55 protein-coding genes, 2 tRNA genes and 1 other RNA gene (1 of these 58 running past the window's edge) are annotated in these 57,671 nt (G+C 38.8%); 18 read left to right on the forward strand and 40 right to left on the reverse strand.

Going from position 1 to position 57,671, the window contains the following annotated elements:
- The 5 genes from GBI66_RS14005 to GBI66_RS14025 all read right to left on the reverse strand — a co-directional run.
- A partial coding sequence (locus GBI66_RS14005; RefSeq protein ID WP_227545342.1) for a GTP-binding protein occupies positions 1-139 on the reverse strand: 139 nt, incomplete at its 3' end.
- A 92-nt stretch (positions 140-231) separates the two neighbouring features.
- Positions 232-2,370 carry an elongation factor G gene (gene fusA / locus GBI66_RS14010; RefSeq protein WP_004805140.1) on the reverse strand — a complete coding sequence of 713 codons (2,139 nt, stop codon included), beginning with the start codon at positions 2,368-2,370 and terminating at the stop codon, positions 232-234.
- A 177-nt stretch (positions 2,371-2,547) separates the two neighbouring features.
- Complete coding sequence (gene rpsG, locus GBI66_RS14015; protein ID WP_005190966.1) at positions 2,548-3,018, reverse strand: 30S ribosomal protein S7; 471 nt, start codon at positions 3,016-3,018, stop codon at positions 2,548-2,550.
- 159 nt (positions 3,019-3,177) lie between these two features.
- The gene (gene rpsL / locus GBI66_RS14020; protein ID WP_004648013.1) at positions 3,178-3,552 is read right to left on the reverse strand and encodes a 30S ribosomal protein S12; all 375 of its coding nucleotides are present in this window, start codon (positions 3,550-3,552) and stop codon (positions 3,178-3,180) included.
- 160 nt (positions 3,553-3,712) lie between these two features.
- Positions 3,713-5,056: an EcsC family protein gene (locus GBI66_RS14025; protein WP_151716541.1), complete on the reverse strand. Its 1,344-nt coding sequence runs from the start codon at positions 5,054-5,056 to the stop codon at positions 3,713-3,715.
- Positions 5,057-5,347: 291 nt separating this feature from the next.
- On the opposite strand from GBI66_RS14025, the gene GBI66_RS14030 reads away from it, so the two are divergent.
- The 3 genes from GBI66_RS14030 to GBI66_RS14040 all read left to right on the forward strand — a co-directional run bounded on the left by GBI66_RS14030 (position 5,348) and on the right by GBI66_RS14040 (position 7,637).
- Complete coding sequence (locus GBI66_RS14030; RefSeq protein ID WP_004805136.1) at positions 5,348-6,577, forward strand: beta-ketoacyl-ACP synthase II; 1,230 nt, start codon at positions 5,348-5,350, stop codon at positions 6,575-6,577.
- 21 nt (positions 6,578-6,598) lie between these two features.
- Positions 6,599-7,051, forward strand: a complete 453-nt coding sequence (gene hemJ / locus GBI66_RS14035; RefSeq protein WP_004805133.1) for a protoporphyrinogen oxidase HemJ — start codon at positions 6,599-6,601, stop codon at positions 7,049-7,051.
- A gap of 61 nt (positions 7,052-7,112) precedes the next feature.
- Positions 7,113-7,637, forward strand: a complete 525-nt coding sequence (locus GBI66_RS14040; protein WP_151716542.1) for a hypothetical protein — start codon at positions 7,113-7,115, stop codon at positions 7,635-7,637.
- A 56-nt stretch (positions 7,638-7,693) separates the two neighbouring features.
- On the opposite strand, the gene GBI66_RS19495 is transcribed toward GBI66_RS14040, so the two are convergent.
- Complete coding sequence (locus GBI66_RS19495) at positions 7,694-7,855, reverse strand: hypothetical protein (protein WP_005210934.1); 162 nt, start codon at positions 7,853-7,855, stop codon at positions 7,694-7,696.
- 864 nt (positions 7,856-8,719) lie between these two features.
- On the opposite strand from GBI66_RS19495, the gene GBI66_RS14045 reads away from it, so the two are divergent.
- Complete coding sequence (locus tag GBI66_RS14045; RefSeq protein ID WP_151716543.1) at positions 8,720-10,345, forward strand: NAD+ synthase; 1,626 nt, start codon at positions 8,720-8,722, stop codon at positions 10,343-10,345.
- Entirely contained in the window at positions 10,338-11,369 is a 1,032-nt protein-coding gene (locus GBI66_RS14050) for a hypothetical protein (RefSeq protein ID WP_151716544.1), read from the forward strand. The genes GBI66_RS14045 and GBI66_RS14050 overlap by 8 nt, the downstream gene beginning before the upstream one ends.
- A gap of 112 nt (positions 11,370-11,481) precedes the next feature.
- On the opposite strand, the gene GBI66_RS14055 is transcribed toward GBI66_RS14050, so the two are convergent.
- The 5 genes from GBI66_RS14055 to coaD form a co-directional block, all read right to left on the reverse strand.
- Positions 11,482-11,558: transfer RNA gene (locus GBI66_RS14055), tRNA-Met, on the reverse strand.
- 264 nt (positions 11,559-11,822) lie between these two features.
- Positions 11,823-11,899: transfer RNA gene (locus GBI66_RS14060), tRNA-Met, on the reverse strand.
- Between the two features lie 61 nt (positions 11,900-11,960).
- Positions 11,961-12,316: RNase P RNA component class A (gene rnpB / locus GBI66_RS14065), an RNA gene on the reverse strand.
- Positions 12,317-12,342: 26 nt separating this feature from the next.
- Positions 12,343-12,606 carry a YfhL family 4Fe-4S dicluster ferredoxin gene (locus GBI66_RS14070; protein ID WP_004805118.1) on the reverse strand — a complete coding sequence of 88 codons (264 nt, stop codon included), beginning with the start codon at positions 12,604-12,606 and terminating at the stop codon, positions 12,343-12,345.
- 1 nt (position 12,607) lies between these two features.
- The gene (gene coaD / locus GBI66_RS14075) at positions 12,608-13,099 is read right to left on the reverse strand and encodes a pantetheine-phosphate adenylyltransferase (RefSeq protein WP_004805114.1); all 492 of its coding nucleotides are present in this window, start codon (positions 13,097-13,099) and stop codon (positions 12,608-12,610) included.
- A gap of 316 nt (positions 13,100-13,415) precedes the next feature.
- Between coaD and GBI66_RS14080 the strand changes: the two genes are divergently transcribed.
- Positions 13,416-14,639 (forward strand): integrase arm-type DNA-binding domain-containing protein, encoded by a 1,224-nt coding sequence (locus tag GBI66_RS14080; protein ID WP_151716545.1) that lies wholly within the window; start codon positions 13,416-13,418, stop codon positions 14,637-14,639.
- 246 nt (positions 14,640-14,885) lie between these two features.
- Here GBI66_RS14080 and GBI66_RS14085 read toward each other — a convergent pair whose 3' ends face one another.
- The 18 genes from GBI66_RS14085 to GBI66_RS14170 form a co-directional block, all read right to left on the reverse strand.
- Positions 14,886-16,619 carry a UvrD-helicase domain-containing protein gene (locus tag GBI66_RS14085; protein WP_151716546.1) on the reverse strand — a complete coding sequence of 578 codons (1,734 nt, stop codon included), beginning with the start codon at positions 16,617-16,619 and terminating at the stop codon, positions 14,886-14,888.
- Positions 16,616-18,724, reverse strand: a complete 2,109-nt coding sequence (locus GBI66_RS14090) for an ATP-dependent endonuclease (protein WP_127472503.1) — start codon at positions 18,722-18,724, stop codon at positions 16,616-16,618. The genes GBI66_RS14085 and GBI66_RS14090 overlap by 4 nt, the downstream gene beginning before the upstream one ends.
- 158 nt (positions 18,725-18,882) lie before the next feature.
- Positions 18,883-20,058, reverse strand: coding sequence for an MFS transporter (locus GBI66_RS14095; RefSeq protein ID WP_119055238.1), 1,176 nt, complete (start codon positions 20,056-20,058; stop codon positions 18,883-18,885).
- A 76-nt stretch (positions 20,059-20,134) separates the two neighbouring features.
- Positions 20,135-21,202 (reverse strand): ArsO family NAD(P)H-dependent flavin-containing monooxygenase, encoded by a 1,068-nt coding sequence (locus GBI66_RS14100; protein ID WP_151716547.1) that lies wholly within the window; start codon positions 21,200-21,202, stop codon positions 20,135-20,137.
- Between the two features lie 101 nt (positions 21,203-21,303).
- Entirely contained in the window at positions 21,304-22,257 is a 954-nt protein-coding gene (gene trxB, locus GBI66_RS14105) for a thioredoxin-disulfide reductase (protein ID WP_151716548.1), read from the reverse strand.
- A 17-nt stretch (positions 22,258-22,274) separates the two neighbouring features.
- Positions 22,275-22,979, reverse strand: coding sequence for an arsenical resistance protein ArsH (arsH, locus tag GBI66_RS14110; RefSeq protein ID WP_000174605.1), 705 nt, complete (start codon positions 22,977-22,979; stop codon positions 22,275-22,277).
- Between the two features lie 5 nt (positions 22,980-22,984).
- Positions 22,985-24,028 carry an ACR3 family arsenite efflux transporter gene (gene arsB / locus GBI66_RS14115; RefSeq protein WP_005206994.1) on the reverse strand — a complete coding sequence of 348 codons (1,044 nt, stop codon included), beginning with the start codon at positions 24,026-24,028 and terminating at the stop codon, positions 22,985-22,987.
- A gap of 7 nt (positions 24,029-24,035) precedes the next feature.
- Positions 24,036-24,509, reverse strand: a complete 474-nt coding sequence (locus GBI66_RS14120; protein ID WP_005206993.1) for an arsenate reductase ArsC — start codon at positions 24,507-24,509, stop codon at positions 24,036-24,038.
- Between the two features lie 6 nt (positions 24,510-24,515).
- On the reverse strand, positions 24,516-24,836 hold the full coding sequence (locus GBI66_RS14125; RefSeq protein ID WP_005206992.1) for a metalloregulator ArsR/SmtB family transcription factor: 321 nt from the start codon (positions 24,834-24,836) through the stop codon (positions 24,516-24,518).
- 59 nt (positions 24,837-24,895) lie between these two features.
- A complete protein-coding gene (gene arsC / locus GBI66_RS14130) occupies positions 24,896-25,330 on the reverse strand; it encodes an arsenate reductase (glutaredoxin) (protein WP_004699732.1) in 435 nt (144 codons plus the stop codon).
- Between the two features lie 146 nt (positions 25,331-25,476).
- A complete protein-coding gene (locus GBI66_RS14135) occupies positions 25,477-25,839 on the reverse strand; it encodes a copper-binding protein (RefSeq protein ID WP_004699729.1) in 363 nt (120 codons plus the stop codon).
- A 33-nt stretch (positions 25,840-25,872) separates the two neighbouring features.
- Positions 25,873-29,007: an efflux RND transporter permease subunit gene (locus GBI66_RS14140; protein ID WP_004699728.1), complete on the reverse strand. Its 3,135-nt coding sequence runs from the start codon at positions 29,005-29,007 to the stop codon at positions 25,873-25,875.
- A gap of 14 nt (positions 29,008-29,021) precedes the next feature.
- Positions 29,022-30,512, reverse strand: coding sequence for an efflux RND transporter periplasmic adaptor subunit (locus tag GBI66_RS14145; protein WP_004699726.1), 1,491 nt, complete (start codon positions 30,510-30,512; stop codon positions 29,022-29,024).
- Positions 30,512-31,816 (reverse strand): TolC family protein, encoded by a 1,305-nt coding sequence (locus tag GBI66_RS14150; RefSeq protein ID WP_004699724.1) that lies wholly within the window; start codon positions 31,814-31,816, stop codon positions 30,512-30,514. The genes GBI66_RS14145 and GBI66_RS14150 overlap by 1 nt, the downstream gene beginning before the upstream one ends.
- 80 nt (positions 31,817-31,896) lie before the next feature.
- Positions 31,897-32,301, reverse strand: a complete 405-nt coding sequence (locus GBI66_RS14155) for a hypothetical protein (protein WP_004699723.1) — start codon at positions 32,299-32,301, stop codon at positions 31,897-31,899.
- 125 nt (positions 32,302-32,426) lie between these two features.
- Positions 32,427-34,256, reverse strand: a complete 1,830-nt coding sequence (locus tag GBI66_RS14160; RefSeq protein ID WP_151716549.1) for a ferrous iron transporter B — start codon at positions 34,254-34,256, stop codon at positions 32,427-32,429.
- The gene (locus GBI66_RS14165; RefSeq protein WP_004722330.1) at positions 34,246-34,503 is read right to left on the reverse strand and encodes a FeoA family protein; all 258 of its coding nucleotides are present in this window, start codon (positions 34,501-34,503) and stop codon (positions 34,246-34,248) included. The genes GBI66_RS14160 and GBI66_RS14165 overlap by 11 nt, the downstream gene beginning before the upstream one ends.
- A gap of 10 nt (positions 34,504-34,513) precedes the next feature.
- Positions 34,514-35,809 (reverse strand): cation transporter, encoded by a 1,296-nt coding sequence (locus GBI66_RS14170; protein WP_151716580.1) that lies wholly within the window; start codon positions 35,807-35,809, stop codon positions 34,514-34,516.
- Positions 35,810-35,893: 84 nt separating this feature from the next.
- On the opposite strand from GBI66_RS14170, the gene cadR reads away from it, so the two are divergent.
- Positions 35,894-36,298 carry a Cd(II)/Pb(II)-responsive transcriptional regulator gene (gene cadR / locus GBI66_RS14175; RefSeq protein WP_004699715.1) on the forward strand — a complete coding sequence of 135 codons (405 nt, stop codon included), beginning with the start codon at positions 35,894-35,896 and terminating at the stop codon, positions 36,296-36,298.
- Between the two features lie 49 nt (positions 36,299-36,347).
- Here cadR and GBI66_RS14180 read toward each other — a convergent pair whose 3' ends face one another.
- From GBI66_RS14180 to GBI66_RS14190, 3 genes are all read right to left on the reverse strand, one after another.
- Positions 36,348-37,241: a copper resistance protein B gene (locus GBI66_RS14180; protein WP_125318919.1), complete on the reverse strand. Its 894-nt coding sequence runs from the start codon at positions 37,239-37,241 to the stop codon at positions 36,348-36,350.
- Positions 37,228-39,231, reverse strand: a complete 2,004-nt coding sequence (locus GBI66_RS14185; RefSeq protein WP_151716550.1) for a multicopper oxidase domain-containing protein — start codon at positions 39,229-39,231, stop codon at positions 37,228-37,230. The genes GBI66_RS14180 and GBI66_RS14185 overlap by 14 nt, the downstream gene beginning before the upstream one ends.
- Before the next feature lie 88 nt (positions 39,232-39,319).
- The gene (locus GBI66_RS14190; RefSeq protein WP_002058521.1) at positions 39,320-39,670 is read right to left on the reverse strand and encodes a hypothetical protein; all 351 of its coding nucleotides are present in this window, start codon (positions 39,668-39,670) and stop codon (positions 39,320-39,322) included.
- A gap of 149 nt (positions 39,671-39,819) precedes the next feature.
- On the opposite strand from GBI66_RS14190, the gene GBI66_RS14195 reads away from it, so the two are divergent.
- Together GBI66_RS14195 and GBI66_RS14200 are read left to right on the forward strand one after the other, a co-directional pair.
- Complete coding sequence (locus GBI66_RS14195; RefSeq protein ID WP_151716551.1) at positions 39,820-40,503, forward strand: heavy metal response regulator transcription factor; 684 nt, start codon at positions 39,820-39,822, stop codon at positions 40,501-40,503.
- Positions 40,493-41,869 (forward strand): heavy metal sensor histidine kinase, encoded by a 1,377-nt coding sequence (locus tag GBI66_RS14200; RefSeq protein ID WP_119054920.1) that lies wholly within the window; start codon positions 40,493-40,495, stop codon positions 41,867-41,869. The genes GBI66_RS14195 and GBI66_RS14200 overlap by 11 nt, the downstream gene beginning before the upstream one ends.
- A 78-nt stretch (positions 41,870-41,947) precedes the next feature.
- Here the strand turns inward: GBI66_RS14200 and GBI66_RS14205 are convergent, their stop codons facing one another.
- On the reverse strand, positions 41,948-44,308 hold the full coding sequence (locus GBI66_RS14205; protein WP_151716552.1) for a heavy metal translocating P-type ATPase: 2,361 nt from the start codon (positions 44,306-44,308) through the stop codon (positions 41,948-41,950).
- Positions 44,309-44,588: 280 nt separating this feature from the next.
- Between GBI66_RS14205 and GBI66_RS14210 the strand changes: the two genes are divergently transcribed.
- The 3 genes from GBI66_RS14210 (at position 44,589) to GBI66_RS14220 (ending at position 46,205) form a co-directional block, all read left to right on the forward strand.
- Positions 44,589-44,969, forward strand: a complete 381-nt coding sequence (locus tag GBI66_RS14210; RefSeq protein ID WP_004823034.1) for a copper resistance protein CopC — start codon at positions 44,589-44,591, stop codon at positions 44,967-44,969.
- Between the two features lie 67 nt (positions 44,970-45,036).
- A complete protein-coding gene (locus GBI66_RS14215; protein ID WP_151716553.1) occupies positions 45,037-45,918 on the forward strand; it encodes a copper resistance D family protein in 882 nt (293 codons plus the stop codon).
- A gap of 14 nt (positions 45,919-45,932) precedes the next feature.
- Positions 45,933-46,205, forward strand: coding sequence for a hypothetical protein (locus GBI66_RS14220; RefSeq protein WP_075316175.1), 273 nt, complete (start codon positions 45,933-45,935; stop codon positions 46,203-46,205).
- 105 nt (positions 46,206-46,310) lie between these two features.
- On the opposite strand, the gene GBI66_RS14225 is transcribed toward GBI66_RS14220, so the two are convergent.
- The 6 genes from GBI66_RS14225 to GBI66_RS14250 all read right to left on the reverse strand — a co-directional run bounded on the left by GBI66_RS14225 (position 46,311) and on the right by GBI66_RS14250 (position 51,880).
- Complete coding sequence (locus GBI66_RS14225; RefSeq protein WP_075316176.1) at positions 46,311-47,207, reverse strand: hydrolase or metal-binding protein; 897 nt, start codon at positions 47,205-47,207, stop codon at positions 46,311-46,313.
- Between the two features lie 143 nt (positions 47,208-47,350).
- Entirely contained in the window at positions 47,351-48,478 is a 1,128-nt protein-coding gene (locus tag GBI66_RS14230) for a YqaJ viral recombinase family protein (RefSeq protein WP_075316177.1), read from the reverse strand.
- Positions 48,479-48,653: 175 nt separating this feature from the next.
- Complete coding sequence (locus GBI66_RS14235; protein WP_119055354.1) at positions 48,654-49,715, reverse strand: DUF932 domain-containing protein; 1,062 nt, start codon at positions 49,713-49,715, stop codon at positions 48,654-48,656.
- A gap of 54 nt (positions 49,716-49,769) precedes the next feature.
- The gene (locus GBI66_RS14240; protein WP_119055355.1) at positions 49,770-50,069 is read right to left on the reverse strand and encodes a hypothetical protein; all 300 of its coding nucleotides are present in this window, start codon (positions 50,067-50,069) and stop codon (positions 49,770-49,772) included.
- Positions 50,070-50,170: 101 nt separating this feature from the next.
- Positions 50,171-50,548, reverse strand: a complete 378-nt coding sequence (locus GBI66_RS14245; protein WP_005147529.1) for a hypothetical protein — start codon at positions 50,546-50,548, stop codon at positions 50,171-50,173.
- Positions 50,549-50,713: 165 nt separating this feature from the next.
- Positions 50,714-51,880, reverse strand: coding sequence for a hypothetical protein (locus GBI66_RS14250; RefSeq protein WP_075316180.1), 1,167 nt, complete (start codon positions 51,878-51,880; stop codon positions 50,714-50,716).
- An 817-nt stretch (positions 51,881-52,697) separates the two neighbouring features.
- Here GBI66_RS14250 and GBI66_RS14260 point away from each other — a divergent pair.
- From GBI66_RS14260 to smpB, 6 genes are all read left to right on the forward strand, one after another.
- Positions 52,698-53,939 (forward strand): hypothetical protein, encoded by a 1,242-nt coding sequence (locus GBI66_RS14260; protein ID WP_151716554.1) that lies wholly within the window; start codon positions 52,698-52,700, stop codon positions 53,937-53,939.
- Between the two features lie 427 nt (positions 53,940-54,366).
- Positions 54,367-54,687: a hypothetical protein gene (locus GBI66_RS14265; RefSeq protein ID WP_151716555.1), complete on the forward strand. Its 321-nt coding sequence runs from the start codon at positions 54,367-54,369 to the stop codon at positions 54,685-54,687.
- Between the two features lie 268 nt (positions 54,688-54,955).
- Complete coding sequence (locus GBI66_RS14270; RefSeq protein WP_228267300.1) at positions 54,956-55,675, forward strand: inovirus-type Gp2 protein; 720 nt, start codon at positions 54,956-54,958, stop codon at positions 55,673-55,675.
- A 1-nt stretch (position 55,676) separates the two neighbouring features.
- Positions 55,677-56,651, forward strand: a complete 975-nt coding sequence (locus GBI66_RS14275) for a hypothetical protein (protein ID WP_151716557.1) — start codon at positions 55,677-55,679, stop codon at positions 56,649-56,651.
- A 1-nt stretch (position 56,652) separates the two neighbouring features.
- Positions 56,653-56,847 (forward strand): AlpA family transcriptional regulator, encoded by a 195-nt coding sequence (locus GBI66_RS14280; protein ID WP_151716558.1) that lies wholly within the window; start codon positions 56,653-56,655, stop codon positions 56,845-56,847.
- A 126-nt stretch (positions 56,848-56,973) separates the two neighbouring features.
- A complete protein-coding gene (gene smpB / locus GBI66_RS14285; RefSeq protein ID WP_151716559.1) occupies positions 56,974-57,447 on the forward strand; it encodes an SsrA-binding protein SmpB in 474 nt (157 codons plus the stop codon).
- A gap of 39 nt (positions 57,448-57,486) precedes the next feature.
- Here smpB and GBI66_RS14290 read toward each other — a convergent pair whose 3' ends face one another.
- Positions 57,487-57,671, reverse strand: the 3' portion of a protein-coding gene (locus GBI66_RS14290; protein ID WP_151716560.1) for a flavodoxin family protein. The gene runs 388 nt beyond the window's last position; the window shows 185 of its 573 coding nt (coding positions 389-573); its start codon lies beyond the right edge, outside the window; its stop codon occupies positions 57,487-57,489.

Raw genomic sequence — 57,671 nt, forward strand, 5'->3', positions numbered from 1 at the left:
AATCTTTCGCTTCACCGCCGTAAGTTTTTGCACAGATAGTTGCAATCGCAGCAGTTAAAGTTGTTTTACCATGGTCAACGTGACCAATTGTACCCACGTTTACGTGTGGTTTATTACGTTCAAACTTGGCTTTAGCCATGATGATCTTCCTTTATAAACTGCTCATGAGGGTCGCCCATGAGCACTTGGTTTTTTAACTAAATTTAGTTGGGTAATATAGTAATCGAAAGATTACTCGTCGTCACCTTTTTTACCGCCAGCTTGGAACTTAGCGATGATGCCTTCAGCCACGTTACGTGGTGTTTCAGCGTATTTAGCGAATTCCATAGAATAAGTCGCACGACCTTGAGACATAGAACGCATTTGAGTCGCGTAACCAAACATCTCAGCCAATGGAACTTCTGCTTTAATTGCTTTTGTTCCACCAGGAAGATCATCCATACCTTGAACCATACCACGACGACGGTTTAAGTCACCCATGATATCGCCCATGTAGTCTTCTGGAGTTTCTACTTCAACTTTCATGATTGGTTCAAGAAGGATAGGATCCGCTTTCATGAAACCGTCACGGAAAGCGTATGAACCTGCCATTTTGAACGACAATTCATCAGAGTCGACATCGTGGTAAGAACCATCAAATAATGTCGCTTTGATACCCACAACAGGGTAACCAGCCAATACACCATTCTTCATACGTTCTTGAATACCTTTATCAACCGCACCAAAGAATTCTTTAGGTACTGTACCGCCGACAACTTCTTCAGCGAATTGGTATTCTTTACCAGCTTCTTCAACATCCATAGGCTCTAAACGAACATATACATGACCGAATTTACCTTTACCACCTGTTTGACGAACAAACTTACCTTCTTGTTCAACAGACTTTTTGATCGTTTCACGGTAAGCAACCATTGGTTTACCAATGTTCGCTTCAACACCGAATTCACGCTTCATACGGTCAACGATGATGTCAAGGTGAAGCTCACCCATACCAGCAATAATTGTTTGACCAGATTCTTCATCTGTACGAACGCGGAACGATGGATCTTCTTTAGCCAAACGACCTAAAGCAATTGACATTTTTTCTTGGTCAGCTTTAGTTTTTGGTTCAACAGCCAATGAAATTACTGGCTCTGGGAATTCCATACGCTCAAGTGTAATGATGTTTTTCTCATCACATAATGTATCACCAGTAGTAACGTCTTTAAGACCTACACACGCTGCGATATCACCTGCACGGATTTCATCAAGATCTTGACGTTCGTTCGCATGCATTTGCACGATACGACCGATACGTTCACGCTTAGATTTAACTGGGTTATAAACCGGATCACCTTGTTTAAGAACACCAGAATAAACACGTACGAATGTTAAGTTACCTACGAACTTATCGTTCATGATTTTGAACGCAAGTGCAGAGAACGGAGCTTCGTCAGATGCTTCACGAGATGCTTTAGTTTCATCTTTGTCGTCAAGAATACCTTCAATTGCTTTAACTTCTGTTGGAGAAGGTAAGAATTGAATTACAGCATCCAACATACGTTGAACACCTTTGTTCTTGAACGCTGAACCACAAAGCATAACTTGGATTTCAGATGCTAAAGTACGAGTACGTAAACCAGCGATGATTTCTTCTTTAGAAAGATCGCCTTCTTCTAGGTACTTGTCCATTAACTCTTCAGATGCTTCAGCCGCAGCTTCAACCATCTTAGTACGCCATTCGTTCGCAGTATCAACGAGGTCAGCAGGAATATCACCGTATTCGAACTTCATACCTTGAGATGCTTCATCCCAGATAATCGCTTTCATTTCGATGAGGTCAACAACACCTGCAAACGTATCTTCTGCACCAATTGGCACAACGATAGGAACAGGATTACCGCCTAGACGAGTTTTAACTTGATCAACAGCACGGAAGAAGTTTGCACCAGTACGGTCCATCTTGTTCACGAACGCTAAACGAGGCACTTTATATTTGTTCGCTTGACGCCATACAGTTTCAGACTGAGGTTGTACGCCACCAACAGCACAGTAAACCATGCACGCACCATCAAGAACACGCATAGAACGTTCAACTTCGATTGTGAAGTCTACGTGTCCCGGTGTATCGATTACGTTGATACGGTGTTGTGGGAATTGGCTACTCATACCTGACCAGAAACAAGTCGTTGCAGCAGAGGTAATTGTAATACCACGCTCTTGCTCTTGTTCCATCCAGTCCATTGTTGCTGCACCATCGTGTACTTCACCAATTTTGTGAGATACACCTGTGTAGAACAAAATACGTTCTGTTGTAGTTGTTTTACCTGCGTCGATGTGCGCAGAAATACCGATGTTACGGTAATTACTAATCGGGGTTTGGCGAGCCATGATGTCTACATTCCTAAATGTTATTTTTAAAACAGGACGCATCAATTAAATTGATGCGCACGAATATCCAAGCAGGCAACTTAAATACCCGCAAAGCCCCCACTTTGATAGAGAGCGATGTTGAATCGAGCTGCGGTACGCATGAATATTCTCCTGATTAGGGACTGTTTTATCCGCTTAGAAACGGTAGTGAGAGAAGGCTTTGTTGGCTTCAGCCATACGATGCACGTCTTCACGTTTTTTGATCGCTGAACCTTTACCTTCAGCTGCATCAAGCAACTCACCAGCAAGACGTAAAGCCATCGTTTTTTCAGAACGCTTAGCAGCAGCATCTACTAACCAACGCATAGCTAAAGCAGTACGACGGGATGGGCGTACTTCCATAGGTACTTGATAAGTAGCACCACCAACACGGCGTGCTTTTACTTCAACCATAGGACGAACTTTTTCAAGAGTAGTCTCGAAAAATTCAACTGGGTCTACTTTGTTTTTTTCTTGAACGCGGTCTAAAGCACCGTAAACGATACTTTCAGCAATAGATTTTTTACCATCTTGCATTACGTGGTTCATGAATTTAGCGATTGTTTGGCTGCTAAATTTTGGATCTGGAAGGATCTCACGAGCAGCGACTACGCGACGTCTTGGCATTTTAATACACCTAATAATATGACACTTCAGGATAATCCAGCAGTTTGTACGAGTGTCATGTACTTTCGCTGGCCTTACTATACGTCGCTTGAATTACAAAACTATGAAGAATTCAAACAAGCGAAACGCTAAAGGGTTGCTTGGACTAGTTTCCTAGAATTACTTCTTAGGACGCTTAGTACCGTATTTAGAACGTGACTGGTTACGATCTTTAACGCCAGCACAGTCTAAAGAACCACGAACGGTATGGTAACGTACACCTGGTAAGTCTTTAACACGACCACCACGGATAAGAACAACACTGTGCTCTTGTAGGTTATGACCTTCACCACCGATATAGCTAGATACTTCAAAACCTGAAGTTAAGCGAACACGGCAAACCTTACGCATTGCTGAGTTAGGTTTTTTAGGTGTAGTAGTATAAACACGTGTACATACACCACGACGTTGCGGACAAGCCTTCAACGCAGGAACTTTAGATTTTTCAATCAAAGTTGTACGACCCTTACGGATCAACTGATTTGTTGTTGCCATTTGGCAATTCTCCCGTTATTAAACAACCTTAAAAAAAGAAAAGAACCTCTTTTTAAGGGCACATAATTGTAAGCTAAGAAGTAAAAATGGTCAACATTTCAAGTGTCGACCATTTCTTAAGTTTGTTGTGTTTTTAATACCTAAAACATTAGACCCCAATTTAGCTATGTTTTGTTGAGGCAGGTTCTATATCAATTGATTTTTGCTCAGCAACGACCTCAGCCTCAGCATCCTCAAAAGTTTCATCTTGCTGCTCTTTTAATGCAGGTTGTTGTTCTGTATGGGGATGCTCAACCACATGCTGTTCAGCAAGTTGTTGAATTCCAGCTTCAACCTTGTCATCTAAAGCAACTGTTGGCGTTGTACTGTCTTTGGTTTTAACGGTTACATGGGTAATCACATCATTCGGTTCCTCTGATGTGGTCTTATTATTTTCAACTGCTGTAGAACTTAATAAACGTGGACTCGCCTTCTTCAATAAGGCTTCTGCTTTAAAATATGCTTCTAGAGGTGAAATCTTTTCATTCGGATATTCATTCATATAAAAGCGTGCTGCACCAAAAATTGATTGCGATTTATGCCCAACATCTTCTAGCAGTCTCCAACTATAGAAACCACCCAGTGCTGCACCAGCAATTGGAGTCAGTTTACCAACCACCGAAGCTTGTGGAATACGATTGAGCCAGTTCCATTTAAACTGACCATTTTCATCCACCAACCACTTCTTCACCAATTCGATATCATTATTTGAACCTAACAACTGCTGGAATTGTTGCAAATCATGTGTTTCCAGCATGGATTTCAATGCTTTTAACGCAACCAACAAGGTTTGTTTTTCCGCAACCAAACTCAAATCAATTTCTTTAAAAATGAAGGCAACAATTTCTTGGTCAGCATCTTCAGATAAATCGAAACCGTGTGAACGTCCAGTTTGATAAATCGTTCTCAGGGTCAAAACAATAGACGCTGGAATATCGATCGCAGCACCCCAGACACCCGTTGCACCTGTAATCGCACCTTGCGCTGCAGCTAATAATTTATTTTGCTCAATTAATGCCTGACTTAAGCGCTGTGAACGCCCTGTATCTGTAGTCAGTTCCATAATATCTTTGACCCCTGCTTCATCAAGGATTTTTTCAGTCAAAGAACTATTTGAACTAAACTCATTTAACCATTGGAATAAATAGTCTGAAACCTTATCGCCCAAATCTGGCGATACAAACGAAGCCACACTATTGACTCGGTTATAATGACGACCTAACAATTGATGAGATAGTTTTGGAAATTGTTGACGTAGCATTTGTTGAGGGTTTTCATATTTTTCGACCTCAAATGGACTTTTGAAACGTGCTTTTCCTTCAACAATATTGGATGAATTCGCGAGTTCCGCACCCGATGTGGTTGGGGCAACTTGAAATTTCTGTAATTCTGAACTGAGCTTTTTAGCCACTCCAAAGGCTTGTGCAAATAAACCTGAAGATTGCTTGTTTTTAGATTTTGTCATCAAGTACCTCTGTTGTGTAATCTGTGCATTTCTAGGTAAATACTAGGTTGAATGCAGATTTATCTCAACTTTTATCTGTGTTCTTTCTTTACGTTTCGTCACAACATTGCGAATATTTACGAATATTTACACAACTGGAAATAGGCATAAGATTTGCCATAAGAAATAAAAAACCTTTCTGCTATCATGGTGTCATTCACTCATAAGCCATTTTAATCGTTATTTTTCTCCTGATTTGTATTCATAGCGAGATGCACAGGGCTTAAGTATTACCATAAAAGGGATCTGTAAATGAAACGTGTTGTAATCACTGGTATGGGCATTAACTCATGTATCGGTAACTCTTTAGAAGAGGTCACTCATTCTTTAAAAAATGGAATCTCAGGCACACGTTTAAACCCAACTTATGCAGAACTGAATTTCAAGAGCCATGTCAGCGCTGCAGCTGAACAGGATTTTGATGGTATTGATCGCAAACTGAAACGCTTTATGGGCGTCTGTGCGATGTATGCGTATAACGCAGCTGTCGCAGCTGTTGAACATGCTGGACTGAAACAAGAAGATTTGGCAAACAATCCACGTTACGGTATCGCTGGCGGTTCTGGTGGTAACTCAACTGCATCTGTTGCAGAAATGATCAAACTATTAGAGGAAAAAGGCGCGCGTAAAATCGGTCCTTTCTTTGTACCTCGTAATATGAGTAACACCATTACTGCGAACGTTGGCGTTGCATTTAAACTGCAAGGTGTAGCGCACTCGATTACCAGTGCATGTGCAACGTCTGCCGATGCGATTGGTTATGCCTACAACCTGATTCAATTGGGTAAACAAGATTTAATGCTTGCTGGCGGTGGTGAAGAAGATCACTGGTCACAAAGCTTATTGTTTGATGCAATGGGTGCATTATGTTCAAAATATAATGACACACCAGAAACTGCTTCACGTCCATACTCAAAAGACCGTGACGGTTTCGTGATTGCAGGCGGTGGTGGTTTCGTCGTGCTTGAGTCACTTGAACATGCGCAAGCGCGTGGTGCGAATATTTTAGCAGAAGTGATTGGCTATGCTGCAAACAGTGATGGGGCTGACATGGTTGCACCAAGTGGTGAAGGTGCAACACGTTGTATCATCATGGCATTGGATGAAGCAAAACAGCATGGTGTAGAGCAAATTGACTATGTCAACACACACGGTACTTCAACACCAGCAGGTGACGTGACTGAGCTTAAAGCAATGGAACGTGCATTTGGTGAAGGACAAGTTCCTCCACTCAGCTCGACCAAATCGATGACGGGTCATAGCTTAGGGGCTGCGGGCGTTCAGGAAGCGATTTATTCTGTCTTGATGATGCAAAATGACTTTATTGCTCCAAACATCAACGTGACTGAGCTTGATGAAGGCGCACAAGGTTTCGATATTGTACTTGAAAAACGTGATGCAAAACTGAATACTGTCATGAGTAACAGTTTTGGCTTTGGCGGTGTTAACGCCTGCCTTATTTTCAAGAAGTGGGATGCATAATCCCATTTAGCAGGATTATCGATGGATGCACCTTCTGATGCTTTCTTGTGGGTAAAAGCATTACATATTATTGCTGTGGTTTGCTGGTTCGCTGCATTGTTCTACTTACCACGCCTTTATGTCTACCATGCCATGAGTGAAGATGCTGTTAGTCATCAACGCTTTGAAGTCATGGAACGTAAGTTGTATCGAGGTATTATGTGGCCGTCTATGATTGCCACACTCATTACCGCCCACTTTCTGGTTGATTGGGGTGATGCAACCCGACATTATCATGAAGCTTTGTGGTTCTATCTAAAAGTCGGTCTAGTCGGCTTATTGGTGATTTACCATTTTGTTTGTGGTTATTACCGTAAAAAACTGATTGGTAATGCCCACTATAAATCACACAAGTTTTGGCGATTCTTTAATGAAATGCCAACCTTGATCCTGTTTGCGGTGGTGATTTTAGTCGTAGTAAAACCTCAGTTTTAACTGAGGTTTTTTTATTCTAGAATAAAAACAGATCTTCTCGTTTTTCAGACGCATCGTTCATATGAACAAACCATTTCAGTACGCTCTACACAGATTGAAAGCTCGATTGATTTCCAGCCTAATCTTTTACCTCAAAATGAATCAATTTCAATATCGTGGTTTGACCTCTGGTGAAATCGAAATGGCACGCCCTGTCTTTGGCGATCTTATCGATTATGCACAAATAAAGATTTTTAATATTCCCTACCTACCTTGGCAACCTACTAATATTTTTATGGCACCCAATGGCAATCTATTTGTGCATCAGAAATATTTCCGTCCTGATTATTCAATATGCCCAATGTCCCTACAAGGAATCTTTATTCACGAACTGGCGCATATTCTACAGTTTCAGCTAGGAATCAATGTCGTTGTTAAAGGTGCAATTCTTCAGGCTGGCTATTACCTCAGTTTTAAGCAATACAATCCATATCGATATCAATTTATAAAAAATAAGGCCTTCTCGAGTTATAACATCGAACAACAAGGTGATATTGCACGAGATATCTTCTTTAATAAAATCCCCAACATCATTCTAGAAAAATAAAAAGCCCTGTAAGTTTTAACTACAGAGCTTTTTAAGTAAGCAGTGTGCAAGAAAAATTATGCAGCAGTGCCTTTTTGAGTTTCAGTTTTAAGTTCATGACTATCATCCATATCAGTCGTAAAATCTACACGCATCGCATCCTTAACAATGGTACCAATACGCCCAACACCAATAGCTAAAACCAAGGCGATTACAGGCAATAAAATTGTTGAAGTCATAATTTCGTACCTCTTTATTTAAATGACTATTTAATAAATTAGCTTAGGCTTGCTGATCTTGTTCGCGAAACATTACTGTTCCAATACGACCAACAACCACAGCTAAACCAAAAGCAATTACAGGAAATAATAAAACTGACATCGTTCGCTACCTCATCAAAAATGAATCAAAATTTAGTGATCAATTAAACTTGTTGATCTTTTTCTTGGAACATTACTGTACCCACACGACCAACGACTACAGCCAAACCAAATGCAATTACAGGAAATAATAAAACTGACATTGTTGTTACCTCTTCATTTTACGTGCTTGGTTACACTTGATGAGTATCAAAGTGCACATCCGTTCACATTAATTGGGATAATAGCAGTGCACAAATGTACACTCAAGTGTCGCAAAGATATTCCCGACAAACGGTATAAAAAACATACGATACAATTTTAAGATAATGAATAATATGATTTTTTAAAAAAGTACAACTGTTTTAAATATTTTAAAATGTAAGATAAGAGCCAAAAGTAATTCTTTTTACTCAAATTTTTTATTATTTTTCTATGCTGTAATTGATATGTCACAGCAAGATGCGAAAATGACATGAAAAAAACTTTATCTGACTCTATTATATTTATTCACATTCATGCACCATAATCACGCAAACATTGAGAAATGTTGCTGTTTTATACAGAAAAACTTGTTATTTTTACGCAGAAAAATGTGCATTTAGTATATATTAGTAAACTTGTAATTTTTGTTTAAGATATAAAATGTTTGGCGCCATGATATACACTTGTTTTTAATAACTATACTTATATAAATCAAAAGCTTGTATATCATAACCTGTTAAGACTTAGGATTAGGTTTGAATGAAAAATTTTAAAGTTGCCCTTGCTCAATTCTCTCCGCATATTGGCAATATTGATGCAAACACTCAAAAGATGGTTGAGCAAGCAAATTTAGCGAAACAACAACAGGCTGATTTGATCATCTTCCCTGAACTTTCTACATTAGGTTACCCTGCTGAAGACCTAATACTCCGCCCAAACCTACAAAAACGCACTCAAAAAGCGTTTGCTCAGTTAAGCGAAGTAAAAGATATTCTGATGGTATTCGGTTTTGTGCACCAAACTGAGGATGGTCATCGCTATAACTCTGCTGCCGTGATGAAAGATGGGCAGGTATTAGGTGTTTATAACAAACATAACTTACCGAATTACGGTGTGTTTGATGAAAAGCGCTACTTCCAAGAAGGTCATCAACATCTCGTTTTTGAATATTTAGGGCACAAGTTTGGTGTCTTGATTTGTGAAGATGTATGGTCACTGAATACCGTTAAACAACTTAGCCAGCTTAATGTGGAAACTGTTCTAGTCTTAAATGCCTCACCTTATGAAGTAGGTAAACCACAGCACCGTATTCAAACCTTAAATGAACTTGCTAAACAATTAAGTTTAAATATTGTTTATGTCAACCAAGTCGGTGGGCAAGATGACCTGATTTTTGATGGCTCAAGTTTTGTAAGCAGCAATAATGGGCAACTGGTACTACAGATACCAAGTTTCCAAGAATCTATTGCAATTGCGGAATATGATGTTGAACAAAAACAATTTAAAACAGCGGATGCAACACCTGCTTTAGAAACCTTTGCTGAAATTTACCAAGCCTTGGTGATGGCAACACGTGATTATGTACAGCGTTCAGGCTTTCCAGGTGTGATTTTAGGATTATCAGGCGGGATCGATTCTGCTTTGACAATGGCAATTGCAGTTGATGCCATTGGTGCTGATAAAGTTCAAGCAGTAATGATGCCATATACCTATACCTCACAAATGAGTGTTGAAGACGCAACTGAACAAGCACGTCGTATGGGTGTCACCTTTGGTATTGCCGAGATTCACCCAATCGTAAATAGCTTCATGCAGACCTTGTTCCCATTCTTTGGCAATAGCCCTGCGGATGCAACAGAAGAAAATTTACAGGCGCGTACTCGCGGTACATTATTGATGGGTTTATCCAACAAATTTGGTAATCTTGTACTCTCTACAGGTAACAAATCTGAGATTTCTGTCGGATATTGCACCTTGTACGGCGACATGGTTGGTGGCTTCTCAGTCCTTAAAGATGTATATAAAACCATTGTATTTGAGTTGGCGAAATACCGTAACACCTTAGATGAAACACCAGTGATTCCTGAGCGTGTCATTACTCGTCCACCATCAGCAGAACTTCGTCCTGATCAAAAAGATCAAGACTCATTACCTGCTTATGATGTACTTGATGCTATCTTATATGCTTATATTGAAGAAGATCTCAGCCAAGCGGACATTATCGGCAAAGGCTATGAAGCCGCAGTCGTAGAGAAAGTGATTCGTTTGGTTGATCGCAATGAATACAAGCGTCGTCAGGGCGCGATTGGGCCACGCATTAGTTCACGTGCCTTCAGTCGCGAGCGACGCTACCCGATCGTCAACGGATGGACCGCGAATGACTGAAAAAATTGTTTCTGAAAAGTCACAATTACTTGCTCAAGCTTTAATGCTTGAGCAAGTTGCATTTTATAAAAACCAACTCACAACCCAACTTTCTGCTGATTTCTTCCAGCAATTTATTCAGCTTTTTCTCCAACATGCACCCAACATTCAGCTCAAGGAAGTGGTTGAATTAGAGCAAATCCAAGCAGTGGTAAAACGCTACGCTTTTGAAATGCAGCTCGGCGCAGGTCTATTAGAGTTTATTGGGGAAATTGCGCAAAGACTGCATGTATTCTCACTACAATCATCATCTCAATTACAAGATATATTTTCAGACCACCAGTTTGAAATGTGGTTATCCAAGTTTTTAGAACTGGATAATATTCGCCATTATTTAAATCAGTTTTTAAAAGAAAGCCCTTCGATTCAACAGTTGTGCCAATACATCGCAACCACAACGCTACAAAACAAATTACCAAAACTATTTACTCAGTCGGATGAAGAACGAATTTCGGAGAGTAAATATGAATGGCAACAAAAACTAAAAAGCTTTTCTCATCGTCAGCAACAACGTATTGAACAAAAAATTGAAGAGAGTATTGCCCGCTTCATACAGGAACAATTGGTCGATCTCAGCTTGCTTTCAAATGATGATTTAGAGAGCCTTGCACGCAATATCTGGGACGACAACAAAGCTCAGCCTTTATCTGAATATACCAAGCAAGTCACGCCACTGGATGTGGAAGAATTCTTTGTCATGATCTATGAGTATTGGAAAGAGTTACGCCAATCCTCTTTTATACAAGATCTAATCTTATACGGCGTGAAAGTGTTTTATGACTTCTATAAAGATGAAAGTTTGGAAGATGTTTTTGCTGCAATCGGCATAGAAGAAACAGATCTACTTAACGAAGCGGTACGTTTCTATCCTAAAGTCGTGGTGGCTTTAGATGAACATGATGTACTCGAGCCGATCATTACCCTCATTTTAAAACCGTTTTATGAAAGTCCTCAAACCTTAGCAACCATCGGAAAACATTTATAAAAAGTAAAGCCTGTAAATAAATGAGTTATTTACAGGCTTTTGCACATCTGATGAATTATTTTTAGCCAATAAGTAGATAAAAAGAAACCACGCAGGAGCGTGGTTTTTAAAATGGTGGCTATGACGAGACTTGAACTTGTGACCCCCGCATTATGAGTGCGGTGCTCTAACCAACTGAGCTACATAGCCGTAAACTGTGTGCGCATTATCTAGTTTCCGCCTCAGTTGGTCAAGTCTATGATCTTGAAAATATAGAACATATGAACAGTTTTTATGCTATCAGCCACCAATTGATCAAATTTCAACAGATCTATACTTCAACGACGAAATTTAGTCATGAATGAGCTTTTATTCAATTAAAAATAACCAGAAAACCTAGCGTCAAAAAAATTGTTTTGAAGAGTACAAAAAACGCAGATAAAAAGAGACCACGCAGGAGCGTGGTCTATAAAATGGTGGCTATGACGAGACTTGAACTTGTGACCCCCGCATTATGAGTGCGGTGCTCTAACCAACTGAGCTACATAGCCGAAAACTGTGGGCGCATTATCTTAACTTTCAATACACACGTCAAGCACAATTTTAAAAAATTTGAGAAGTGGGCCTATAAGCCGGGTTCTGTCGAGGACGATCATTCCTCTAGGCGTACAATCACTCATACGCTCAAGCGACCTACCCGAATCCAGCACGGGCCGTGCCTCAGGATTCCTATTTGGTCTTGCTTCTGGTGGGGTTTACCTTGCCGTGAACTGTTACCAGACACGCGGTGCGCTCTTACCGCACCCTTTCACCCTTACCTCACGAATGAGGCGGTCTACTCTCTGCTGCACTTGCCGTCGACTTTCGCCGCCCAGGCGTTACCTGGCACCTTGCCCTATGAAGCCCGGACTTTCCTCCCCTGTTTCAGTCACGGAGACCTCCACAGCAGCGACCGTCCAGCCCACTTCGTGGCGCATCTTATCAAAGATCGAAGTTAATTGCTCGCATTTTTTTGCCCAGTTAACTTTTTGTATTTCGCCATCAAGTCATCATGCGATTCGACATGTTGCGGATCGAGCGGAATACAATCAACAGGACAAAACAACTGACACTGTGGCTGATCATGATGACCGATGCATTCCGTACACAATGCTGGATCGATCTCATAAATCAGCTCACCCATATAAATGGCTTCATTGGGACAAACAGGTTCACAGACATCACAGTTAATGCATTCATCTGTAATATATAAAGACACACTACCAACCTTGTTGATGTTTACGTTCAAAGGCCTCAACCACAATGGCAGGCACAAATTTGGTCACATCACCTTTTAAACGAGCAATTTCTCTTACCAATGTCGATGAGATAAATGAATATTGCTCAGAGGGAGTTAAAAATACCGATTCAAAATGTGGGTCAAGTTGACGGTTCATATTCGCCAGTTGAAACTCATATTCAAAATCAGAAATTGCTCTTAAACCACGTAGTACTGCTGTTGCACGCTGTTCACGGAAGAAGTTAACCAGCAAACCATCAAAACCAACAAACTCAACATTGGTCAAATGACTCAATGATGCTTTGGCCAATTCAACACGCTCTTCTAAACTAAACACAGGATTTTTATGATGACCAATCGCGATTGCAACCACAACTTCATCAAACATTTTTGATGCTCTTGCAACCAAATCAACATGTCCATTGGTAATTGGATCGAAAGTCCCCGGATAAATCACACGTGTTTTAGACATGCGTTGTACTCTAGTTAATGAGATAAGACGCGTATTTTAACAAATGTTCGGCCTAAACGCGAAATTCCTAAAGAATGGAAAAAGGTTGCGTTTTACGGCACAATAGCTGTAATTGTGGAAGTTTAGATTATGGCGCAAGCAACAGTTGTAAAAAATAATAATGGTTAATGTTTTTTATAATTCTTTACAGTTCTTTTTAATTATATAAATAATTGAAATAAAACAAATACTATCATTATTAGTTCTTTTTAGTGTCTTTCAATCCTCCGTCAAAACGGGTAATAATACGGGTAACATTTTATTCAAAGTACTCGCAATGGCTACTACAAAACTTTCTGATGTTAAAATTAAGAATCTGAAACCAAAAGATAAATTATATAGACTCCTAGACTCTGATCGGCTATATATAGAGATTAGACCAACTGGTGCTAAGGTATGGCGATTCAAATTTGTTTTTCAGGGGAAAGAATCATCAATGAGCTTGGGTGAATACCCTTCTATTAGTTTAGCCGAGGCTCGTTCTTTAAAAGACCAAATGAGAGCAAAGCTAGCAAAAGGCATACACCCTGTTGAAGATCGAAAAAATATTAGAGCCCAAGCATTAGCCGAAACAACCAATACCTTTGATTCAATTGCTGCTGAATTTAAACTGAAACGAATGTGTTCAAAGTCCGAAACATATCAAGGGAAGTTTGATATTGCTTTAGAAAAAGATATTTCACCTGTTATTGGGAAGAAGAATGTAAACGAGGTAACAGCAGCAGATGTGCTTAAAATACTTGATAACACTGTAGATCGTGTTGTAAAAGAATCAAATGGAAGATTTACTGGTGCGTCTGCGGCACTTGAGAACAGAAGATTTGTTGGGGGTGTTATTCGATATGCTATAGCAACGCTTCGTGCTGAGAATGATCCTACTTATGCAGTACGTGATGTAATTAAACGTCCTCGTGTCAATCATGCAAGAGCATTAACGAAAGAAGAGCGATACAAAGCTAGAACAAGCCTACCTAAATACAATGGCACACAAACTGTGAAGAATGCAGGCTTTATCCTTTTATACACAATGCTACGTGCTGTAGAAATCAGGAAGATGCAATGGTCATGGGTAGACTTTGAATCAAGATTAATTACATTTCCAATTGAAGTGATGAAGAAAGCTAGAATCCACGTACTGCCAATTTCAGATCAGGCATATAAGGTTCTGCGACAGCAGTATGAAATATCAGGTGATGGCATTCTGGTGTTCCCTGCTATTTTTAGCAAAAAGAGTAACGGGATGCTTTCACCATCAACTTTAAATAGCATGCTGGAGTATATCGGCCTGAAAGATGTAACTACTCATGATTTTAGAGCCACAGCATCAACCTTACTATATGAAAAGGATTATGAGGAAACGTGGATAGAGAAACAATTAGCACATGCTGAATCCAATAAAACTAAAGCCTCTTATGATCATTCTAAGCATCTAAAACAAAGACGGAAAATGATGCAAGACTGGGCTGACATTGTTGACAGTTGGAAGATAACGATACTATAAACAAAAATATATAAATGTGTATGGAGCTAGTATTTTGCTGACACTGATTGGTGAACGACCTCTACTGTACCATCACAAAATACATACTTCCTTCCTGCCCGCTGTTAATCTGCTGAAGGATCATCATGGACTTGCCATCCTGACTCCTTTGATGGATTGGACAACAAAATAAAATAATCCATTAATTTATAGTAACTTAAAATAAAAAAATTAAGTTAAGGTGTAAATTTGGAGTAAACTTTATTTTTATGTATCAAAACATAAATCTTCAATATTTTCACTCCCAAATAGATTATTCACAGTTACAAGAGCTGTATCAGATAGTGTTTGAGTAGCTAACACAGCTAGTCTTGTCATTGGACGAGAAATTGATACATAAAATAGATTACGGGCTCTATGAAAACCATCGAAGTTTGCCGTAGTCAACTTTTTAGTCTCAAGCAACTCAAAGAGCTGTGGCCACTTATAATTATTCCATCCGCCACCTAAAATCACTAATACATTCTCAAACTCAGCCCCCTTAACACTATGCTGCGTTGCAAATGGAGTCTGCTTTTCAATAAACTTTGTAACCTCAATTACTTCCTTATATGGGATTTCTCTTAATTTATTATAACGTAATAGTTTTGAAGACATTTCCGTGTCAGGCGAGTTCCTTAATGAAATAAGCTCATCGTCTCGTCTAAGTACTCTATCTGGAGGAGATGGACGTTTTGTATGCTTTAAATGGTCTATAACTTGCCCTATTGTCCCTTCTTGCCTTAATTTTAATAATTGATCCATATCTCGGCGCCAACAAGATTTATCTTCATGCTTAGTTATTGCTGGCTTTGAGCCAAAGATTTTAAACATCTCTCCATAATTTGATAAGCCATAGTTGGCACTCATTGGTTCAACTATTTCTGCAAAAAATTTTATTACTGGGTCTTCTTTTTTTGCAAATTGATCATTACGTCCTTCAAACACTTTAATTAATTGAGGATATCCTTGTTCAGAAGCTAAAACATTATGGCTTAACATCAATATTTTAGTTTTTTCAATATCCCAACCCTCATTTTTTAGTCTCTGTATCAAACTTGCACGAGTAGATCGAGCTATATCTATTGGCAAATCCTCTTTTGAATGCCTCTCATTAGTCCGTGTCCCCCTATAAGAATTTGTATGAAAGAATCTAGCCTCACCTTTTGCATCTGGTAAGCTTACAGCTTGCGGTAAGTCTGGTCTTAAATTATTCAATATATTTACAATTGCTGGAACTGATCGAAAATTTGATCCTTTAGCAATCTCTTCAATTGGATACTCTGCTAACCCATATTCATTACCATAAATAGTCTGCCAATGATCTCCAAAAAGACCAAACAGCGGACCCACTTTTGGTTTTAAGAAATACTCTGTAATAGCCTCCATAAATTGGCGATTTGTATCTTGATATTCATCAATAAAAACTACTGGAAACTGATTGCTAAATATTTGCCTAAACTTTTCTTTACTTAGTAATTTGGCCATTATCATTGGAATATCATCATGACTCAGTGTAATTTTCTGATCATTAACACCAAAGAAGCCCAACTCATATTCCACTGATTTAGAACCAATGCCACCACCTTGTTCAACTTTTTCTTTTCTTAAATGATCTTCAATAAGAATCTCTCTTATAGCTTTTTGAAATTGGCGCATAAAAGCCCATGAGAATCCATGGATAGTATCGACTAAAATTGCTGGATGATCTTCAATTTCCTGAGCAATCTCATTTCTTGCAACTTCGGTATAAGTAATACAAGCTACTTTTTTACCTGCTTGCATTAGTGATGTACCACGTTCTTTAATAATTGATTTTAGGGCATGAACTAAAGAAAATGTTTTCCCTGCACCTGCACCAGCTTCTAGCCGAAAGCTTCTCCCTTCTTTTATAGCTGCATTAATTTTTGCTTCAGCTACTTGAGCAGCAATTATTGCTGGATTGTTTAGAATCTCACTCATGCTACTTTTTCGCCTGTAATTAATTCAAAATTTGAGTTTTCTATGGTGTCCATTTCAGATAACCAAATTAAACCTTCCTTGATATATCTTGGTGCCAACCAATCTTTTATTTGAATTGCATATTCTAAGGCGAAATCAGCTTTCTTAAGTCCCTTTGCTTTTTCCCAAGCCGCAATAGCAATATCTTGTTCTATTGGCAGTTTAAATTTAGATAGATTGGCTAATATGAAAGCATCCTCATAACTTCTACCACAAATATTACTTTCAGGATCTTCTGGTATTTGATATGCAATTCTACGAAATTTAACTTGTTTCTCTTCAGCTGTCTTAGCAATCAAGACTGAAGGGGAAATTTGACTATCATCACTTTCTGCCTTTTTCTTAACCTTACCAGTATCATCAACGTCTTTAGGATAAAACCAATTTTTAATAGCAGCATTTGATATATTCTCACCATCAGCTACAGGACATTTCACCCATGCTTCTACCTGTTTTCCATTCTTAGTTATCATCTCTTTTTTTGTTGAGTCTAGATCAGTGATTACCAAAGTTTTCAACTCGAGGAAGTCAAGAAGTGGATAAAAAATATGAGCATATGCTCCCCCTACTTCAACACAAGTAACATATTGTCTGGCCAGTTTTTGTGATTCATCAAGAGTTTCATCGACTAATTGGCATAACCTTGGCATTAACAAACGTTCTGTTGTTCCTTCAACTAAAATAGCTTTATCAGCAAAGTAAAGATCACACTTCGTTAAGGTCATATATTGATGCAGAAATTTTTGATCTGTATCCGAAACACTACTCAAGCCTTTCTTAAAATCTTTAACCTTTGTATGGCGTATGTTTTCTACTTTATCCCTTTCATTATAAAAATATCTAACAGCATCAAATGTTGCTGCATTGGCAACATGTGGAGAGTGTGTAGTGATAATGAACTGGATATTCCATTTATCTTCGTTAGAATAACTATCAGATAATTTCTTAACAGCCACATTTAATTGATTAATAAAAACTTCCTGCATTTGAGGATGTAAATGAGCTTCTGGTTCTTCAATAAATATTAAATGAGTAGCCGGTCTAATTGATTTGGATCTGTAAATTTTGTGGTAACTTGCTAGCTGTAGCAACATGTAAATCAAATTACGAGTCCCTAGACCATTATACCCTTCTGGTAAATGGACTCCATCAACTCCGCTATAAACGACCTTAGTATGTCCTGATAATAATGATTCCACGTTTAATGATGTCTCTGGTCTTATCTCAGTATCATTAAGACTTGGAAATCCCATTACGTTCATAACTGGCAGTAATTCTTTAAGCATGCCATCAAAGTCAAGTTGGACATTATGCTCAATACTTTCAACAGATTGCTTTAATCTTATAGCTAAATCTTGATCAGCCTCGGCCGCAGACGGTGCTGTAGCTGTTTTAAATAACTCACTCAGTAGTTTACCTATTACATCAGCATCTCCTAATTTTGTTTTATCAAGATTCCTTTGAGCCAAAACAAAGTTACATTGCAACAACGCTGTTAACGCAGATGTCCCATCAAAATCTCTTATATTTGTACTATCAGTAGGATCAATTGCACTTACATGAACCCCATAAGCCTTAGACAAATTACTCTTCAAATTTTTATAAAAATGTGTACGAGGTTCAACTGTTGCTGAAGATGGAGTAAGGTCGAATAGTAAATGCATATTTTTCAAAATAGGGCGATACTCAATTCGAACAATAGCTGTTGTAGAATCTTCATCTAAATCAATAACAAAAGGGGATAGAGAGCCTAAATCAGGCGAAAATTTATTATATCGAAATGTAAGCGTAAGTGAGATTCGAGGAAGTGCTTCTAGTATCTTTTCTGGACTTCCCCCTTCCTCTCTTAATTCTTTGGCTTTTAGAAATTTCTCTCGTGATAAAACTGAAAAATCCTCTAGCCGAAATCGTGCTCCAGACTCACCACAAAAACAATCAAAAATACTGGTAAAAGATGTCTTTCCACTATTATTACGCCCAACAATTACAGTTGAATTCTCTTCTAATCCGAATTCAACGCTCTCAAGAAGCCTAAAACCTTCTACTTTAATTTTTTCAATGAGCATTATTACCCCCAATTATTTATTGTAAGCTTTAAAAGCTTTCGCTAAGAGTTTAACCTAATAGCTAAGATACTATTATTTATTTAAAAACAGAAAATACAACTAAAGTATAAAATATTATAATCTCTAGAATTAGATTCAAAAAAATAAACTTGCTCTATTTAGTCTTGTTGATGGATAGGTAATTTCAGCGTACCAAGCAAGGTGATAAAAACTAAAGCAGTTAAAATTATTAATAAGATATTGATTCCCCACTTTTCAAGAATAAACGCAGAGATGAGAGGTCCGAAAGCCAAAGCAATCATGATAGGCCGCCCCAATAGACCCATTCTAATTGCATACCCCTCCTGCCCAAATAGTGCTAGAGGTAATGTGCCTCGAATAATTGTAAGAATACCATTCCCTGCGCCGTATAAAGCTGCACCAAGCAAAGCTAAGACATATCCATCCGCGAACAAAAAAAAGAGACCAAAGAAGCTAATCAATACACCCAAACGACTCGACCAACTAGGATGTATGTTTCTAAACAAAGAAAACTCCAGCAATCTCGCTAAGATCTGCGCGGGACCAATCATCATCCCAATCGCAAGGGCTGTTGATAAACTAAAGCCAATTGTTTTTAGCATCGATAATAGATGGACTGAAATTGTCGCCACTACAAAAGATTGTACTGTCAAAATAGCGGCCACCAACATAAATAGCCGATTATCTTCTTTGTGTCCCGTGGTTTGGTTATTGAGCTCTTTACCATGAGTTTCCGTGCCTTGCTCTTCTCTAGGAAGTAAAAAGTAATGCAACGGTAGACCTAGAAGAAGATGAAACAATGCCAGAATAAAACAACTGATTCTCCAACCGTATAAGCCTTCTAAAAATACAATTAGCGCCCAACCGATGGTACTGGCTAAACCGCCTAATAATGTCACACCAACAATCGCCGTTTTTGCATCTTTACCAAGTAATCGACCCAATGTTGAAAATGCGGCATCATACAGGCCAAATGCCATACCAATACCGAGCATTGTCCACGCAAAATAATAAATAAGTAGATGAGTAGAAAGCCCTAAACATATCAGCCCGACAGCAAAGAATATTGAACCAATAGACAGTGCTTTTCTTCCACCAAATTGCTCGATAAACCGCCCAACTTTTGGAGAACAAATACCTGTAACTATAAATCCCCAAGACAACCCAGCAATCACTAAAGTTAGAGACCATCCTGTGTCTTTGGCAATAAGATTAGCTAGTACTGCGGGTAAATAAAAAGTGGAGCTCCACGCAAGAATCTGCGTGAAGCCCATGACAGCAATGAGTTTGTATTTTTTTGAATGAAGTAGCATCACAATAAAGAAATATCCATAAAGTATTGAGGGGCAATGCAAACCTATCTATACACTGCCTTAAAATGCATAGCTCTTAAACATTAGCCAAATAAGCATCTATTTCATCTACCGTTGCTCTTGCTGTTCTAGAAACCCCAATTAATGTTGCAGATGCCATGCCTGTCCATTCCCCATAGCCAACCAACCAAAGGTTATTTACTTTTATTGAGCGTCCATCTTTCACAGCAACTGTCTGATCAGGTTCTACTACATCAAGACTTCTTAAGTGATTCAATGAAGCTTTAAACCCTGTACACCAAATCACAGCATCTACAGCTTGTGTTGAACCATCAGCCCATATAACCGAATTCTCTTCAAATGCAGTAAAAGGTTCTCGGCTATGCAATACGCCACGTTCGCGTGCCTCTTTTACACTGTCAATCATGACAATATCACCTAGACCACCAACAGGCTGATCAATCACACGACCTTCCTGTTGGGCTTTTAAACGTTCAGTTGCCCGAAGAAATAAAACACGCCCATCAACATCATCAGATAAAAATTGAGGTGGTGTTACTGTGACCCAAGTGGTATCGGCAACTTTTGAGACTTCGGCAAGAATTTGTGCCCCTGAGTTACCACCACCAACTACGATCACTTTTTTATTAATAAAAGGCTCTGCATTTACATAATGTGCTGAATGCGTTTGTAATCCTTCAAATCGTTCATGTCCTTCATAATGCGGAATATAAGGCTGACTCCATGTCCCCGTAGCACTGATCACCACTTTTGCTCGCCAATATTGATCACCAGCATAAACATCTAAGTAACCAGCTTTTTGTTCGATATGATCGACATGAACAGGTCGAATAATCGTAAATTGATAGCGTTGCTCATATGCCGACAAGTAGTCAATCACTTCATTTCGCGTTGGGTAGGTTTGTTCAGTTGTTGGCATCATCCAGCCTGACAACGAGCTCCAAGTATTTGGAGAAAAAAGACGAAGCGATTCCCAAGCATGTGACCATGCACCACCCGCCTGAGATTGATCATCTAAAATAATAAATGGAATTTTCTTACGTTTGAGGAAATAAGCTGTAGCAAGTGCTGCCTGACCACCACCAATAATGACTACATCGACTTCAGCTTGTAATTGAGTCAAAGCATCTCTCCTATTATTTATTGTCATAATCAAAATTTAACGCCCAGTCTGCAACAGACTGGGCGTATTTCATATAATTTTCAAACGTTTAAATGAGTCTTTCAATTGCTCAATTGATCAAGATACTTTTCGGCATCCAAAGCTGCCATACAGCCTGAGCCTGCCGAGGTAATTGCTTGACGATAAATGCTATCAGCAACGTCACCCGCAGCAAACACACCTGCCACAGAGGTTGCTGTTGCATTACCTGAAGTGCCACTTTGTACTTGAATGTAGCCATCACGTAGGTTAAGTTGACCGTCAAACATACCTGTATTCGGTTTGTGACCAATAGCAACAAATAAGCCCTGAACTTCAACGTCTTGTGTGCTTCCGACCAAAGTTGACTTCAAGCGAACTGAAGTAACACCAGTATTATCACCTAAGACTTCATCAACTTGATTGTTCCAAAGAATACTAATTCTGCCTTCTTTTTCTTTGGCAAAAAGATGATCTTGTAGAATTTTCTCTGAACGCAAACTCTCTCTACGATGAACTAAGGTGACATGTTCAGCAATATTAGAAAGATAAAGCGCTTCTTCAACTGCGGTGTTACCACCACCCACGACCATAACTTTTTGGTTCTTATAGAAGAAACCATCACAAGTCGCACAAGCACTGACACCTTGACCCATGAATTTAGCTTCTGATTCAAGACCCAAGTATTGTGCTGTCGCACCTGTAGCAATAATCAGTGCATCACAAGTAAATTCTTCCATGTCGCCTTTAAGCACAAATGGACGGACACTTAAATCAACTTCATTGATGTGGTCATACACAATCTCTGTGCCAAAGCGTTCAGCATGGACTTGCATCCGCTCCATAAGTACAGGACCAGTTAAACCTTCTGAGTCACCCGGCCAGTTATCTACCTCAGTGGTCGTTGTTAATTGACCACCAAGTTGTATACCCGCAATTAATGTGGGTTTTAAGTTTGCGCGTGCTGCATATACAGCAGCACTATAACCCGCAGGTCCTGAACCTAAGATCACTAATTTAGAATGTCTCTTTTGCATTTCTAATCACCTAAAGTTTATAAGCTACGTTGATTGACACGCTTAGATAATTCTTCTGCCGACTCTTTTCGCTCTGAATAACGATCTGTGAGGTACTGACTTTGTCCACGAGTGAGCAAGGTGAACTTATATAGTTCTTCCATTACATCGACAATTCGATCATAGAAGGATGAAGGTTTCATCCTTCCATCTTCTTCAAACTCTAAAAAAGCTTTTGGAATAGATGATTGGTTAGGAATGGTGATCATGCGCATCCAACGGCCTAAAATACGCATCTGGTTTAAGCTGTTAAAGGACTGCGAACCGCCACTAACCTGCATCAATGCCAAAGTTTTTCCTTGCGTTGCTCGAATTGCACCACCTGCCAATGGTATCCAGTCAATTTGTGATTTAAAAATCGAACTCATTGAGCCATGACGTTCAGGTGAGCACCACACCATCCCTTCTGCCCAAGCGAGTAAATCATGTAACTCTTTCACCTTTGGATGCTCAGTGTCCGCGTCTTCAGGTAAGGGCAAACCTTTCGGATGAAAAATTTTTACTTCAGCACCAAACTGCTCCAAGATACGCCCTGCTTCCATCACCGCCAATCGGCTGTATGAACGTTCGCGGTTAGAGCCATACAGCAGCAAAATACGTGGTGGATGATCCAGCTCTTTAGCTTGTACTTTTTCTAAAGTAGGTTGATCCAAAAGATTCATATCTACATTCGGGAGAGTCATAGAAATTACACCTCTTCTTTAAAAAACTTTTTTCTGAGCCATAAAGACACGCTAACTAAAGCAATCAATACAGGCACTTCAACCAACGGACCAATCACTGTGGTAAATGCCACAGGTGAAGCTAAACCAAAGGTTGCAATCGCTACAGCCAGCGCTAACTCAAAGTTATTCCCAGCAGCAGTAAATGAAATTGCTGTTGTTTTAGGGTAGTCATTCCCCATCCATTTGCTCATAAAGAAGCTAATGAAGAACATCACGATAAAGTAAATCGTCAATGGAATGGCAATACGTAAGACATCTAGTGGCAAGCTCACTACATCGTTCCCTTTGAGGCTAAACATCGCCACAATCGTGAATAATAAAGCCAACAAACTCAGTGGACTGATCTTAGGTAAAAAGACATTTTGATACCAATCAAGACCTTTAGCTTTCACTAGAGTGAATCGTGTAATAAAGCCAAGGAAAAATGGAATTCCCAAATACACTAATACCGCATGGGTAATCGTCCAGAAATCGACATTGATCACTTGCCCTGCAACACCAAAATATGGCGGTAAGAAAGTCAGAAATAACCAAGCATAGGTACTAAAAAACAAAATCTGGAAAATACTATTGAATGCCACCAATGCAGCTACATATTGGTTATCACCACAGGCTAAACCATTCCACACCAAAACCATCGCAATACAGCGAGCTAAACCGATCAAGATCAAGCCTGTCATGTACTCTGGATAGCTATGCAAAAAAATAATGGCTAATGCAAACATCAGTACTGGTGCAATCACCCAGTTCTGTACCAGTGACAAAGTTAAAGTTTTTTTATCTTTAAACACTTGTGGTAGCGCTGCATAATCCACTTTGGCTAACGGTGGATACATCATCAGAATCAAACCAATCGCTATTGGAATATTGACAGAATCAATACTCATTTTATCCAAAGCGACGGAGGCTTGCGGAAAGAACACACCTATCGCAATCCCCAATGCCATGGCGATAAAAATCCATAGAGTGAGGTTACGATCTAGAAAGGATAATCTTTGTTGAGCCATGATGTTCTCATTCAATATGCGAAATTTGATTGATTGCTGCAATCAAATCTGGGCGAGACATATGAGTTGTATCTATTGCCAATAAAGCGTCTAAGCGGCGGTTGATATGATCAACAGTAACTTGGAATGCTTTTAATTTTTCTTCTTTCGGCAAATCTAAATGTGAAGGATCAGCCAAGCCCCAATGGGCCTTGATCGCTCCACCCAAATATAGTGGACACGCTTCCTGAGCTGCTGAATCGCAAACAGTAATCACCACGTCAGGTTGATATTGTTCACAGTCATCAATGGTTTTGCTCCACAAACCATCTGTTGAAAGACCAAGATTCTCTAAAGTTTCTATGGTCAATGGATGTACTTGCCCTGATGGCTTACTACCTGCACTGTAAGCTATCCACCCTTCAGGCGCGCGGCTGTTAAAAAGAACTTCTGACAGGATGCTACGGCAACTATTTCCAGTACACAAAAAAAGAAATTTCATACTCTGTTACTCACAATAACTATTTATTTGGATATTTTGGGAAGCTTTATTCGCTATGGTTTGACTGCTTACCAAAAGATTCAGAACGTCATGGCACCACATTGGTAATTGCGGATTAATGCTGTAATACACCCATTGGCTTTGTCTCCTGTCCTGTAAGAGACCAGAAGAACGCAATAACGCTAAATGCCTAGAAATCTTTGGCTGACTCAGTTGCAACTTTTCAGTCAAATCACAAACACATAATTCTTTATTCTCAGCGACTAAAGTCACGATATTTAGTCGAGTTTCATCTGATAAGCATTTAAAAAAATTAACTTGGTCCATTCTTAACTCCCATTCACTTATTTGGATATGCGGATAATCACATACAAAAAGTAAAATTTTTAATTCACTCGTTGACCATTTTCATCAATCACTTTTTCACCATCCTCTTTCGTAAAGGCACCCTTCTGAGGTAATGGTAGAATATCTAAGACAACTTCAGAAGGACGGCTTAAGCGAGTGCCTAATTCAGTAACAACAAATGGTCGATTAATCAATATTGGATGATCAAGCATAAAACTAAGTAACTGCTCATCACTCAAATCACTACGATCAAGGTCTAAATCCCGATAAGGATCTACATTCTGGCGAATGGCCTCTCTTACTGTTAATTTTGCATCCTGAATCAATTTAACTAATTCGTCATGACTAGGTGGTGTAATGAGATATTCAATCACAGTTGGCTCAATCCCTGTATTACGGATCAAAGCCAAAGTGTTGCGAGATGTCCCACAAGCTGGGTTGTGATAAATCGTCACAGTTGATGAAGTTGTCATCGAATTGAGCTCTTTTGATAATTTATAATATCTTTATATTCGAATTACCATATATATGCAATACCATATGTTTTGTTTTTTATTAGAGAATAAGGCTCTTTTGAAAAGAACCTCATTACTATCAAAATTCTATCTACTAAATCATCCTATTTTTTTAACTTAGCAGCTACGACTGTGTATGTTTCTCCCTCAGCCTTTAATTCAAAATCAACTTTTTGCCCTACTGCAAGCCCATTCAATAATGCAGGATCAGCAACTTTAAAGCCCATGGTCATCGCAGGCCATTTAATCGCAGGAATTGCCTCATGATCGAGTGTCAAAATATTTTCTTTCGTATCAATAGCCGTAATCACTCCAACTGCTTGAGTTGTCGTTGCTGTAGATGATTCTTTACTCATCTGCTCCATAGGCGCTTCCGCTTTCTTTTGCTCTGACGCCTCATTTTTACTACATGCACTTAACGCAGTAACAGTGGCAACAAGAGCGACAATTTTAATAAATTTAAACATAATAAAACCTCTTTGAACGAAATAAGAAAACTATCAAGATTTTGATAGTTTTCTTTTGATTAAAAGCTGATATGCAGCGGGAATAACAAACATTGATAAAAGTGGAGCTGAAATCATGCCCCCAACCATAGGTAAAGCAATACGACTCATCAATTCAGAGCCCGTTCCAGTTCCTAAAAGGATAGGAATCAAACCCGCCAGAATGACAGCTACAGTCATCGCTTTAGGGCGAACCCGTAGTACTGCCCCTGTACGAAGGGCATCATTGAGTTGCTGCTCAGTTAAAGATGATAAATTTTGTTGAGCATGTTCTATCGCCTGCTTTAAATAAAACAACATGACCACTCCAAACTCTGCGGCAACACCGGCAAGTGCAATAAAGCCTACTGCAATGGCAATTGAGAAATTATAACCACTGAAATACATTGCCCAAATACCACCAATTAAAGCGAATGGTAGAGTCAGCATAATCAGAGCAGCATCTTGTACTTGTCTAAAAATCAGATACAGCAATAGAAAAATGATCATCAAAGTGATTGGTATTACTACCTTTAGGCGAGCATTTGCTCTTTCCATAAATTCAAATTGACCTGAATAACTAATACTCATACCCGCAGAGCGTTTCACTTGTTGGTCAATAGACTGTTTCAAATCCCGAACAACGGAGGCTAAATCACGTCCTTGTACATCAACATAGACCCAACCACTTGGACGAGCATTCTCACTTTTTAACATCGGAGGACCATCTGTGATTTGAATGTTGGCAACACTACTCAAAACAATTTGCTGACCTGATTCAGTCAGAATTGGTAAATTTCTTAATGCCTCAAGTGAATCTCGAATTTCTCGCGGATAACGTACATTAATAGGATACCTTGCTAACCCTTCAACAGTTTCACCAATATTTTCCCCACCAATTGCTGATGACACAATTTGCTGTACATCGGTGATATTGAGACCATAGCGTGCAGCTTCCATTCGATTAATATCGATATCAACATATCGCCCACCAGTGAGTCGTTCAGCTAAAGCTGAGCTAACACCGGGCACTTTTTTGGCAACCTGTTCAATTTGTTGTGCTACCCGATCAATATCTTGCAAATCATTTGCTGAAATCTTGATCCCGATTGGGCTTTTAACCCCGGTCGCCAACATATCAATTCTGTTACGAATAGGCGGCACCCAGATATTTGTTAAACCCGGTACTTGAACAGCTTTATCCAGTTCTTTTATCAACTTATCTGGTGTCATACCTGAACGCCATTCAGATCGTGGTTTAAACTGAATCGTGGTTTCAAACATTTCTAAAGGTGCAGGATCTGTAGCCGACTCTGCTCGCCCAGCTTTACCAAATACAGTGGCAACCTCTGGAACAGTTTTAATCATTCGATCAGTCTGTTGAAGTAATTCAGAAGCTTTTGCTGCGGACAATCCCGGTAAAGCTGAAGGCATATACAGTAAATCACCTTCATCCATATTAGGCAGGAACTCTCCACCTAATTGCGTTAAAGGAAAAAGACTGATAAGAAAAATGAGTAACGCACCTAATAACGTTGTCTTTGGATAAGCTAAGACTTTATCTAACATAGGACGGTATATTTTGATGAGAAAACGGTTTAATGGATTCCGTTGTTCAGATGGTAACTTCCCGCGAATCCAGTATCCCATCAAAACTGGAATCAATGTAATAGATAGCCCCGCAGCAGCAGCCATGGCATAAGTTTTAGTAAATGCCAATGGAGAGAACAATCGTCCTTCTTGTGCTTGCAAAGTAAAAATGGGAATAAAGGATAAAGTAATGATGAGTAAACAGAAAAATAAAGCAGGCCCAACCTCACTGGCAGAACGTGTAATGATGTCCCAACGCTCTTGTATTTCTAAAACTCGATCAGGATGTTCATGTTGCCAAGCTTCGATATGCTTATGTGCATTTTCGACCATAACCACAGATGCATCAACCATAGCACCAATCGCGATTGCAATCCCACCCAATGACATGATATTGGCATTTAGTCCCTGATAATACATCAATAAAAAGGCTGACAAGATTCCCAAAGGCAAAGAAACAATCGCAACCATTGCTGAACGTAAATGCCAGAGGAATAGCCCACAAACCAAAGCCACTACAATAAACTCTTCAATTAATTTATGGCTGAGATTCTCTACCGCCCGATCAATCAATTGACTGCGGTCATACACAGAAACAACTTGTACACCTTTCGGTAGACTTTGTTGTAATTCAGCAAGTTTTTCTTTTACAGCAGTAATGGTTTCACGTGCATTTTTACCAGCACGTAAAATCACAACACCTCCAACAGTTTCCCCTTGTCCATTGAGTTCAGTAATTCCACGACGCATTTCAGGACCGAGTTGAATCGTTGCAACATCTCCAAGAGTGATTGGAACACCTAAATCGTTTGTACGTAACGGAATCTGCCGAAAATCTTCTAATGTTTTTAAATAACCTGAAGCTCTCACCATATATTCAGTTTCAGCCATTTCTAGGACTGAACCGCCAGTTTCCTGATTTGCCTTTTGAATTGCTTCAATTATGCTTCGCTGAGTTATACCGAATGCTGCCATTTTGGTTGGGTCTAAAACAACTTGATATTGTTTAACCATCCCCCCAATTGTGGCGACCTCAGCCACATTTGGTACTGTCTTCAGTTCATACTTCAAAAACCAATCTTGTATGCTTCGCAGTTGTGAGAGATCATGTTGCCCTGTTGGATCAACCAAAGCATATTCGTAGATCCAACCAACACCTGTAGCATCTGGTCCTAATGAAGATTTTGCATTTGCAGGCATTCTTTCTTGTATTTGATTGAGATATTCCAATACACGAGAACGTGCCCAATAAAGATCAGTATGTTCATCAAAAATGACATAAACAAACGAATCACCAAAAAAAGAATAGCCCCGAACAGCTTTAACACCGGGTACTGATAACATGGTCGTTGTTAAAGGATAAGTCACCTGATTTTCAACAATTTGTGGTGCTTGACCGGGAAAATTAGTTCGCACAATCACTTGTACATCAGACAGATCTGGCAAAGCATCAACCGGAGTATTCTTGACAGCCCAAGTTCCCCAAACGGCAAGAACTACAGCAGCTAATAAGACAAATACTCGATTTGTAATTGAAAAACGAATAATACGGGCGATCATAATGGTTCTCCCGTTTAGTTCTGCATAGATGTCATAGACATCTTGGAAATGTCAGAAATAACATAAGCATCCCCAACACGTGTAAAACGAAAACTGACCTGCTCGCCTTGCTGAATTTGGGTAAATGGTTGTACTGGTTGTTTAAAGCTCATGGTCATAGCCCCCCACCCCAATTCAGCAATTGCATGATGTGAAATGGTAATGTCTTGAGCTGTAACTTTTTCCACTTTACCAATGCCTTGGTATATTGATGCCTTAGTCACTTGAGATGATGTAATCGATTGTCCAGTGTTCAGCTTATCCAGTACACCCTGTAAATTGGCCTCAGAATCAATTAGGAATTGTCCCGAAATCACGATTTTCTGACCAGCGTTCAAACCCTGTAGAATTGCTATTTTATTTCCGTCACTCTGTCCTAACTGTACAACAACAGGTTCGAAACGCCCTTTTTCATGTGCGACAATAATAATATTACGAGTACCTGTACGTATAACAGCTTGCTCTGGCACAACTAAACTGCTTTGAGGATTGTTGGAAAATTTGACAGAAGCAAACATTCCGGGCTTGAGTTGCCCCTCTCTATTGGGTAACTCAATACGAACTTTTATGGTTCTGCTTGTAGTATCTAATGTCGGTAAAATATCAATGACTTTGCCAGACACTTTTTGAGGGTACGCAGCAAAAGTTGCTTCGATTTTATCTCCTCGCTTTATCCCAGCAATTTGCGTTTCAGGCACTGCTGCTTCTAACCAAATTGGATTCACGCCTTTAATGGTGGCAAGTGTTTGCCCCATAGCTAAAGCCATTCCACTACGAACTTCTAGTGAGTCAATGAATCCACTCAAAGGAGCACTCAAAGTCATATTAGACTGTACTTGATGTGTCCGTTCGACTTGATGGATCACATTTGGTGGGATTCCCAGAAGCTGTAGGCGTTGTCGACTTGCTTGAATAAGAGAACGGTCTCCTATTTTAAGTACTGCCAAAAACTCAGTCTGTTCCCCAGTCCACTCAGGGATTGAAATATCAGCAATCGGACTCCCTTGAGTCACTATATCCCCGACTGCATGGCCATAAACACGCTGAACAAAACCACTTGCTCGTGTTTGCAGAATTGCTACCTGTCGTTCATTCGCTTGTAATATGCCATTGGTTAACAAGGTATTGCCCATTACAGCCTGTTCGACTGTGGCATAACGAATGGCTAGATTTTGTTGAAGAGCTGGATCAATCTTTACTCCTGCACTTTCAGTTATTCCAGAAGTACTTTCATCCGCATACTTAGGGACTAACTGCATATCCATAAAAGGGGATTTCCCTGGCTTATCAAAATGCTGTTCTGGTTTCATTGGATCGTACCAGTACAACACTTTAGCAGTTGCCTGATCACTTACAGTTTGCTTTTCATCATTTTGATGCGCATACCAATATCCAATCCCACTACCGACTCCCAAGCTGCCCACAATCAAGCCAGCAATTACAAATGCCAATTTATTTTTTAACATTATCTTGACTCCTCAGCATGGTTTAAGGTGGGTTCTACAAAAGAAAAATAGAGCTGGGCTTTGATAATTGCTTGCTGTTGTTGTAAATCGATGAGACGTAATCGCTGATTTAGTAATGCTTGTCGTGTCTCAATGACATCTGACAAATTGGCTTTACCAGCCTGATAACTTGCTAACTGTAAAGTTACTTTTTCTTTAGCCAAAGGAAGTGTACTTTGAACGGTACGTTGGATTTGTCTTTCAAGAGCTTTTAAATCCGATAGCCCCTCATCTAACATGGTGAGATGGTCGCGGTATTTTATCTCCTGATCTGCTGTAATCCGATTTTGTTCAGCTAATGCTGCCTGAATGAGCGGACCACTACGTTTTTTTGAAAATATTGGTAGTTCTGTTGTCAGTTGTACACCAATCATATCTCCAAATTCAGGAGCACGATGCTGATAGGCAAGCTCAATACCCCAATCTGGTTTTTGAAGGGCTTGGGCTTGCTTAAGCTTTGCTTCAACAGTTTGCTTTTCTGCTTGGAATGCTTTTAGTTCAGGGTGTTGATGCAGATGATGATATAAACGTGATGTATCAAAATTAATTATAGGTTCTTGGGTAGGCAAACTTTCTATTTCAGTTGTACCACTAGAATCCTCACTGATTAATCGGTGTAATTCTAGTTTTGCCTTATTTATATCTCGAAGCAAATCATCTTTTTGATCAAGCAAAATAGTTTTGTCCAGCCTAGGGGAAATTGTATTAGCAACCATGGTTCGACCAGACGCAACCTGTGTTTGTGTAATCTGGGATAGCAATCCATTTTCTGAAAGAAGGTCATCATATAACGCCAGTTTACGCTCAAGATAAAAACGTTTAAGCCATGCCGATGCTACTTTTTGACGTAACTCAATTCGCAGAATTTCTGTTTGAGCATTTGCTGAACCCAATTCAGCTTTTGCTAATTCAACTTCAGCTAATCTTTTGGCACGATTTGGAAAATCTTGCATGATGCCAATCTTTTGCATCGTCATCCCCTCTTGTGTGACAGACCATGCAGCATCACCTGATACAGGGTAATTATCGAGACCCACAAATAGTTTAGGATTGGGCAAAATACCTGAAGCTGAAACTATATTCTCAGCACCTTCAATCTGAGCACTATTAGCTCTTAGAGCAGGCGCATATCGCTCAGCAAGCTTCAATGCTGTATCCAAAGTCAGTGGCTGGGCATAAGCATGTCCATAACTCAAGAAAAAACAGATCGTCGCAATCGAGCATCCACCCCATTTTAGGGACAGCTTTCCTTTATTAAAGTTCATATTTTTAGCTCTAAAATGATGTACACGCGCACGTGCAGAACACCCATAGAAAACTCTATGAATGATGAAGAATCATCAAATTAGTTAAAGCGTGGGGGTTTCCATAAATTGGAAAGATCAGATGAGATGAAATTTTGATTTAATGGAGAAAAAGTAGACTGTTCCGCAGGTAAAAAAATCATCGACTGCAAAACATCCAGCGCTGTAGATGTATATGCAATTTTAGAAAATGACATAATACAATCTTGCTTAGACATACATGATGGATCATGTAATTGCTTCTTAATCTTTACCTCAGCTTTCATACAATCCATGTGCATAGCACTTGCTTTTTCATGATCTTCAGAATTCATCATTTGCATGGATTGTGTATCTTGAGATGACATTAAACATGGGCTATGTACAGATGCAGCAGCTGCTGCCGATCCTACAATTAGGATAGCAAAAGATAAAAACAGCGATAAGCATGTCCTTAACAAGTGCATAACATCAAGACCAAAATTTAACCTTTTTAGTTTTACAGATTATCCTGTAAATAACAATCCTATAATTAATTAAACTAATTCTTTAAACAGCGGTTGTTGGTTTATATCAACAACCGCCTTCTAAATTAAAACCGACTTATAACTTGATAAGTTATAAAGGAAAATAAATAAGCCAATGAAAAGAGATAAACAGCCATTACGACTGGTTGTTTCCAACTCCCTGTTTCTCTTCGAATGGTCGCTAGTGTTGCTAAACAATGCGGGGCAAAGATAAACCAAACTAACAATGACATACCTGTCGCTAGCCCCCATCCATCCGGACCAGATATTTGAGATAATAAAGTCTGGGTAACTGCATCTTCATCACCAGACATTGCATAGATCACCCCTAACGCAGCAATAATCACTTCACGAGCTGCCATTGCAGGAATCAAAGCAATACAAATTTCCCAAGTAAATCCAATCGGAGCAAATATTGGATGGATTAGATGCCCTAACTGTCCAGCAATACTATAATTGATTGGTGGCATTGTTGGATTATCAGGTGGTAAAGGGAACGTTACCAAGAACCATAATAAAATAGAAAGTGCGACAATAATTCCACCAACTCTTTTTAAGAATATAGTTGCTCTATCATAAAGCCCCAAAGCTACATTTCGAACATCTGGAATACGGTATGTAGGTAATTCAAAAATGAAAATACTTTCAGTTTTATCTTTTCTGACTAATTTCAGGAATAAAGAAACCAATAAAGCGGATACGATTCCTGACATGTAAAGCCCGAACAGAACTAGACCTTGTAAACTGAGCCAACCATAAACCAACTTATTTGGAATGAATGCAGCGATCAGCAAAGCATATACAGGTAATCGTGCAGAACAAGTCATTAAAGGTGCAATCATAATCGTTGCTAAACGATCTCTTTCAGAGCTAATACTTCTAGTCGCCATGACTCCGGGAATTGCACAAGCAAAGCTCGAAAGTAGTGGAATAAATGAACGCCCACTTAAACCAGCTTTAGACATCAGCTTATCTAACAAAAAAGCAGCTCTAGGTAAGTATCCCGATTCTTCTAAAATTAAAATAAAGAAAAATAAGATCAGAATTTGAGGCATGTACGCGAGTACACTACCAGCACCTGCAATTACACCATCAACGACCAAACTTCTTAAAAGTGGATGAGTGGTCAGAGGTCCTATCGCCCCACCAAACCATGAAATCGAATCCTCAACAAAGGAAATTAATGGTTGAGCCCAAATGAAAACAGCCTGAAACATTACAAACATGGTAAAGGTCAATATTAATAATCCAAAAAATGGATGTAAGAATATTTTGTCTAAGAAAGCCGCTCGTTTATCACCATTATCATTCTTCAATATGACCTGTTTTGTAATATCTTTGATTTGGTCGAAATGATTTAGATCAGAATGATAAGGGGAAATAAACAAATTTTTTTGGTCTAACTGCGTTAATAAACCCTGAATCCCTTTTGTCTTTACAGCTATCGATTCAACAACAGGAATACCTAAGAGCTGAGATAATTTTGATGTGTCAATCGAGATACCACGTTTTCTAACCTCATCCATCATGTTAAGAACAAGTAACATTGGTCTGTTTAAAGCTCTGACTTCAAGTACAAGACTTAAATGAAGATGAAGATTCGTAGCATCCACAACACATACAAAAATATCAGGTATAACTTCACCTTTTAACTCGCCAAAACAGACTGCTCTAGTTACTTCTTCATCTAAACTACTTGGCTTTAAACTGTAAGTCCCAGGTAAATCCAGTACTCGTACAGTATCGCCAGAAGGTAATTTAAAAAAACCCTCTTTCCGTTCTACCGTTACCCCAGCATAATTAGCAACTTTTTGACGAGTCCCTGTGAGGGTGTTAAAAAGTGATGTTTTACCGCAATTGGGATTACCAACGAGTGCAATATTTTTAGTGTTCATTGGTAATCTCTACAAAAATTCGTTCTGCTTCATTTTTTCTTAATGCGAAACGTGAGGTTTCAATTTGAACCAATACGGGGTCACCACCAAAAAGCCCTTTTGCAAGTACTTGTAAGGATTCACCTACTCTAAAGCCCAGCAGTTCTAAACGCTCTAGAACAGGATCATTTTTATCTTGATACTGATCACCCTTTTTAAGATCAATGATTTTTACAATTTGGTCTTGCTTTACTTGAAATAAATTCATTGTCTGCACCTTATTTCAACGCCAAAATTTTTCTAGCGCCGTTAAGCACGAACAATGAAACGAGGATACCAATAATCAAATCAGGGTAAGCTGAGCTAGTCCATGTCACAAGTACACCGGCAAAAATGACTCCCATATTAACGATTACATCATTTGCGGTGAATATCCAACTTGCTTTCATATGGGCACCTCCATTTTTGTGGCCTGTCAATAAATAGAGACAGGCAACATTTGCAATAAGTGCACAGAAAGCAATAATAATCATTATGCTAGATTCAGGCTCACTACCTAGAATAAAGCGCCTAATCACATCAACAATAACAACAAGAGCTAATGACAATTGAATCCAACCAGCGAAATGAGCTGCTTTTACTTGGTACTTAGCTGCTTTTCCTACTACATAAAGTGCTATACCATAAACAGCAGCATCAGCAAACATATCAAGAGAGTCGGCAATAAGACCTGTAGATTCGGCGATAATGCCACTTATGAATTCAATAAAAAAAAGAACACCATTGATCGCTAATAATAATTTTAGTACTTTCGCCTGCTTAGTTGGATCAGGTGCTTCAGGCAATTCCCCCGTAGCTTTTACCGTTTCCACAAGCTTTGCACCAAAGCCAAGGGCTTCAAGTTTTGTGGTAATTTCATTAATCCCATTGGTATGGAAAACAACTAACTGTCTTTGCGCCAAATCAAAAGATAAACCTTTAACTTCATACAAGGGAGAAAGTGCCATTCTTACCATTTGCTCTTCTGCCGAACAATCCATCTTCGGAATCAGAAAAGTACTAGCTTCTTGTGCTTGTTCTTTATTTTCATAAACTTCAGTTTTATTTAATTTTGCCCCAAATCCAAGAACTTCAAGTTTTGTAGTGATTTCATTACTTTCACCATTATGCAGAACTTTTAGGTTTCGGTTCGGCAAATCAAAAACCAAGCTCTTAACATCTATCAATGAAGATAAAGTCATCCGAACCATTTGTTCCTCTGCGGAACAATCCATTTTCGGGATGCTATAGTCACTGATGAAAGCCACTATACTTTCATTGCCACGAACTTGCTCTGGTAAATTTATAGTATCTGGGCCACAGCATGAATTCGACGGCTTAGAGCACGGCTGGTTACTACCGCAGGAATCTTTTTCATCAGGGGTAGGTTCTTGCTGTACCTCATTATCGCAACAAGAACTTTTGCTTTCTTCTGTAGCTAAATCTTTAATTTTACAAGAATCTGTTTTTGATTCATTTTGTTTTTGCTTAGTGTCTTCACAAGAACTTTCTTGATTACAACCGCAACCACTCATTGATGTGCCTATAGTCATATCTTCACGTATTGCATATTAAAATCCCTATAGCTACTATAGAGTCAATAGATCAGGTGACTTGAAATGAACTTAAAAATTGGTGAATTATCTCAGCTATCCGGTTGCCCTGTTGTTACAATACGGTTTTATGAAAAAGAAGCTTTATTACTAGCCCCTAATCGTTCGGAAGCTAATTATCGACTTTATAACAAAGACCACTTAGAGCGACTTCTATTTATTCTTAATTGCCGAACTTTGAATATGAGCTTGGACGAAATAAAAATTTTATTAGCATACAAAGACAAACCTTGTGGAAACTGTAGTTCTATTAACATCTTAGTTGATAAACATATTCATCAATTAGAGCAGAATATCCAAAAACAGATTCAGCTTAAGCAACAACTTTCTGATTTAAGAAGTAAATGCTCTGGTTTTTTGGAAATTAACTCTTGTAAAGTACTTGAAGGGTTATCCGTAAGTTTAAAATAATTAAGAATGAATAATGGAATATCACCATTATTCATTCTTAATAAAATATTTAGAAAACTAATTCAATACCTGCCCCGTATAACCACCCCTTTTCAGAATCTGTAGCTTCTTGAAAAGTTGTTAATTTCTGCCCTTTTTCATATTGATAAGCGACATCAACAAATGGTCTGATACGCTTATTAATCTCGTAACGAGTTTTTATACCTGTCTTTAACTCAGACAAACCTGACTTTGCAGCAAAATCAGAATTATCATTAAGCACAATATCTGCTGCAATATATGGCTGAGTAATTAGCTTTTGAGTGAGTAATAAATCTCGATCAAACTCAAAACTGGCTCCCCAAAAATTATTTTCACCACCATAAAGGTAAGCTTTTGTCTCAAAGAAATAAGGAGCAAGACCTAATAATCCAATAACGCCATCAATGCGATTACTATTACGGTTATTTTTGTCCTCACTATACCTTACCCCAGCTTGAACATCCCAAAATGGTGCAACATTTCTACTGTAAAGAGCTGATACATCATAATTGGGATCATTACTCTCTGCTTTATTCAGATTGGCTTCAACAAACATTCGATTTTCATCTGTTCCAATCAATGTTTCGAAACTCGAACCTAAACTGCCTTTACCATCTTTATCAACTATCCACTCATTGGAAAATTTAGTTGTTTGGTAAATCTGCCCACCATGCTCGTTCAGATGTTTATCATGATTTTGGCTAAGAGTTAAAGTTTCAATTCCTTTGTCTTTTGAAGTTTTTTGAGCAACATTGCGTTCAACATAACCTAATCCGCCTGATTCTCTTAAAAGCACATTCATACTTGAAGTACTCTTATTTAGATTTTCAGTCGAATTATCATTCGCAAATGCCATACCTGCTAAACCAATTAAAGCAACTGATAAAAGTGTTTTTGAAAAAAGTTTTTTAGTGGTTTGCATGTTGATTCACTCCCTTATCATTTGCATGGGGTTGGGCAACGATACTTTTTGAATCAACATCATTGCTATCTACATTTGCCACAATGAGTTTGTTCATCATTCCAGCTGCCATGTGATATAACAAATGGCAGTGGATAGCCCATTCACCTAATTCATCAGCAGTAAGTAAAGTTGTAACTGTTTTCCCCGGTGGCACAATGATCGTGTGTTTATTTGGCATATTACTTGGATCTTGACCATTTTCAAGCTGCATAAACATACCGTGCAAGTGCATTGGGTGAGCCATCATACTGTCATTCACAAATTTCAAGCGTATACGTTCCCCATATTTCACTTTGAATGGTTCTGTTTCATTAAACTTCTTACCATTAATTGTCCAAATGTAGCGCTCCATATTCCCACCAAGACGGATTTCCATTTCACGTTCAGGGGCACGAGTATCTGGTTGAGGATTTAGAGATTGTAAGTCACTATACTGGAGTGCTTTTTGACCAACGGGTGTTGAAGCATTCGCCCAACCATATACAACATCACCATTCTTTTCTTGTGTAGATGCATTAGATGTAGTCATTTGCATGCTATGGTTCATACCTGACATAGATTGATCTTTTGAACTACCTGTCATAGATGACATATCGTGATCCATGCCTTTCATTGAAGACATGTCATGATCCATACCTTTCATCGAAGACATGTCGTGATTCATGCCCTTCATTGAAGACATATCGTGATCCATGCCTTTCATTGAAGACATATCTTGATCCATGCCTTTCATTGAAGACATGTCATGATCCATACCTTTCATCGAAGACATGTCATGATCCATACCTTTCATCGAAGACATGTCGTGATTCATGCCCTTCATTGAAGACATATCGTGATCCATGCCCGCCATAGACGACATATCATGCCCCATCCCCATATCTTCCATAGTTAATAAAGAACGAGGACGTGACTTCGGCATTTTGATTTGATTTATTGGAGGAGTATTTTCATCATGTAATGAACCAACTGAAAAGCCACTCCTATCAATTGATTCTGCTTCAATTTGATAATTTGATTGTTTAGGTTCTACGATGACATCATACGTTTCAGCCGTTCCTATTCTGAATTCATCAACAGGAACAGGTTTCACTGGCTGCCCATCTGCACTGACTACCGTCATTTTCAAGTTAGGGATTCTGACGTCAAAGAATGACATTGCTGAGGCATTAATGAACCGAAGACGTACTTTTTCACCCGTCTTAAAATTACCAATCCAATTTTGTTCTGGAGTCTTACCATTCATCAAAAAAGTATATTTTGTCACATCAGACATATCAGTCTTGAGCATTCGCATCTGGTTCCACATCGAACGGTCTTGCCATGTTGCTTTTAAACCATCTTTTTTAATTTGTTTAAAAACATCAAAAACAGTTTCACGACGGTTCTGATAATAGTCAGCTTCTTTCTTTAGATTATTCATGATTTTATCACTAGTTGAATCATGAAAATCTGAGAGCAATACAACATAATCCTTATCTGTTTTCTCATCTACAGTTAAAGGTGTCCTATTTTTTGGGTAAATGACTAACGGACCATACAAGCCCTCTTGCTCTTGACCTTTACTATGCGAATGATACCAATAGGTACCATTTTGGCGTACCTTAAACTTATATTCATAGGTCTTACTAGGGGCAATACCATCAAACTGATTAAATCCGGGTACGCCATCCATGATGCCCGGTAAAATTAAACCATGCCAATGAATAGAAGAATCTTGTTTTTTTAGCTTGTTATGGACACGAATAATAGCATCATCACCTTCCTCAAATTCAAGAAGAGGTGCAACAAATTTCCCGTTGACCGTAATTCGTTTTAAAGGCTTACCTGTGATATTCACCGTTTGCTCAGCGATTGTTAAATCATATTCTTTAACCGCTGCCACAACCCAAGTTGATGAAAATAAACCTACTCCTATTAAAAGGACATGACTTAATTTTTTAGACATTTATTTCACCTATCTAATATAAAGATGGGGAGCTCAAGCAAACCAATTATTCGCTTTAATCTCCCCAATCTTTCATTTATCGTATTTGTTATTTATTTGATGTATTTGACATGTTCATCTTTGAGTGGTCCATGTTCATCATATTTGAATGATCCATATTACCCATTTTAGACTGATCCATATTCATCATCTTAGAGTGATCCATCTGAGACATATCAGCCATATTGCCATGCTCATGCTGACTATGATCCTGTTGGGTTTTCTCATCATTCTTCATATTACAAGGTTTTTGGCATTTCTCTGACATTTTTGAGTCCGCTTTAGTTTCAGTGACTACAGTGGTTCCCTGTTTAGCATCGGCTGCCCAAGACTGAGTTCCTGCAATTAAAGTTCCAATACACATAAGTGTAGTTAAGCTACGACGGAATAGAGTTTTCATGTTTTGCTCCAAAAATTAACTTTATACAAATACCTTAAAGGCTACCACTGAACATCTATGTGACATGAAAATGACATTTTTGTAATCTACAAGGAATTAACTATTTATAACGTTATGATAGTCTTAGTGAGTGTGATGGGGTTTTATAAATGAGAATCTTACTAGTTGAAGATGAACAAAAAACTGGTGACTACCTTAAACAAGGTCTATCAGAAGCTGGGTATATTACGGATTGGGTCACAGATGGATTATCTGGTAAACATCAAGCGCTTTCTGAAGAATATGACCTCATCATTTTGGACGTTATGTTACCAAAATTAGATGGCTGGAATATCATTTATGATATTCGCAAAAGTGGAAAGACAATGCCTATTCTATTTCTTTCAGCGCGTGATCAAATTGAAGATCGAGTTAAGGGATTAGATTTGGGAGCTGATGACTACCTAGTCAAACCTTTTGCTTTTGCTGAGTTATTAGCACGCATTAAAAGCTTACTCCGTCGAGGACAACAAAAAGAAGATAGTAATATTATTACTATTGCAGACCTTGAGCTTGATCTACGTAAACGTCGAGTCACACGTGCTGGTCAACGGATTGATCTTACAGCCAAAGAGTTTGCTCTTATGGAATTATTTATGCGTAGACGTGGTGAAATTTTACCACGCGCACTCATAGCTTCTCAAATTTGGGATATGAATTTTGATAGTGATACCAATGTAGTAGAAGTTGCTATTAAACGATTAAGAAATAAAATTGACAGCAACTTCACCCCTAAGCTAATCCAGAACATACGGGGTATGGGCTATGTTTTAGAGGTTGAAGATGACTCGTAAATTGTTTAATGCAATCAGCTTTCGTATTGCAATCATCTTTTCTCTCTCTACAATTACGATCTTAATGATTATGGGATTGGTCATTCATCAACTCGTAATGCATCATTTCGAAGCTCAAGACCGAACTCAATTAGAAGGTAAAATTCAACTTATAGAGAATCTATTAGAACAGAATCCTTCTAATTCTCAAGAATTGAATTTATATTTAAAAGATGCCTTGATTGGACATCACGACCTGATTGTCCAAATTGAACGTCCAACGGGTCAAATTATTTTTAGCTCAGCACCATCACTAATTCATCCCCGAGCACTCAACAAATCAAAACAAGATCCATGGCTTGAATGGGAAATTAAAAATAAGACTTATCGTGGCTTAATTTATAAAAAGACTTTTGATCATAATGACTCGTTTATATCAGCTCAAATTATCGTTGGAATCGATACCTCTGAGCATCTACATTTCTTAAATGACTTTAGACGTCAACTTTTATACATTGGATTTGTGGGTACAATTTGTTTAATGTTCTTAGGATGGTTCGCAGCATGGCGAGGACTACGTCCAGTACAACAAATGGCAAAAGTAGCAGAGGGTATCTCAGCTCAACATCTTTCTGAACGTTTAGAAGTAGCAAATACTCCAACCGAACTTAAATCACTGGCTGTCGCTTTTAATGACATGTTGGATCGGCTAGAAGCCGCTGTAGAAAAACTTTCAGATTTTTCATCTGATCTTGCTCATGAAATAAGAACACCTATTAACAATTTGATGACCCAAACTCAAGTATGTTTATCACGTAGTCGAGATATTAATACTTATCAGGAAGTTCTATTTTCAAATTTAGAAGAGTTTGAGCATTTAGCTCGCATGGTCTCTGATATGCTATTTTTGGCAAAAGCAGAACATGGTCTACATTTACCTAACCTACAACAAGTTAATTTAGTTAAAGAAGTTTCAGCATTATTTGATTTTTATGATGCTATCGCTGCTGAAAAGGGAATGTCACTCGAACAGTGTGGTTCAGGTAGTATAAAAGGTGATCCTTTAATGCTACGCCGCGCTTTAAGTAACTTGTTATCGAATGCAATTAAATATGGCAAATCAGATTCGGTCATCAAAATCACATGCCAACAAAACTTTGATACAACAACATTCATCATTGAAAATGAAAGCTCCCCACTATCATCAGAACAACTTAATCGGTTATTCGATCGTTTTTATCGAACAGATGTATCTAGACAGAGAGTTGAAGAAGGTACTGGCCTTGGTTTAGCAATTACCAAATCTATTCTTGATGTGCATGGAGCTTCCATTCAAGCGACTTATAACGAGGGACATATTTCTTTTAAAATTATCTTTAAAAATTAGTGATATCTCGGTTATTAAGCACTCATTCTAATGATGCTTACCACTCATTAACTTACGCTAATGAGTGGTAAGTCGTGATTATTTTTGATGGCGTAATCGTAAGGCATTACCAATTACAGATGCTGAGCTTAGGCTCATTGCTAATGCAGCAATCATAGGTGAGAGTAACCAACCAGTAAATGGATACAGTACGCCAGCAGCCAAAGGGATACCTAATCCATTATAGAGGAAAGCAAACATCAAGTTTTGTTTCATATTTTTAACAGTTGCCTCTGATAAAGAACGAGCAATTTCAATACCACGTAAGTCACCTTTTACTAATGTAACTTGGGCACTATTCATTGCTACATCAGTACCCGTGCCCATTGCGATTCCAATATCAGCTTGAGCCAAGGCTGGTGCATCATTAATTCCATCACCAGCCATAGCAACAATTCTCCCTTCTTTTTGCAATTTTTTGACTAAATCTAATTTATCAACAGGTTTAACCTCACCATAAACTTCACTAATTCCTAGTTTAGCCCCAACTGATTTTGCTGTAGTTAGCCCATCACCTGTTGCCATTATGATTCTTAAACCGGCGTCTTCCAACGATAAAAGGGCCTCTGGAGTACTTGCTTTGATTGGATCCGAAACTGCTAGAAAACCTACCAGCTTTCCATCAACTGCCAAATACATAACACTGGCACCTTCAGCTCTTAATACCTCTGCTTGTGGAATAAGAGTGTTAACAGATATCCCTAATTGCTTCATCAATGCCGCATTGCCTAGCGCTAATTTTTGCCCATTTATCTCTCCATTAACACCAATACCTGAACCTGATTCAAATGAAGTTGGTTTACTTAAAGTAAGATTTCGCTCACGGGCGGCACGTACAATTGCATTTGCTAAAGGATGCTCACTGCCCTGATCTAAACTCGCAGCTAAACGGAGGACTTCATTCTTTTCATATCCTGACGTGGCTACTACTTTATTGAATGATGGTTGTCCTTCTGTCAAAGTTCCTGTTTTATCAATAATCAATGTATCAATTTTACGTAGATTCTCTATTGCGGCAGCGTCTCGAAAAAGTACTCCATTTGATGCACCTCGCCCTGTTGCTACCATAATTGACATTGGCGTAGCTAATCCCAAAGCACATGGGCATGCGATGATTAGAACTGCTACCGCATTGATTAACCCATAAACCCAACTAGGTTCGGGCCCCAATAATCCCCACCCCAAAAAAGTTAGAACAGCAATGCCAATAACCCCCATAACAAATCGTCCTGCAACATGATCCGCCATCCGCTGCATAGGTGCTTTTGAACGTTGAGCCTGAGCAACCATTTGCACGATTTGAGAAAGTACGGTTGATGATCCAACTTTTTCTGATCGCATCACCAATGAACCATTCATATTCATTGTTGCACCAATGACTTGATCACCCACACGTTTTGTAATAGGCACAGGTTCACCAGTTAACATAGACTCATCTACAGAGCTTGAACCTTCTATAATGATTCCATCAACAGGAACCTTTTCACCCGGGCGTATCCGTAATAAATCGCCTACGTGTACATGAGATAGCGGAATATCTTCTTCTATACCATCAACACTGATTTTTCTTGCTGTTTTAGGTGCTAGCCCAAGTAGGGATTTAATTGCCGCTGAAGTTTGGGAACGTGCTTTTAACTCTAGCACTTGACCTAACAATGTGAGAGAAATAATCGCTGCGGTCGCCTCAAAATACACAGCAACACGCCCCATAGATACAAATGAGTCTGGAAATACTTGAGGTGCTATTGTTCCAACAAGGCTGTATATAAAAGCAGCTCCTGTACCAATTCCAATCAAGGTCCACATATTTGGACTCTGATTCAGAACTGACTGCCAACATCTCACAAAAAATGGCATTCCTGCCCACAGAACAATTGGTAAAGTCAGTACCAGTTCAATCCAGCTTTGCACCTTCATTTCAAACCAATTCAACTGATGTCCAAACATTGCTAAGAAAACCACAATAATGGTTAGCGGTAAGGTCCACCAAAATCTATGCTTAAAATTCTTGAGTTCTGGGTTTTCATCAGCGTCATCTAAGTCAGGAAGTAAAGGCTCTAACGACATGCCACAGATCGGACAGTTTCCCGCATGGTTCTGTCTAATTTCAGGATGCATTGGACAAGTGTATATAGTGAAGACATTAACAGGTTGATTAACTTCATCTGAATCCTCACCATCCCTCTTTTGTAGTTCTTTTAACGTAACTGAATTCTCAACTTTAGTAATATAAAAATGGGGATCACTTTTAAACTTTATGTGGCATTTTTCACTACAAAAGTAAAAAGTTCTATTTTTAACTTCTTCAGAAAAGTTGGATGCTTCTGTAACGGCCATACCACAGACAGGGTCAGTAAGTCTGTTATTGAGTACTTTGTTTTCATGATGGTGATGGTCCATAAAAACCTCCTTCATATTTAATTTTTTAAATTAATAATTTCATTAAGATGGAAATAGACTCCCTCTTATTAGTTTATTAGTGGTCATTGTTTTCTTTAAAGTCAGTGTATCATTTGTGGTTTTTTAATTTTTAAAATGACAAAAATGTAATTTTGAAGTCATCGTGATGTTTCTCTCATCCTTTAATAATAAGCATGAGAAAGGTGATGACCAAGCAACCAATTGATGCATTTCATTCGGTCATTACTGAGCCCAAGATTAGTTTAAAGAGGATGAAGTAATGAAAATTTTCCAAAATAAAATGTCAGCTCTACGTAACACTCTCGTAGGTGCAACACTAATTGTTGCTGCTTCAAGTGCATTTGCACACGTGAAACTTGAAAGTGCAATTCCTGCGATCAATGCTTCTGTAGCAAGTCAACCAAAAAACATAACACTCAATTTTGGTGAAGAAGTCATGCTAATGAACGTTAAGTTACTTGATGCCCAACGTAAGGACATCCCTTTGAACTACCAAGTAACTCATGATATGAAAAAATCATTTGACGTAGTGGTTCCTAAACTAAAAAAAGGAAAATATACGGTGGTTTGGACCACAATGGGTACCGATGGTCATAACATGAATGGTGAATATAATTTCACTATTAAATCGGCAAAATAACAATGAGTGAAAATAGTCAACATGCCAGCAGCTTGCTGGCATGTTGCTATAATAAAGGGAGAAAAATATGATTCCTGAGACTTGGATATATGCAACATGGTTGGTTAAAGTCATTTTATATTTAGGGATTGCATTTGTTATTGGCGGTGCTTTCTGCTATTTCTTACTTGGACGTTATGTTGAAATCAAGGAGACTATTCTAAAATACATAACTATTGGTACAGGTTTAGGCCTTTTTTCAAGTGTTCTCGGCTTCTTCATTCTTATAGGAAGTTTTGCCAACACTGGCCTTTCAGGTATGTGGGATAACAACTATATAAATATACTAGTCAATACTCCTACTGGACATGTCTATATCATTCGATCAATCAGTTTTGCACTTTTACTCCTATTTATGATAGTCAAACTTAGCAAAGGGACGATTGATATTTCCAAAACTGAAGGAGCAATCTTTACCATACTGCTCATACCAATCGTTTTAAGTTTTTCACAACTCGGACACGTCACGAATTTACCCTTATTCGCTCAAGCTTTATTATCAATACATGTACTTGTAATGTCCTTATGGATGGGATCGCTTTATCCATTATGGAAAACAAGCAAAAAAATTAATGGCTTACCACTTAAAGAACGTATGCATCTATTTGGACAAATAGCAGCTTTTATTGTAGGAATACTCATCGCTTGTGGTCTTAGTATTGCTTTATTACTCTTTAAAGATTTTAATACTCTAATGAATACACCTTATGGGCATGGATTTATTATTAAAATTTTATTTGTCCTAAGTATTTTATTGTTAGCAGCCTTTAACAAATGGTATTTCACACCTCGCTTACAAGACCCGAAATTTGCGAAACAATTGGGCTATGCCATTATATTTGAAATGTCATTAGGCCTATCAATTCTTTTAGCCACTGGTTATATCACCACTGTAGTCGGTATTGAGTAAAAAAGGATCACGCTATGACTTCATGGATGAAGTACAATTTATTATTTCTCATGTTTTTTAATACGATATCTTGGGCTGAACCTAGTACTTCAAAAACGATTCGTTCCTTAGATGATACTGAGTTACGTAATATTACTGATCATAACCATGGCGATACCAAAGCTGATGGGAATAAAGATGACCATCATTCCAAAGATAAACAACTGCGTAATGAGGATAGTAGACAACAAAAAGTTATAAATGGATTAATGTTACAAGAGCCTAGCGCACTGCCATCCTCCAAATAAACGACACTTAGGTAATATTTATTAATTCAATAAGTGGTTCTAGTTTTCTGAATAAAAAAATATGTAACAATAATACTGTTGGAGGCTAAAAGCCTCCAACAGTATTTAATTCAAAGCCTGCACACTCCCCTGCAATCCTCTCTGAATATCCTGAACATTCGCTAAATCATGGGACTTCTGATACTGCTCTGGATTCGTTTCATCCGAATAAAACTCCTCAACAATATCCAAACCTTCTTCACCACCCACCTCAAATCGTGCATTGCCGTAACCTTGCCGTGCCACATGCTCCAACGCTTCTTGATAAAACCCTGCTTCCTTGCTTTGTTCATCTATCTGCTTGGCTGAACTAATCGCATCTTTCAGGTTTGTACCATCACGTAAAGTTAGATCCACATAGTAGATCGGAGTACGATAGCTTTGTGTTGTACTCTTACCTCTCAAGGTCAGTTGCAATGGCAGACATGAAAGCAGGTCACCTGATGCAGCACTGTAATAACGTAGTCGTGCTGCCAAAGTTCGAATACTGTTAAAGCCAGTGGTTCTAAAGATAAAACACCCAAACTCATCTGATTCATCTAAGTTGACGTAGAGTCTGCCATAGGGTTTACACAGTCCTCCTTGTGCCAGTGGACACAGATCAGGTGATAGACATGGATGTTGTTCAATGCCGTTTTGTCCAGGTCGCTGACAGGTTTCGCCATTGCCTGAACAGATTAAGCGTCCAGTCTGGCGGTCAAACAGGCTGTACTCTGCCCTTAAGTTGAGTTCAGGATCGTTAAAGATCATCCGTACAGGTATGGTTCTTAGTTTTTGGTTTTGTGCCTTGGCACGGAGCTGTTCATCCAAGGGATGCTTGATCCACCCATCCTTTCCTTGAATTTGACTGGTAATAGTAAACTGGTCATCCTTTTCTGGGGTACGTTTTCCATTCTTTTCGACAATCTTACCAATGCTGATACGACCGAGTACAGGTGGTGTAATTGCTAAACCTTTAATCATGGTGATGTCCTCTATATAGATGTTGAAATGGTGTTTCAATCTGGGTAGATAAATTTTGGGCATAAAAAATCCCATACCTGTTTGGGGCATGGGATCGGATTTGAGTGTGGTTAAATTGAAATGGGTTATTTAGGGTATCAGCCTTATCCACCATTGGGATAAATCTGAAAGCGTCTTGTTCCAGCTTTGGTTTGTGGAAACTGCTGGAGATATTCAGGATGCTGTTTAAGAAGCGATTTACTGTCTAGACTGATTGAGTCTTGTGATTTCTTCCAAGTGACTGAACCACCTGTAAATACTGCTCGTTCTGCATCTTTCATCATCATTTGCAACTGATGTTTTAGCTCATCAAAATACTGTTGGTGTTGTTCAACCTTATGTCTCTCCTCAAGCAATTGGTTAAATAGATAGTTGGCTTGTTCATTTTGGGTCAGGTCTTCCACTGTTAAGGGGATCTGTTCTGGATAGAGTTGCTGTAGAGCTTTGGCAGCGGAATCGGAAGCATCAACACTTGGTGGAATGCCAGTTTCGACACATTGCCAGAAGTGTCGTTCGGCATTGATGATGTGCTGAATCACAGTTTCATTACGCGTCACCTTATAGATTTTGGTTTCATGCCCACAGATTAGTGCACAAATATGCGCTGCCTGTTTGCCTGTCACTGCAAGTTGATGTTGGACTTGGCAGAGGACATACAGTGGTACGCCATCTCGCCATAGTTTTGAGCCATATTCTCCAACAGTTTTACACTCTAATATTTGAACTTCGCCATTACCCACCACGGCATAGTCCAGATTGGCAAGCATGAAGTGTTTGTCTTCATCAGGATGTTGCAGTACTGCATTGACCCGACGTACCTTGTTGTTAGTGTGCATGTTGTAATATTCCGCCACCAACGGTTCTAGCTTTTTTCCCCAGTACAACGGTGCATAGCCTGCACTTTCATCCTCAATATTTTGTTGCATCCGACCTGTCTTAATCATCCACAGTTCCAGCATCGACATATAGGGATTCAGTCCACATGCGGTTGCTGCATCACTACTGCCAATACCCTGTTTTCTGACCTCCTGCCATTGCTGGTAGTTCATCTGCTTGGTATTGGCAAGACGCTTTGCTGTAAGTGCTTTGGTCTTTCGTGGCTGTTTGTTTGGTCGGTCACGTTTGTGACGAGTTCCCACCTCAATCTGTTGAGTAGACTGATTTAAGTTGGGTACATAAGGTTGTAAGGGTGGATGATTTATCGTGTTCTGAATTTGAGTATTGCTATTCATTGCAATTATTCCTGTATGAGTGAAATCGTAAAAGCTGAATTTTGGGCATAAAAAAAGCCGCATCTGAGGGTGCGGCTAAAGGTGTTGCTGTGCTTGTACGGTGTTACGTTATGCTTAGGCTAATAGAGGTGACTTAAATCAAACTTAATAGATTCGAAGTTTTAGAATGTCTAATCTAAGCCACCATTCGGAGGGCCTGTTCCAAACCTCGTTGCTTGATTGCTGCCCCTGCCCCAAACCAAGCGGAATCGAGCCGATGATCCATACTCATCGCTCGACGTTCATGGTCTATGAATTCAGTAATGGCGCACAGTAAACCATAAGCTGTGTCTTTGGCTGAACTGAGTTCGGCCCCACGCCCATGTCCGTTAAACATGGTCATGACTTTAGACATGGCACGTCCATTCGGTTCAGTTTTATTGTCTGCTTTGTTTGAGGTTGTTACTGGTATGCCTTGATTTGGCATAGCAGCATTGCGGTAGAACTGAATAATGCTTTCATCCTGTTCCACCGCACTCAAGTTAGTGTTGTTAAATACCGCATCGAAGTAGGCTGCCGCTTCCTGTTGAGTCACCTTACGCTGACTCAGTTGCTTCATTTCATACATGTGTTCATCCCATGCACGAACTGAAATACCCAGTTGCTGTTTGACTTTTTCGGCATCGAACTTGGTGCTATGCGGCACTTTAACCACACCTGAATTGCCCTGTTGACCACGTAGAGCAATCGCCAAAGTGTTGTTACACACCACTCGAATAGAAGTGAATTGAGCCGTGGTGGCAAGTGTGCCATCACAAGCTGTAGCTAATAGAATATAGCCATTACTCACATCCTTTCCTTTTAAGGCAGATGTTTGTCCTGTCTTAGCCAATGCCCAGAATTTCTTGCCACCTTTAAGCACCCCAGCAGTTTCCAGCTCAAAGCCCGATTGTTCAGTCAAGTCTTTGTAGAAGTGTAGGATTTCCATGGGTTGTACTTCTTGAAAGCGTTGACTCACAACAGATAAAGGTTCATGCGTGTCTGAACGGTACAGGACTCTTTGCTCTTGATAAGGCAAGATCAGGTTTTGTTGTTTGTGGTTTTCAGCCATATAACTGACATCGGAGGATTCAATCCTCCAGTCCATGCCTGCCTGTTTCGCCCAGACCTCAATCGGTTGGTTTGGAGTGAGTTGATTGCCCAAGCCATGCCAAGGGGTTTGTCCTACAAATGCCATGCCTTCAACTAAATGTGCCATAGAAATAATTCCTCTATAAAAGTGAAGTTGTTTAAAAATAAAATTGAATGAAGCTTAAGCAGCTACAGCAAAATCTTGTCCGCATTGCAGACAGCGGTAATGCAAAGCAGATTTATAATGTCGATAGAAATAATGCTGGCTGACCATAACTAATGTTCCACCGACCACTACTCCAATCAGCCCACCGATATAAGGGGGAATACCTGCTTCTTTTGCCAGTTTGATACCCAGTGCTGCCATTGCAGGCGGTGAAAATGCGTCTAGGATCTTTTCAAAATACTGCGGACCATTCGGCTGGGATTCTTTGAGAATCACCTGTTCAGAATGGCAATAAGGACAATGTACGGTGCTCATCACGAAAGTCCTGTAAGTAGATATGAATGCTTAAAATTTTTGATTCAGGCATAAAAAAACCATGCCTCTTGGGCATGGTTCATAAGTGTGCTTTCGGTTTGTTATTTAAAGCTATAACTTGCTGAGCCTTGATCAGTCTCAATATCGACCTTCACCACAGCATCGTAGGAACATCTCAAATAAAGCTGTAAAGATTGCCCAATCTGGAAATAGGCAGGTAGCTTGATCGGATCATTGTATCGACCTGTATAACTACAGCGTCCGTTGTTCACATCAACCTTATTTAAGGTAATCGGTTCAGAGTCCAGTGAACGGAGGGTTAAAATCACATAGGTTCGATTATATAAACCTCCTTCGCTATATTCCGTATTGAGATTGACTTCCATGCGATCGGGATTGAAGCCTGATGTACCACAGCCTGATAAGGTTAACGGTAGTGTGATAACAGCAGACAGCATTAATTTTTTAAGTATATTCACAACAATATTTCCTTTATTGGATTTACCTTGATTTGATGTTGAGCAGCGCCACACATCTAGGTGTAGTGGCTTGGTGCTCATGCTTCATAGAGGTAATATGTATTTGAAATTTCTTTATTTTGAGAGAATGCTCATGCCAATCTGTAGTTGAGCATACTGTCATCCTTATAAAGCACTGCTTTCCTGCACAGGTTCAGATACAGCTTGTTCTTGTTCCTGTTGTTTCTGATATTTCTTGATCAAATCTTCAGGTGAGAGATAGTTCTCTAATCCAAATTTGAAATTCCAAAGTGGAGCCTTAAGTACATCCTTAAACGGTGTAGCCTCTAACTTTTCAGGGATTTCAGGACTGGCTGGCACTGCATGCATGACACTTTTTTGCTTAAATTCAATTGGTTTAAATACGGGAGTAATGTTCGCCCTCATTTCTACGGGGTCACCACTTCTATTGGCCTTGCTGATTTGATTGAAGTAGAAAAATACGCCTTCAAAATTCAATTTATTGTCATGAAAGTTAAAAACATAGCCCATCTTGAGTAATGTGAGATTTTCAACAATCAATTTGGCTAATTCAGGCTGGACTTTAAGCAGGATTTTAGAGACCACGATTGAACTGCCATTTTTATCTTCTTGTTCTAAATCTAGAGACAATTGTTCTGTATCAGGATCATAGTGATAAGCACGATTAGATAGTGCAAGGCTAATATCTTCTACACTTCGGTTCAGCGCTTTCTGTAAAAGATCCACGTCATAATCAATTGCATTATTCTCAGCGTCTTGTTGAGCCTGTTTGACTCGATTTTCATAGTCCTGCGTTTTTTCAAATTCCTGCTTAGGCTGAATGTTTGGTGACTTTAAATAGCGTACATAGTTGATGGCTAGATTATTGGCATATTTAAAATATTCATCAGTGCTCAAATCGAGTAATACATTATTTTCCTCTGTATCTCGATCTTTATCTCCAATCACAAAAATCTGATCTCGATTTAGATTAAGTAAGCTTTTGACTCGTTCGTAGTCTTTCAGAAATGAAAAATCGTTGACCACATTCGGAGTTTCTGAGAAATCCAGTGATTCCCTTTGCTTGGGATAAAAGATTTTAGGATCAGGAAAAAGCACTTGGGATTCTGCTTGCTGCCAACTTTGGTCTGCGCTCAATTTGTCTTTGGCAACAATAATGTCTGATTTTTCATTGATTGCATCAAGGCTCACTGTATCTTCTTGAGTTTGACTTTCTACTGCTTGATTGTTCTCGTGCTTATCTTTACTTGAACATGCCGCCAAGCTAACCAACAAAATACATAGAGGTAGATACTTTAGTTTCGTTGTCATGGTGAATCATTCTCTTTTATTTTGAATGAACGCTCGCCATCTGTAAGGCTATCGCGCCAATCCTTGTTTGATTCTTTATTGGAGTACTGTGTTTTATTCAGGCGTGAATATTCATAAGGAAATGAACTTTCCACGGCCGATCAGTAAAAATGATCCGAGCACACAGACAAACAGAGGATGGACATCCTTCATTTGTTTACCCCAGATAAAATTATTGTTTTATGTATGCTGTTATTGGTCTAGTGAAGACAAAGCCACACACAGCACTGGGGGATAGAGAAGAACAGGAAATTAAGAATTTGTAGACGCATGGGCGACTCCTTTGGGTATAAAGAAGTTTCACCACATCACTGCTAAATAATGGTGGCGAAACGAAAAGGGGTTAGCAGACTGATACCCAAAAAGATCAGCACATCCGAGGATGTCCCCTCCCGTTCCGCCGCAGAGGGGACACGCAAGGTCGCCCACAAAAAAGAAAAACTTTTTCGTGTGCTTTGGGTAAAACGGTCTGCTAAAACCGACTGGCAATGTAGGCCAGCATCAAAAGGATAGCCCCCACTCTGCCTGTCGTCAAGCAGACAAAGTTGAGCGAACGGATTGATGTTGAATTCGTATACAGAAATTACCACTCAGGTTATGGGTTAGATTTTCAACGCCAAATACTGCTCAATTCTGCATAAATTTTTATTGTAGACCACATATCTTCTGCTATTTTTCCACACCAAAAACCATCTCTATATTCAAGTTTCATAAAGCAGAAAAATATTATAAAATTTAATAATTAAAGATAACTTGTACAAGCTTTTAAGGAAAAATCATGTCAAATTCAGGAACAAAAAAAAATGATAAACAATTACCAAATCTGATTGATCTTTCTGTTCTTGAGGCTCTTCCTGTACCCAATAAAAAACAGCTTCGGAAACACTTTAATACCGCTAGCAATGCTATTATTTATACCTTAAGTAAAATAGCTTCTTCACAAGCATTTCTTACTGAAGGCAAGCTAAATAAGCTTATTCAACTAAAAAGGCACTTAAAAAAAGGGGTTCTCCCAAAAGATATAAGAAAAATAAGAATAGGATTTGAGATTGAACTACATGAATTTGATTATCCAACAAAATTCTATTTAACTCATGGGCAAATTTTACCAGAATACATACTTAAAGATATTTTTCACTGCAACCTTGCTGATGCCCATATTCTTCAATATGGGGGATTCTTCCATTTCAAAGATAAGACTCTTCAATTGTTGAGCGCTCTTATTCTTATCTATGGTGCTGTAATAAAATTCTTTTTAGGACCAAATATCAGATTTAAACTGACAATTGAAGAGGCTATAAAACTGATAGAAACCAGACTCACTAATGATTATGAGAATTCAAAAAATTATTTATATATTCTTCATGGGTTAATCGTTGCAACAGAAAACTATCAATTACACACGCAATATGAGGAACTAATATCTGAAGTTGAAAAGCTAGAAATAAATGAACTTATTGACCAACCTATATCCACATTAGAGTATTTGATACCCGATATAGAGCAATTGTGTACTGATAACAGTCATAAAACACTTCGCTCCTACATAGAAGAACTTCCAACAATCAGTGAAGAATTATATAAAACGTCATATGAAGCTTTAGACATAACAATTAATAAGGCAATCGATTTTGGTTTACTTGACAAGTACAAAGCCAAAGCTAGAAAGATCAGTAAGACCGCACCAATCTGTACGAAGCATAGCTTATTAAATAACACAAAACTTTTAAGAAGACTCGATAGTGCAGATTTTAGTCAGCAAGGTACTAAAAAAATTAAGAATTTTTATGAAACTTTAGATAATCGAGTCATGGAACTAATTGAATCATATCAATTCAAAGATGAGATTAAGAATACGACTCAAGCTGCTAATGAACTATGGCAAGCTAATTATGAGAAATTTGATAAAATTATTAGGAATCTAGAGCAAGAGCACAATCGGACTACAAACTTAAAAATGGAAAATTTCGTACCATACCTCGTCAAACTCATTAAAAAAAATAATAAAATAAAAATATAGAATTAAAAATCATTAAAAATAAATAACTTAATAAAAAGCACCTCTACCTGATCGCCAGCTTTAAATTGAAATGAAAAATTTATATTTAGAGCAAGCCCAAGCTAATGCACCTGACAGGTGCGATTAGCAGTTTGGGTGACACAAAAATTTCTTCAATTCATATTGATTAAAAGTTGGTAATTATGTACATCCGAATCAATCCCAATTCACAGCAAAAACACCTTCCGCAAGGGATGTTTTTAGCTCAATCACACCCAGAAAAAATTAGGATAATACTATTATTTACAATAGCTTATCCAAACTCAAGATTAGTACCAACATCCTTGTTCAGTACTATTTCTACAACACTCAATGTGATACGAGGTATCACTCTTCATCTTAGAGGGTCTAATACATCCATTGTCTGGAAACAGGAAAAGGTGTGTTCATGAGCATTAAGAGAAAAGTAGCACCAATCCGTTTTGCTAAAGGTGGCAAAATGAAGTCTAACCAATTACACAACGGTCCCATTATGACTCGCGAGCTTATGGAAAAGTTCTGTAAGGCTAACCCCAAACCACATAAGTATCGAGAACTTGATGAGGCTGCGATTTTTCCATTCATCACGGACTCGACCTATGAGTTGTCACCATCATCCTCACTCGATGCAACGGTTTTATATCGTGAGTTTCGTATTAAGGTGATGCTAAACATGACATCTCTGGTCTGGGAGTGCTGTAAAGCAAAACAGATTTGCAGCGACCGTTGAGTCAGTTGATGCGTTTAATGGGATCTTTTCCTACCCTGACTGGTTTCGCCCTTTCATTCCTGTATTTGATGAACTTATAGGAATCAGTAGAAAGGAACTTGAAGACTTCCAGGTAGGTGAAGAAATCTCATGCTTCTATGAGGCATTAGACCTGTTAGACAGCGATCTTAATTTGCTCGGACTATTTGAAAATCATCCGCAAAGTCTGATGTATCTTCAAACGAGAGCTGACTTATTGAATCGTTTCTTTCAACTGATACGTGAGTGCATGAAGAGTGAGAAAATCAAACTCGCTCTTCAAAAACGTACCCTAAAGAGTACTACTCAATTAAAGGGATGTCGCAAAATGATAGATGCCTGCTTTGAACGATGGTCAAAGCTCTTGGTACTACGCATTGACTTTGGATTCAAAATTCCAAAGGAGATCTTAGAAGCCAACTATCACATTGATGGCCTTAAACATGAGTTTCATTCTTTAGACAAGCTTGTGTTGCTAAAAGAGTTACTGAAACAGTTCTTGAACAACCGTAGACATAATCCAATTTTGAGTAAGATCAAGGCTTACATATTCAAATTTGAACACGGTATCAAGAAAGGGTTTCATGCTCACGCCATCCTAATTCTGAACGGCAATGAATGCCAAAAAGATGGCTACTACGCACATGAGATTACAGAGTACTGGAAAACGCTCACGCACGGTAATGGCTGCACCTATAACTGCCAAAAGGCAAAACACAAATATAAAAGATTAGGTATCGGTATGATTAACCACCTCGACAGTGAAAAACGTATAGTTTTAGACGAATGTCTTCAATACCTGTGTAAAGCAGATCAAGCATTCATATTCAGAACACTGGATTCATCTAAATATAGAGCAATGCAAAAAAGCCAGAAGCCAAAAAAAATTAGCAATGCTGGCCGACCACGCAAAACATCACAATCACAAGACGACAAGTCTTCCGTAAATAAAAAAAGCGGAGGTAAATAATATGTTTAAGAAAAATGATGCTCCGCTGCTACATTCAGCGTATATGAGCAAAATTGCTAGAATCACTCAACCACACCCAAGCCCAGTTGAGATCGGACAAATTATTAACGAATTATCGAAAGTTCGTTTGCCCAGTCAACCTGTGTTCCCAGCGTACCGTTTGCCCCCTCAAACTTTACCTGAAAATGTAGATAAACTAATAAAGTCAATACAATGGGTACATCACTTACCATGGGTGAATGGTGTCATGAAAGTAATGCTACACCCCCAACTAAATCTCGGAATTGGATTAGCAAAGCGACATGGGTTAATTGATCAACAGCACTCTTGGAGAACTGATCCTATAAGAGGCTCTAATTTCATTCGTGAATTTCAAGATATTCTGCTAACTCATCATTTTAAAGAGTTAAAAGAAGGTTGGGATGATGCTCATAATTTTAGTGATCAAGAGCTTAGCGATGCCCTAAAAGCAGTCCAGAAAGAATCAAATGGGTTCGCATTCTATGAGTTCATATCCATAATGGATTCATCGCACCTGCATTCTCCTCAATTAGATCAATTTATTGAGGATGTAAAAAATGGTTTCATCAATAATCTGGATGGTGAACAATTACTGGCGGTTCTTTTGAAAAAAGAACCATTACCCAACAGACAGATGAAATTACGATTCATCATTCTGTTCAAACGTGATTTCCTAGATAGTCCTGCACACCTGACAGACTTAAGTTTTTTTGAAAAGATAAAACTATCTGTTGAACAAACTCACGGTTACCAAATCTTCTATGACCCATCGCTGTTGAATGGCTATATGCAAAGTAACCTTTTTCACAAAAAAACTCAGTCATTCAAAGAGCAGATAAAGCAACTGAGAATTTATCTTACAGGGACTGATGCTCTATACAGGATTGGCTCCGTAGAACCGACATTTAGTGTTTTGTATACGAAAGTCAAAGTTCAAAGTTTGGAGGGTGTATAAGATGGGTATTGCACATAACTTTAAAATTGATCGTAGAATTCGAGCAAAAGAGTTTATGGCACTTCTTTCTATTGGCAGAACCAAGTTTTATCGAATGATTAAAAAAGGTGAAATTCCGCAGCCAATCAGAGTTAGCGATAAAGAAGTCTTTTGGCACGAATCAAGTGTTAAAATAGTTGTAGAAAAACATAAGTAAAATTCTGATATGATAGCCTGCTAAATGCAGGCTTTCTTTCTAAATTAAGAGCCTTTTAAAACGGGTAACTAAACGGGTAACTCGAAAAAACTACAGAATTTAATTATTCATTTTCAAAAGGTTGAGATGAACAAGATTGTTGTAAAAAAACATAATGGTGGCACGATTGCTCAAAATAAAAGAGCGCGTCACGATTACTTTATCGAAGAAAAATTTGAAGCAGGCATGTCACTCCAAGGCTGGGAAGTAAAGTCTTTGCGTGCAGGACGTATGACGCTCACTGAAAGCTATGTGGTTTTTAAAAATGGCGAAGCTTTTTTGCTGGGCTCACAAATTCAGCCTTTATTGTCTGCATCGACCCATGTCGTTCCAGAAGCAACGCGTACGCGTAAGTTGCTACTCTCTCGTCGTGAGCTAGAAAAGCTTTTGGGTGCAGTGAATCAAAAAGGCTATTCATGTGTACCATTGGCTTGTTACTGGAAAGGTCGTTTGGTTAAGTTAGAAATTGCACTGGTAAAAGGTAAGCAATTACATGACAAACGTGCTACAGAAAAAGACCGTGACTGGCAACGTGATAAATCTCGTCTGCTGTATAAATAAAAAAAACCTCCAATTATTGGAGGTTTTTTTCGCTCGATATTAAACTGGGATATGTGTCAATCTTAATTCAGCTAGATATTTTCCGAACTTACGTGCAGTTTCCAAATCACCTTCTGGTGGAGTAATTTCAACACTGGCATTATCGGACTGGGTCATTAAGCCCAGAAAGCTCGACATACGGTTAATATCTAAAGCACTTCTTCCCGTCGGCATAAATGGCAAAC

Origin of the sequence: Acinetobacter sp. TUM15071, from assembly GCF_008980925.1 — a bacterium.
GTDB lineage: Bacteria > Pseudomonadota > Gammaproteobacteria > Pseudomonadales > Moraxellaceae > Acinetobacter > Acinetobacter dispersus.

Coding starts and splice junctions, on each gene's coding strand:
- GBI66_RS14170 (WP_151716580.1), bottom strand. CDS start 35,809: ATGAGTGGTTGCGGTTGTAATCAAGAAAGTTCTTGTGAAGACACTAAG.
- GBI66_RS14085 (WP_151716546.1), bottom strand. CDS start 16,619: ATGAGTGAGATTCTAAACAATCCAGCAATAATTGCTGCTCAAGTAGCT.
- GBI66_RS14165 (WP_004722330.1), bottom strand. CDS start 34,503: ATGAATTTATTTCAAGTAAAGCAAGACCAAATTGTAAAAATCATTGAT.
- GBI66_RS14280 (WP_151716558.1), top strand. CDS start 56,653: ATGGGTATTGCACATAACTTTAAAATTGATCGTAGAATTCGAGCAAAA.
- arsB (WP_005206994.1), bottom strand. CDS start 24,028: ATGGCTCAACAAAGATTATCCTTTCTAGATCGTAACCTCACTCTATGG.
- GBI66_RS14250 (WP_075316180.1), bottom strand. CDS start 51,880: ATGACAACGAAACTAAAGTATCTACCTCTATGTATTTTGTTGGTTAGC.
- GBI66_RS14140 (WP_004699728.1), bottom strand. CDS start 29,007: ATGATCGCCCGTATTATTCGTTTTTCAATTACAAATCGAGTATTTGTC.
- GBI66_RS19495 (WP_005210934.1), bottom strand. CDS start 7,855: ATGACTTCAACAATTTTATTGCCTGTAATCGCCTTGGTTTTAGCTATT.
- GBI66_RS14090 (WP_127472503.1), bottom strand. CDS start 18,724: ATGCTCATTGAAAAAATTAAAGTAGAAGGTTTTAGGCTTCTTGAGAGC.
- GBI66_RS14215 (WP_151716553.1), top strand. CDS start 45,037: ATGATTCCTGAGACTTGGATATATGCAACATGGTTGGTTAAAGTCATT.
- GBI66_RS14275 (WP_151716557.1), top strand. CDS start 55,677: ATGTTTAAGAAAAATGATGCTCCGCTGCTACATTCAGCGTATATGAGC.
- GBI66_RS14230 (WP_075316177.1), bottom strand. CDS start 48,478: ATGAATAGCAATACTCAAATTCAGAACACGATAAATCATCCACCCTTA.
- GBI66_RS14235 (WP_119055354.1), bottom strand. CDS start 49,715: ATGGCACATTTAGTTGAAGGCATGGCATTTGTAGGACAAACCCCTTGG.
- GBI66_RS14240 (WP_119055355.1), bottom strand. CDS start 50,069: ATGAGCACCGTACATTGTCCTTATTGCCATTCTGAACAGGTGATTCTC.
- GBI66_RS14095 (WP_119055238.1), bottom strand. CDS start 20,058: ATGCTACTTCATTCAAAAAAATACAAACTCATTGCTGTCATGGGCTTC.
- GBI66_RS14025 (WP_151716541.1), bottom strand. CDS start 5,056: ATGACAAAATCTAAAAACAAGCAATCTTCAGGTTTATTTGCACAAGCC.
- GBI66_RS14270 (WP_228267300.1), top strand. CDS start 54,956: ATGAAGAGTGAGAAAATCAAACTCGCTCTTCAAAAACGTACCCTAAAG.
- GBI66_RS14190 (WP_002058521.1), bottom strand. CDS start 39,670: ATGAAAACTCTATTCCGTCGTAGCTTAACTACACTTATGTGTATTGGA.
- GBI66_RS14225 (WP_075316176.1), bottom strand. CDS start 47,207: ATGATTAAAGGTTTAGCAATTACACCACCTGTACTCGGTCGTATCAGC.
- GBI66_RS14195 (WP_151716551.1), top strand. CDS start 39,820: ATGAGAATCTTACTAGTTGAAGATGAACAAAAAACTGGTGACTACCTT.
- GBI66_RS14200 (WP_119054920.1), top strand. CDS start 40,493: ATGACTCGTAAATTGTTTAATGCAATCAGCTTTCGTATTGCAATCATC.
- arsH (WP_000174605.1), bottom strand. CDS start 22,979: ATGACTCTCCCGAATGTAGATATGAATCTTTTGGATCAACCTACTTTA.
- GBI66_RS14050 (WP_151716544.1), top strand. CDS start 10,338: ATGACTGAAAAAATTGTTTCTGAAAAGTCACAATTACTTGCTCAAGCT.
- GBI66_RS14145 (WP_004699726.1), bottom strand. CDS start 30,512: ATGTTAAAAAATAAATTGGCATTTGTAATTGCTGGCTTGATTGTGGGC.
- GBI66_RS14185 (WP_151716550.1), bottom strand. CDS start 39,231: ATGTCTAAAAAATTAAGTCATGTCCTTTTAATAGGAGTAGGTTTATTT.
- GBI66_RS14210 (WP_004823034.1), top strand. CDS start 44,589: ATGAAAATTTTCCAAAATAAAATGTCAGCTCTACGTAACACTCTCGTA.
- trxB (WP_151716548.1), bottom strand. CDS start 22,257: ATGCAAAAGAGACATTCTAAATTAGTGATCTTAGGTTCAGGACCTGCG.
- GBI66_RS14125 (WP_005206992.1), bottom strand. CDS start 24,836: ATGGACCAAGTTAATTTTTTTAAATGCTTATCAGATGAAACTCGACTA.
- fusA (WP_004805140.1), bottom strand. CDS start 2,370: ATGGCTCGCCAAACCCCGATTAGTAATTACCGTAACATCGGTATTTCT.
- GBI66_RS14040 (WP_151716542.1), top strand. CDS start 7,113: ATGAACAAACCATTTCAGTACGCTCTACACAGATTGAAAGCTCGATTG.
- rpsL (WP_004648013.1), bottom strand. CDS start 3,552: ATGGCAACAACAAATCAGTTGATCCGTAAGGGTCGTACAACTTTGATT.
- GBI66_RS14160 (WP_151716549.1), bottom strand. CDS start 34,256: ATGAACACTAAAAATATTGCACTCGTTGGTAATCCCAATTGCGGTAAA.
- arsC (WP_004699732.1), bottom strand. CDS start 25,330: ATGACAACTTCATCAACTGTGACGATTTATCACAACCCAGCTTGTGGG.
- GBI66_RS14155 (WP_004699723.1), bottom strand. CDS start 32,301: ATGCACTTGTTAAGGACATGCTTATCGCTGTTTTTATCTTTTGCTATC.
- GBI66_RS14045 (WP_151716543.1), top strand. CDS start 8,720: ATGAAAAATTTTAAAGTTGCCCTTGCTCAATTCTCTCCGCATATTGGC.
- GBI66_RS14180 (WP_125318919.1), bottom strand. CDS start 37,241: ATGCAAACCACTAAAAAACTTTTTTCAAAAACACTTTTATCAGTTGCT.
- GBI66_RS14135 (WP_004699729.1), bottom strand. CDS start 25,839: ATGTTTAAATTTATTAAAATTGTCGCTCTTGTTGCCACTGTTACTGCG.
- smpB (WP_151716559.1), top strand. CDS start 56,974: ATGAACAAGATTGTTGTAAAAAAACATAATGGTGGCACGATTGCTCAA.
- cadR (WP_004699715.1), top strand. CDS start 35,894: ATGAACTTAAAAATTGGTGAATTATCTCAGCTATCCGGTTGCCCTGTT.
- GBI66_RS14220 (WP_075316175.1), top strand. CDS start 45,933: ATGACTTCATGGATGAAGTACAATTTATTATTTCTCATGTTTTTTAAT.
- rpsG (WP_005190966.1), bottom strand. CDS start 3,018: ATGCCAAGACGTCGCGTAGTCGCTGCTCGTGAGATCCTTCCAGATCCA.
- GBI66_RS14030 (WP_004805136.1), top strand. CDS start 5,348: ATGAAACGTGTTGTAATCACTGGTATGGGCATTAACTCATGTATCGGT.
- GBI66_RS14265 (WP_151716555.1), top strand. CDS start 54,367: ATGAGCATTAAGAGAAAAGTAGCACCAATCCGTTTTGCTAAAGGTGGC.
- GBI66_RS14080 (WP_151716545.1), top strand. CDS start 13,416: ATGGCTACTACAAAACTTTCTGATGTTAAAATTAAGAATCTGAAACCA.
- GBI66_RS14260 (WP_151716554.1), top strand. CDS start 52,698: ATGTCAAATTCAGGAACAAAAAAAAATGATAAACAATTACCAAATCTG.
- GBI66_RS14205 (WP_151716552.1), bottom strand. CDS start 44,308: ATGGACCATCACCATCATGAAAACAAAGTACTCAATAACAGACTTACT.
- hemJ (WP_004805133.1), top strand. CDS start 6,599: ATGGATGCACCTTCTGATGCTTTCTTGTGGGTAAAAGCATTACATATT.
- coaD (WP_004805114.1), bottom strand. CDS start 13,099: ATGTCTAAAACACGTGTGATTTATCCGGGGACTTTCGATCCAATTACC.
- GBI66_RS14150 (WP_004699724.1), bottom strand. CDS start 31,816: ATGAACTTTAATAAAGGAAAGCTGTCCCTAAAATGGGGTGGATGCTCG.
- GBI66_RS14120 (WP_005206993.1), bottom strand. CDS start 24,509: ATGAAATTTCTTTTTTTGTGTACTGGAAATAGTTGCCGTAGCATCCTG.